This is a genomic window from Vibrio sp. YQ_11 (assembly GCF_043103065.1).
Classification (GTDB): Bacteria; Pseudomonadota; Gammaproteobacteria; order Enterobacterales; family Vibrionaceae; genus Vibrio; species Vibrio parahaemolyticus.
The window spans coordinates 461,374-519,044 of record NZ_JBICJM010000006.1 but is presented as its reverse complement, the minus strand read 5'-3'; the positions used below and the strand labels follow the sequence as shown (position 1 = coordinate 519,044).

The 57,671-nt window shown below is 46.2% G+C and carries 52 protein-coding genes and 1 tRNA gene (2 of these 53 only partly in view); 26 read left to right on the top strand and 27 right to left on the bottom strand.

The window, feature by feature from the left end; all coding sequences use genetic code 11:
* The 3 genes from ACF8EG_RS04805 to lhgO all read left to right on the top strand — a co-directional run.
* Positions 1-283, top strand: partial view of a TAXI family TRAP transporter solute-binding subunit gene (locus ACF8EG_RS04805; protein ID WP_025631691.1) — the final stretch only. 728 nt of this gene lie to the left of the window's left edge; the window shows 283 of its 1,011 coding nt (coding positions 729-1,011); the start codon falls outside the window, past its left edge; its stop codon occupies positions 281-283.
* Positions 284-364: 81 nt separating this feature from the next.
* Positions 365-2,488 (top strand): TRAP transporter permease, encoded by a 2,124-nt coding sequence (locus ACF8EG_RS04800; protein ID WP_069504974.1) that lies wholly within the window; start codon positions 365-367, stop codon positions 2,486-2,488.
* An 8-nt stretch (positions 2,489-2,496) separates the two neighbouring features.
* The gene (gene lhgO / locus ACF8EG_RS04795; protein ID WP_069504972.1) at positions 2,497-3,723 is read left to right on the top strand and encodes an L-2-hydroxyglutarate oxidase; all 1,227 of its coding nucleotides are present in this window, start codon (positions 2,497-2,499) and stop codon (positions 3,721-3,723) included.
* 66 nt (positions 3,724-3,789) lie between these two features.
* Here the strand turns inward: lhgO and ACF8EG_RS04790 are convergent, their stop codons facing one another.
* Complete coding sequence (locus ACF8EG_RS04790) at positions 3,790-4,185, bottom strand: cystatin domain-containing protein (protein ID WP_005459310.1); 396 nt, start codon at positions 4,183-4,185, stop codon at positions 3,790-3,792.
* 412 nt (positions 4,186-4,597) lie between these two features.
* Here ACF8EG_RS04790 and ACF8EG_RS04785 point away from each other — a divergent pair, with 412 nt between their 5' ends.
* Positions 4,598-5,998, top strand: a complete 1,401-nt coding sequence (locus ACF8EG_RS04785; RefSeq protein ID WP_053302572.1) for a tryptophanase — start codon at positions 4,598-4,600, stop codon at positions 5,996-5,998.
* Between the two features lie 118 nt (positions 5,999-6,116).
* Here ACF8EG_RS04785 and ACF8EG_RS04780 read toward each other — a convergent pair whose 3' ends face one another.
* Together ACF8EG_RS04780 and ACF8EG_RS04775 are read right to left on the bottom strand one after the other, a co-directional pair.
* Entirely contained in the window at positions 6,117-6,728 is a 612-nt protein-coding gene (locus ACF8EG_RS04780) for a DUF2913 family protein (RefSeq protein WP_021484342.1), read from the bottom strand.
* A gap of 32 nt (positions 6,729-6,760) precedes the next feature.
* Positions 6,761-6,844, bottom strand: a tRNA-Leu gene (locus ACF8EG_RS04775).
* Positions 6,845-7,407: 563 nt separating this feature from the next.
* Between ACF8EG_RS04775 and ACF8EG_RS04770 the strand changes: the two genes are divergently transcribed.
* Positions 7,408-8,616, top strand: a complete 1,209-nt coding sequence (locus tag ACF8EG_RS04770) for a NupC/NupG family nucleoside CNT transporter (RefSeq protein WP_005459233.1) — start codon at positions 7,408-7,410, stop codon at positions 8,614-8,616.
* Between the two features lie 109 nt (positions 8,617-8,725).
* Here the strand turns inward: ACF8EG_RS04770 and ACF8EG_RS04765 are convergent, their stop codons facing one another.
* Positions 8,726-9,820 (bottom strand): DUF3541 domain-containing protein, encoded by a 1,095-nt coding sequence (locus tag ACF8EG_RS04765; protein ID WP_069504970.1) that lies wholly within the window; start codon positions 9,818-9,820, stop codon positions 8,726-8,728.
* 69 nt (positions 9,821-9,889) lie between these two features.
* On the bottom strand, positions 9,890-10,495 hold the full coding sequence (locus tag ACF8EG_RS04760; RefSeq protein ID WP_069504968.1) for an alpha-ketoglutarate-dependent dioxygenase AlkB: 606 nt from the start codon (positions 10,493-10,495) through the stop codon (positions 9,890-9,892).
* Between the two features lie 137 nt (positions 10,496-10,632).
* On the opposite strand from ACF8EG_RS04760, the gene ACF8EG_RS04755 reads away from it, so the two are divergent.
* On the top strand, positions 10,633-11,988 hold the full coding sequence (locus ACF8EG_RS04755) for a diguanylate cyclase (protein ID WP_025547920.1): 1,356 nt from the start codon (positions 10,633-10,635) through the stop codon (positions 11,986-11,988).
* A gap of 89 nt (positions 11,989-12,077) precedes the next feature.
* On the opposite strand, the gene ACF8EG_RS04750 is transcribed toward ACF8EG_RS04755, so the two are convergent.
* Positions 12,078-14,075: a methyl-accepting chemotaxis protein gene (locus tag ACF8EG_RS04750; protein WP_025535762.1), complete on the bottom strand. Its 1,998-nt coding sequence runs from the start codon at positions 14,073-14,075 to the stop codon at positions 12,078-12,080.
* Positions 14,076-14,472: 397 nt separating this feature from the next.
* Entirely contained in the window at positions 14,473-16,029 is a 1,557-nt protein-coding gene (locus tag ACF8EG_RS04745; protein ID WP_023583880.1) for a DUF3612 domain-containing protein, read from the bottom strand.
* 174 nt (positions 16,030-16,203) lie between these two features.
* Between ACF8EG_RS04745 and ACF8EG_RS04740 the strand changes: the two genes are divergently transcribed.
* Positions 16,204-16,782 carry a malate synthase gene (locus ACF8EG_RS04740; RefSeq protein ID WP_005484284.1) on the top strand — a complete coding sequence of 193 codons (579 nt, stop codon included), beginning with the start codon at positions 16,204-16,206 and terminating at the stop codon, positions 16,780-16,782.
* A 125-nt stretch (positions 16,783-16,907) separates the two neighbouring features.
* Here the strand turns inward: ACF8EG_RS04740 and ACF8EG_RS04735 are convergent, their stop codons facing one another.
* A complete protein-coding gene (locus ACF8EG_RS04735; RefSeq protein ID WP_015312837.1) occupies positions 16,908-17,921 on the bottom strand; it encodes a GGDEF domain-containing protein in 1,014 nt (337 codons plus the stop codon).
* A gap of 320 nt (positions 17,922-18,241) precedes the next feature.
* Between ACF8EG_RS04735 and ACF8EG_RS04730 the strand changes: the two genes are divergently transcribed.
* From ACF8EG_RS04730 to ACF8EG_RS04720, 3 genes are read left to right on the top strand one after another with little or no spacing between them, the layout of a single operon-like run.
* Positions 18,242-19,579: a DASH family cryptochrome gene (locus tag ACF8EG_RS04730; RefSeq protein WP_069504966.1), complete on the top strand. Its 1,338-nt coding sequence runs from the start codon at positions 18,242-18,244 to the stop codon at positions 19,577-19,579.
* Positions 19,580-21,124 carry a cryptochrome/photolyase family protein gene (locus ACF8EG_RS04725; protein ID WP_025527314.1) on the top strand — a complete coding sequence of 515 codons (1,545 nt, stop codon included), beginning with the start codon at positions 19,580-19,582 and terminating at the stop codon, positions 21,122-21,124.
* A complete protein-coding gene (locus ACF8EG_RS04720) occupies positions 21,124-21,831 on the top strand; it encodes an SDR family oxidoreductase (protein WP_020834869.1) in 708 nt (235 codons plus the stop codon). Before ACF8EG_RS04725 ends, ACF8EG_RS04720 begins: the two co-directional genes overlap by 1 nt.
* A gap of 3 nt (positions 21,832-21,834) precedes the next feature.
* On the opposite strand, the gene ACF8EG_RS04715 is transcribed toward ACF8EG_RS04720, so the two are convergent.
* Positions 21,835-21,984: a DUF2256 domain-containing protein gene (locus ACF8EG_RS04715; protein WP_024103812.1), complete on the bottom strand. Its 150-nt coding sequence runs from the start codon at positions 21,982-21,984 to the stop codon at positions 21,835-21,837.
* Positions 21,985-22,016: 32 nt separating this feature from the next.
* On the bottom strand, positions 22,017-23,159 hold the full coding sequence (gene msrB, locus ACF8EG_RS04710; RefSeq protein ID WP_021450307.1) for a peptide-methionine (R)-S-oxide reductase MsrB: 1,143 nt from the start codon (positions 23,157-23,159) through the stop codon (positions 22,017-22,019).
* A 205-nt stretch (positions 23,160-23,364) separates the two neighbouring features.
* On the opposite strand from msrB, the gene ACF8EG_RS04705 reads away from it, so the two are divergent.
* From ACF8EG_RS04705 to ACF8EG_RS04685, 5 genes are all read left to right on the top strand, one after another.
* Positions 23,365-23,763 (top strand): OsmC family protein, encoded by a 399-nt coding sequence (locus ACF8EG_RS04705; RefSeq protein WP_021484341.1) that lies wholly within the window; start codon positions 23,365-23,367, stop codon positions 23,761-23,763.
* A 129-nt stretch (positions 23,764-23,892) separates the two neighbouring features.
* Entirely contained in the window at positions 23,893-24,447 is a 555-nt protein-coding gene (locus tag ACF8EG_RS04700; protein WP_005393677.1) for a sugar O-acetyltransferase, read from the top strand.
* An 87-nt stretch (positions 24,448-24,534) separates the two neighbouring features.
* Positions 24,535-24,768: a hypothetical protein gene (locus ACF8EG_RS04695; RefSeq protein ID WP_053808146.1), complete on the top strand. Its 234-nt coding sequence runs from the start codon at positions 24,535-24,537 to the stop codon at positions 24,766-24,768.
* 1,030 nt (positions 24,769-25,798) lie between these two features.
* Positions 25,799-26,668, top strand: a complete 870-nt coding sequence (locus ACF8EG_RS04690) for a hypothetical protein (RefSeq protein WP_062855223.1) — start codon at positions 25,799-25,801, stop codon at positions 26,666-26,668.
* Positions 26,669-26,699: 31 nt separating this feature from the next.
* The gene (locus tag ACF8EG_RS04685; protein WP_052684004.1) at positions 26,700-30,818 is read left to right on the top strand and encodes a M66 family metalloprotease; all 4,119 of its coding nucleotides are present in this window, start codon (positions 26,700-26,702) and stop codon (positions 30,816-30,818) included.
* Between the two features lie 70 nt (positions 30,819-30,888).
* Here ACF8EG_RS04685 and ACF8EG_RS04680 read toward each other — a convergent pair whose 3' ends face one another.
* The 4 genes from ACF8EG_RS04680 to ACF8EG_RS04665 form a co-directional block, all read right to left on the bottom strand.
* A complete protein-coding gene (locus ACF8EG_RS04680; RefSeq protein WP_005393690.1) occupies positions 30,889-31,071 on the bottom strand; it encodes a hypothetical protein in 183 nt (60 codons plus the stop codon).
* 164 nt (positions 31,072-31,235) lie between these two features.
* Positions 31,236-31,922 carry a YafY family protein gene (locus ACF8EG_RS04675; protein WP_005497912.1) on the bottom strand — a complete coding sequence of 229 codons (687 nt, stop codon included), beginning with the start codon at positions 31,920-31,922 and terminating at the stop codon, positions 31,236-31,238.
* Positions 31,923-31,969: 47 nt separating this feature from the next.
* A complete protein-coding gene (locus ACF8EG_RS04670; protein WP_005497913.1) occupies positions 31,970-32,284 on the bottom strand; it encodes a hypothetical protein in 315 nt (104 codons plus the stop codon).
* A 115-nt stretch (positions 32,285-32,399) separates the two neighbouring features.
* On the bottom strand, positions 32,400-33,323 hold the full coding sequence (locus ACF8EG_RS04665; protein WP_005384329.1) for a LysR family transcriptional regulator: 924 nt from the start codon (positions 33,321-33,323) through the stop codon (positions 32,400-32,402).
* 138 nt (positions 33,324-33,461) lie between these two features.
* Between ACF8EG_RS04665 and yjjG the strand changes: the two genes are divergently transcribed.
* On the top strand, positions 33,462-34,136 hold the full coding sequence (yjjG, locus tag ACF8EG_RS04660; protein ID WP_025557375.1) for a pyrimidine 5'-nucleotidase: 675 nt from the start codon (positions 33,462-33,464) through the stop codon (positions 34,134-34,136).
* 51 nt (positions 34,137-34,187) lie between these two features.
* Positions 34,188-34,727, top strand: coding sequence for an NUDIX hydrolase (locus ACF8EG_RS04655; RefSeq protein ID WP_017635078.1), 540 nt, complete (start codon positions 34,188-34,190; stop codon positions 34,725-34,727).
* 79 nt (positions 34,728-34,806) lie between these two features.
* Here ACF8EG_RS04655 and ACF8EG_RS04650 read toward each other — a convergent pair whose 3' ends face one another.
* The 5 genes from ACF8EG_RS04650 to ACF8EG_RS04630 all read right to left on the bottom strand — a co-directional run bounded on the left by ACF8EG_RS04650 (position 34,807) and on the right by ACF8EG_RS04630 (position 40,012).
* Positions 34,807-35,241: a hypothetical protein gene (locus ACF8EG_RS04650; protein WP_025541425.1), complete on the bottom strand. Its 435-nt coding sequence runs from the start codon at positions 35,239-35,241 to the stop codon at positions 34,807-34,809.
* A gap of 20 nt (positions 35,242-35,261) precedes the next feature.
* Positions 35,262-35,813 (bottom strand): YtfJ family protein, encoded by a 552-nt coding sequence (locus tag ACF8EG_RS04645; protein WP_069504964.1) that lies wholly within the window; start codon positions 35,811-35,813, stop codon positions 35,262-35,264.
* Positions 35,814-35,892: 79 nt separating this feature from the next.
* Complete coding sequence (locus tag ACF8EG_RS04640) at positions 35,893-36,612, bottom strand: carbonic anhydrase (protein ID WP_017819741.1); 720 nt, start codon at positions 36,610-36,612, stop codon at positions 35,893-35,895.
* Positions 36,613-36,690: 78 nt separating this feature from the next.
* Positions 36,691-38,034 carry an OmpP1/FadL family transporter gene (locus ACF8EG_RS04635; protein WP_017635081.1) on the bottom strand — a complete coding sequence of 448 codons (1,344 nt, stop codon included), beginning with the start codon at positions 38,032-38,034 and terminating at the stop codon, positions 36,691-36,693.
* A gap of 721 nt (positions 38,035-38,755) precedes the next feature.
* On the bottom strand, positions 38,756-40,012 hold the full coding sequence (locus ACF8EG_RS04630) for a type 2 secretion system lipase (protein ID WP_020841753.1): 1,257 nt from the start codon (positions 40,010-40,012) through the stop codon (positions 38,756-38,758).
* Between the two features lie 469 nt (positions 40,013-40,481).
* On the opposite strand from ACF8EG_RS04630, the gene ACF8EG_RS04625 reads away from it, so the two are divergent.
* Both ACF8EG_RS04625 and ACF8EG_RS04620 read left to right on the top strand, forming a co-directional pair.
* Positions 40,482-42,515, top strand: a complete 2,034-nt coding sequence (locus ACF8EG_RS04625) for a S8 family serine peptidase (RefSeq protein WP_015312848.1) — start codon at positions 40,482-40,484, stop codon at positions 42,513-42,515.
* A gap of 9 nt (positions 42,516-42,524) precedes the next feature.
* Entirely contained in the window at positions 42,525-42,872 is a 348-nt protein-coding gene (locus tag ACF8EG_RS04620) for a hypothetical protein (protein ID WP_005464009.1), read from the top strand.
* Between the two features lie 123 nt (positions 42,873-42,995).
* Here ACF8EG_RS04620 and ACF8EG_RS04615 read toward each other — a convergent pair whose 3' ends face one another.
* From ACF8EG_RS04615 to ACF8EG_RS04605, 3 genes are all read right to left on the bottom strand, one after another.
* Entirely contained in the window at positions 42,996-44,252 is a 1,257-nt protein-coding gene (locus tag ACF8EG_RS04615; protein WP_025527337.1) for a PTS ascorbate transporter subunit IIC, read from the bottom strand.
* Between the two features lie 9 nt (positions 44,253-44,261).
* Positions 44,262-44,549, bottom strand: coding sequence for a PTS sugar transporter subunit IIB (locus ACF8EG_RS04610; protein ID WP_069504963.1), 288 nt, complete (start codon positions 44,547-44,549; stop codon positions 44,262-44,264).
* A gap of 67 nt (positions 44,550-44,616) precedes the next feature.
* Complete coding sequence (locus ACF8EG_RS04605) at positions 44,617-45,060, bottom strand: PTS sugar transporter subunit IIA (protein WP_006741283.1); 444 nt, start codon at positions 45,058-45,060, stop codon at positions 44,617-44,619.
* A gap of 270 nt (positions 45,061-45,330) precedes the next feature.
* On the opposite strand from ACF8EG_RS04605, the gene ACF8EG_RS04600 reads away from it, so the two are divergent.
* A complete protein-coding gene (locus ACF8EG_RS04600; protein ID WP_005463961.1) occupies positions 45,331-46,359 on the top strand; it encodes a LacI family DNA-binding transcriptional regulator in 1,029 nt (342 codons plus the stop codon).
* A gap of 76 nt (positions 46,360-46,435) precedes the next feature.
* Here the strand turns inward: ACF8EG_RS04600 and phnX are convergent, their stop codons facing one another.
* The 3 genes from phnX to phnW all read right to left on the bottom strand — a co-directional run bounded on the left by phnX (position 46,436) and on the right by phnW (position 50,118).
* Positions 46,436-47,251 (bottom strand): phosphonoacetaldehyde hydrolase, encoded by an 816-nt coding sequence (gene phnX, locus ACF8EG_RS04595; RefSeq protein ID WP_025632981.1) that lies wholly within the window; start codon positions 47,249-47,251, stop codon positions 46,436-46,438.
* 357 nt (positions 47,252-47,608) lie between these two features.
* The gene (locus ACF8EG_RS04590; protein WP_069504961.1) at positions 47,609-48,988 is read right to left on the bottom strand and encodes an aspartate aminotransferase family protein; all 1,380 of its coding nucleotides are present in this window, start codon (positions 48,986-48,988) and stop codon (positions 47,609-47,611) included.
* Between the two features lie 26 nt (positions 48,989-49,014).
* Positions 49,015-50,118 carry a 2-aminoethylphosphonate--pyruvate transaminase gene (gene phnW, locus ACF8EG_RS04585; RefSeq protein ID WP_069504960.1) on the bottom strand — a complete coding sequence of 368 codons (1,104 nt, stop codon included), beginning with the start codon at positions 50,116-50,118 and terminating at the stop codon, positions 49,015-49,017.
* A gap of 268 nt (positions 50,119-50,386) precedes the next feature.
* Here phnW and ACF8EG_RS04580 point away from each other — a divergent pair, with 268 nt between their 5' ends.
* The 6 genes from ACF8EG_RS04580 to ACF8EG_RS04555 all read left to right on the top strand — a co-directional run bounded on the left by ACF8EG_RS04580 (position 50,387) and on the right by ACF8EG_RS04555 (position 56,563).
* On the top strand, positions 50,387-51,397 hold the full coding sequence (locus ACF8EG_RS04580; RefSeq protein WP_079858830.1) for a putative 2-aminoethylphosphonate ABC transporter substrate-binding protein: 1,011 nt from the start codon (positions 50,387-50,389) through the stop codon (positions 51,395-51,397).
* 112 nt (positions 51,398-51,509) lie between these two features.
* Positions 51,510-51,920: a GNAT family N-acetyltransferase gene (locus ACF8EG_RS04575; protein ID WP_069504956.1), complete on the top strand. Its 411-nt coding sequence runs from the start codon at positions 51,510-51,512 to the stop codon at positions 51,918-51,920.
* A 103-nt stretch (positions 51,921-52,023) separates the two neighbouring features.
* On the top strand, positions 52,024-53,142 hold the full coding sequence (locus tag ACF8EG_RS04570) for a putative 2-aminoethylphosphonate ABC transporter ATP-binding protein (protein WP_005481435.1): 1,119 nt from the start codon (positions 52,024-52,026) through the stop codon (positions 53,140-53,142).
* Between the two features lie 8 nt (positions 53,143-53,150).
* Positions 53,151-54,875, top strand: coding sequence for a putative 2-aminoethylphosphonate ABC transporter permease subunit (locus tag ACF8EG_RS04565; RefSeq protein WP_025557413.1), 1,725 nt, complete (start codon positions 53,151-53,153; stop codon positions 54,873-54,875).
* Between the two features lie 9 nt (positions 54,876-54,884).
* Complete coding sequence (phnR, locus tag ACF8EG_RS04560; RefSeq protein WP_021484168.1) at positions 54,885-55,589, top strand: phosphonate utilization transcriptional regulator PhnR; 705 nt, start codon at positions 54,885-54,887, stop codon at positions 55,587-55,589.
* 65 nt (positions 55,590-55,654) lie between these two features.
* A complete protein-coding gene (locus ACF8EG_RS04555; protein ID WP_069504954.1) occupies positions 55,655-56,563 on the top strand; it encodes a multidrug transporter in 909 nt (302 codons plus the stop codon).
* A 53-nt stretch (positions 56,564-56,616) separates the two neighbouring features.
* On the opposite strand, the gene ACF8EG_RS04550 is transcribed toward ACF8EG_RS04555, so the two are convergent.
* Positions 56,617-57,168, bottom strand: a complete 552-nt coding sequence (locus tag ACF8EG_RS04550; protein ID WP_069504953.1) for an outer membrane beta-barrel protein — start codon at positions 57,166-57,168, stop codon at positions 56,617-56,619.
* Between the two features lie 50 nt (positions 57,169-57,218).
* Positions 57,219-57,671 carry the end of a VirK/YbjX family protein gene (locus tag ACF8EG_RS04545; RefSeq protein WP_005481513.1) on the bottom strand. Its footprint extends 456 nt past the window's final position, so 453 of the gene's 909 nt are visible here — the last part of the coding sequence; its start codon lies off the right edge, out of view; the stop codon is at positions 57,219-57,221.

The window sequence follows — 57,671 nt, the reverse complement described above, 5'->3', positions numbered from 1 at the left end:
CGACATTCCTGCCAACACTTACCCAGGTTTAGATAAACCAATCACGACGATTGCTCAGCCCAACTTCCTTGCGGTTCGAGACGATATCTCGGAAGAGGACGTTTACCAACTGACCAAAGCCATTTACGAGAACCTTCCGTTCCTACAAGGCATCCACAAAGCAACCAAAGCGATGGCGATCGAAAAAGCGATTTCGGGACTTCCTTTACCGCTGCATCCGGGTGCGGTTCGTTACTACAAAGAAATGGGAATCGAAATCCCATCTGAACTGATGGCGCAATAACGCCAACTTCGCCCCGAGTGCATCTCGGGGTCTTTATTTTGTTTTGAACATTGAAAAAGCCGTTAGAGCTTGGAGTAGGATATGAGCGACTCTATGGAAAAGGAATTGCAGAAATTTGAGCTGCCCACGCGCACCGATTTCCCGTGGGTAACCACCACCATCACGGTGTTCGGCGTGGTACTTTCTGCATTGCATATTTGGTTTAACACCTTATCGACGTTACCGGAACTCTGGATATCCGCGACGCACTTTGCTGGCTTTGCGGTAATTTGTGCACTTTGGTATCCGGCTCATATCTCTTTGAAGCAGAGCAAAATGGCTCTTGCGGTCGATGTGCTCATCGCAGGAGGGGCTATCGCCTGTTTGCTTTACATTCCATATGCCGAAGATGCGTTGTATGAGCGTGGTGTTAAGTTTGTCACTAGCGACTGGGTCTTTGCCATTATGGCGATATTGATCGTCATCGAACTGATTCGCCGCACCATGGGGTGGTTTATTCCTGTGCTGATTGTAATCTGTTTGAGCTACGTTGTTTTGTGGGGAAAATGGGCGACGGGTATTTTTCATTTTCCGGGGTTGAGCATGGAAACGCTGCTTTATCGCAGTTTCTACTCTTCTGAAGGCATGTTCGGTTCTATTTCTCGCATCAGTTGGACATTCGTTTTTATGTTCATCCTCTTTGGTGCGTTTTTAGTACGCTCTGGCGTTGGGGATTACATCATCAATGTCGCTCGTGCAGCCGCAGGAAAAATCATCGGAGGGCCGGGTTTCATTGCCGTGCTTGGCTCGGGTTTAATGGGCTCTGTGTCGGGATCTAGCGTGGCGAATACCGTGTCGACAGGGGTGATCAGTATTCCGTTGATGCAAAAAGCAGGTTTCCCTTCACGCTTTGCTGCAGGGGTTGAGGCCGCGGCCTCTACTGGTGGTCAGTTGATGCCTCCGGTGATGGGCGCGGGCGCGTTCATTATGGCGTCTTACACTCAAATTCCTTACGTGGATATCATTGCTGTATCGTTTGTCCCTGCGTTGATTTATTTCTTATCGGTCGCGTTTTTTGTGCGTATCGAAGCGAAGCGTAGCGGCGTGCAGAAAATTACAACCAGTGACGAATCGCTTATCAAAGTTCTGGTGAGTGGTTGGCACAACCTCATTCCTTTGGTGGTTTTGGTGACGTTGCTCGTGAAAGGTTTTACACCCACTTATGCGGCAGGCCTTTCCATCATTTCTGTTGTTGTCTCTTCGTGGTTTTCGAAAGAGCACAAAATGGGACCAAAAGCGATCATCGAGGCTATGTCTCAAGGCGCGAAGAACATGGCAACCACCGCCGTCTTGCTGGTGGGTATTGGTTTAGTGATCAACGTAATCAGTACCACAGGCATCGGCAATACTTTCTCTTTGATGATCAATGGTTGGGCGAATGGTGATTTGTTCATCATGCTCGTGTTGATTGCTTTGGCATCGTTGGTTTTAGGTATGGGCTTACCTGTGACAGCGGCGTATATTGTTCTGGGCACTTTGTCTGCACCTGCCTTGTATAAGTTGATTGCCGAGAACCAACTTTTAGAGTTGATGGTTTCAGGGCAATTACCTGAGCAAGCGAAAGCGATCTTCATGCTAGCTGCACCAGATAAGCTCGAACTTCTCAATGCGCCAATGGCGCTGGAAACGGCGAAAGAAATGCTGTCGATGGTTCCTGCTGATTTTGTTGAAACGCTACTAGAGCAAAGTCTGGGTTTAGAGGCGGTTGGCTTGGCATTGTTGGCTGCGCATTTGATCATCTTCTGGCTTTCGCAAGACAGTAACGTTACGCCACCAGTGTGTTTAACCGCATTCGCAGCGGCGACCATTGCGAAAACGCCACCAATGCGAACAGGCTTAATGGCTTGGAAAATTGCGAAGGGGCTGTACTTGGTTCCATTGTTAATTGCCTATACCGGGTTGGTCAGTTGGGATGTGACATCAGTAATTACGGTCGGCTTCTTTGCGATAGTGGGTACTTACGCTCTCATTGGTGCCATTGAAGGTTATTTAGAAGGACCATTGAATATATTGATGAGGTTGGTTCTGCTTACTATCGGTGCGCTTTTGGTTTGGCACGACATTCCAATCTTAATTCGTGTGGTGTGCTGCGCGGTATTCGTTGCCGTGTTTGTTTACAGTGGGCGCAAGTTCAAATTGCAACAGTCTCAACTTTCGGTTTTATAAGAGGTCGTATGAAATCAGTCTATGACTACATTGTTGTGGGTGGTGGTATCGTTGGTGTGTCCACGGCTTGGCAGCTCCAACAACGCCATCCAGAGTGTTCTATTTTATTGGTTGAGAAAGAGGCTGGTTTTGCTAAGCATCAAACCGGGCATAACAGCGGCGTTATCCACGCGGGTGTGTATTATGCGCCGGGCAGCTTAAAAGCCGACTTTTGCAAACGCGGCGTAGAAAAAACGCTCTCGTTTTGCTCTCAGCATAATATTCCGGTCGAAAGCTGCGGCAAGTTGTTGGTTGCAACTAACGAGCAAGAAGTCGAACGAATGAACGCCCTTTATGAACGCTGTCACGTCAACGGGATTGATGTGGAATTGCTTGATGAAGCGCAGCTCAAGTTGGCGGAGCCGAATATCACAGGGTTGGGCGCGATTTACGTGAAAACCACCAGTATTGTTGATTACCGCTTGGTAACAGAGCATATGGCACAGGAGTTCCAAGGTTTAGGTGGTCATATTAGCTTGAGAACCAAGGTGGTTGCCGCCGATGAGCAAGATGAAGAAGTACAACTGACTTGCGTTTCCGATGGGCAATCTATGCAGTTGAACTGCAAGTTTCTAGTCACTTGCAGTGGATTGATGGCCGATCGGATGACAAAAATGATGGGCATTCCGACCGATTTTCAAATCGTGCCTTATCGCGGTGAATACTACCGATTAGACAGTAAGCATAACCAAGTGGTGAATCACTTAATCTACCCAATTCCAGATCCAGATTTGCCATTTTTGGGGGTGCATTTGACTCGTATGATTGATGGTTCTGTGACGGTTGGTCCAAATGCCGTTCAGGGTTGGAAGCGAGAAGGGTATGGAAAAGTGAACTTTAACCTGCAAGATACACTGCAAATGCTGAGTTTTTCTGGCTTTTGGAAAGTCACACAAAAGCACTTAAAAACGGGCTTGGAAGAGTTTAAAAACTCGTGGTGGAAGCCTGGGTATTTGAAACTGGTCAATAAATATTGTCCGAGTATTCGTGTTGAGGATCTCCAGCCTTACCCTGCAGGGATTCGCGCGCAAGCGGTGTTGTCGGACGGCACTCTAGTGCACGATTTCCTATTTGCAGAGAGCGCAAGAAGCCTTCACGTGTGTAATGCGCCTTCCCCAGCGGCCACATCTGCCATGCCTATCGGAGAGTACATTTGCGATAAGGTCGATGAGAAAGTGGTAGCTAAAGTCGTCTAGTCAGACATAAAGAGCCAGTTTTGAACACTGGCTCTTTCGTTTCATCAGGTTTTTGTTGGTGGCATTCTACTTCGGGCAAAGTTCGCCTTTTTTGGCGTGTCTTTCGATCATGTAATCGCCTCTTGCACTGCGTAAGACCATTGCGTTCCACACTTCACCGTCTTGAAGCTCGAACTCAAACGCATAGTGAGTGCCCGCTACCACTTGAGTGCGTACTTCGTTGATGTTTTTTAATTTATCTTCGGCGTTCATCTGGTACAAAACCATACTCAACGAGCGCTGCGCTTCTGGAGTAACTTGAGAAACTTGCCATCCACCGGGTTGACTCTTTTCTGCCGAACAAATTGCCTGCATTTTCTTTTTCATCGCGGGTGAAACTTGCTTGTCCACGGCGTAGACATTGTTGGTGATCGTGAGGATTGCAAGAGTGGCTGCGGCTCCCCAATATTTCCTAACACTCATAAAGACACTCCGTTATTTGTCCTTGATTGAGTATAAGCACGGCTGTGTTGCTTTACATAATGAGAAGAAGTTGGAACGGAAAGTCGTACAAAATAATGGTGAGTCTTTTCGATACATAAATGAGCGCCGCTTCACTGAAATTTGTCCGAAAAGTGCACTATATTGAAAGAGTCAGAGACATGGGGTTTCTGGCTTTCTTTTATCAGGAGGACGAAGACGATGAGAATTAAGGATATTCTCGATAGCCGTTTGGTGCTGTCGTTCTGGTACAACCTAGACTACTGCTTGTCTCTTCTTAGTAAAATCTCTTCTCGTTAATTTCCTCAATGCTCTCGCATTGAAAAGCATCTGATCTATTTTTTTCTACTCTTACGCTTTAGCGCGTAGGGCCATGTGTACAAGGAAATTAACAATGAAACGTATTCCAGAACCTTTCCGTATCAAAATGGTTGAGCCAATCAAAATGACCACGTTGGCTGACCGAGAAATCGCTCTCCAAGAAGCGGGTTACAACCCATTTTTATTGCGCAGTGATGACGTGTATATCGATTTGCTTACCGATTCCGGCACAGGGGCCATGAGCGATAACCAGTGGGCTGGCATTATGTTGGGGGATGAGTCTTACGCGGGTAGTCGTAACTACTACAACTTATGCAGCGCAGTGGAGCATTTCTTCGGCTACAAACTGACGGTGCCTGCACACCAAGGCCGAGGGGCGGAGCAGATATTGTTCCCTGCTCTGATTGAACGTATGCGCCAAGTACGTGGCGGTGAAACGCCGGTGTTCATCTCGAACTATCACTTTGATACCACTGCGGGGCATATTGAGCTCAACGGCGGTAAGGCTATCAACGTTGTGACGGAAGAAGCGTTCGATACCACGACGCCTTACGATTGGAAAGGTAACTTCGACCTTAACAAACTGGTAGAAACGATTGAAGAGCATGGCTCGAAGAACATCTGCGCCATCATCACGACAGTGACGTGTAACAGCTCGGGTGGCCAACCGGTATCGATGGAAAACATGCGCAGCGTGTACGAAATTGCCACCAAATACGATATCCCAGTGGTGATTGACTCGGCTCGCTATTGTGAGAATGCTTATTTCATCAAACAGCGTGAAGAAGGCTACGCTGACAAATCGATTTTGGAAATCATTCGTGAAATGTATCAATACGGCGATATGCTCACGATGTCTGCCAAGAAAGATCCAATGGTGAACATTGGTGGCATGTGTTGTATTCGTGATCATCAAGAGTTGTTCCAAGCGGTGCAAACGCGCTGCGTTCCTATGGAAGGTTTTGTCACTTATGGCGGCATGGCTGGGCGCGATATGGAGGCTTTAGCCCGTGGCTTGTATGAGGGCGCGGATGAAGACTTCCTGCATTATCGAATCAGTCAGGTGCAATACTTGGGCGAGCGTCTGCGGGAGGGGGGAATTCCAATCCAATATCCAACTGGTGGCCATGCAGTGTTTGTTGATGCGGCGAAAATATTGCCGCACATTCCAGCCGATCAGTTCCCAGCACAAGCCTTGTGTAATGCGTTGTATCTGGAGGCTGGGATTCGAGCTGTTGAGATTGGCTCATTGTTGCTCGGACGTGACCCTGAAACGGGTGAACAGAAAGCCTCTGAGCTTGAATTAATGCGCTTAACGATTCCACGTCGAGTCTATACTAATGACCACATGGACTATATCGCGGATGCGTTGATTGAGTTGAAGAACCGATCTCATGAATTGAAAGGTTTGACGTTCGAATATGAGCCTCCGGTTTTACGTCACTTTACGGCTCGCTTCCGTGAAATTGATTAACCTGAAGTAGGTTTGACACCTAGATAACTAGGTATCTAGGTACTTAAGTAAAGGGCAAAAGGCCGCGAGTTACGCGGCCTTTTTTGATTTTGTCTGTTCAGTTCATTCCGAGCGGATATTACGCCAGCTCTAACGTGATGCGCACGAACTGTTCGTCTTGATATTGCACTTCATAATTGAATGTGCCACTTGCATAAATACTACCAAGGAACAATGAGCGCTGACTCATTGGGCCACGGAAAAGCATCGAAATTGGTGCAATCATGGCGTTATTGTCGTCGAAATGTTGGTTTAAGTTATTTGATAACACACACAGCAAACAGCCATGCTGGTCATGCGATAAGTCGACATCTTCAGGACGAGAAAGCAGTACAGTGGTACCGAGTTTTTTCTCAATTTCGTTAATTAGTAGCAGGTAGCTATCTAAGTGAGGTTGCGGATTACTTGGTTTGTTCGCGTCAACGCAGCGTTCAAGTAAGGCTTCAAGGTTGCCATTTTCCCCTTTCGCCTGTTGAGTCAGAGACTTTAACGGCTTTTTAATCAGTTTGTAGCGATTGCTTTTCAGTTTAGGCTTTAGCCATTTTTGCAGCAGATCGTTACGCTCTGTTATAGGAAGAGGTCGTGAAGACGCATGGATTTTGAAGTGCAGGTGCAATAAGGCGTGCACTGCAAGCTCGCTCAGAAGTTGGTTAGCATCTGCGGATTGTCTTGCCTGCTTAGAACTTTGCATTACACTCAAACGAAATTTAAGAAGAAGGATAATGGTGCCGAGAGAGGGACTCGAACCCTCACACCTAAGGCACTAGCACCTCATGCTAGCGTGTCTACCAATTTCACCATCTCGGCATCATGATGCTCTGCATACACAGAGGCCTCAAAAAGAAGCACTCCAAATTGTATAACCAAACTCCATCTGTTGGCGAGACTAAAATTGCTCATTTTTGGTGTTTCACGTTTGATTGCGTATTTATTGGCCGTTTTTGATCTTTTTACCATAAAGAACCGTCCCAATGCCCTTACTTTCCCTACCAGTATGGCTGCAAAATAGCAGGTTTGCATAAATTTTGAACGCTTGAACGTTTGCGTCAATAAATGTGATGAATATCTCGTTCGCTTGGCTATACTTGCGTCCCGTTTAAGCGGGAATTAGGGTTTAGTTGTTCAGGACCCTTACCCATACAAGCCGTCACAAGGAGCAGGTCGAGTTATAAACTCACCAGCAGTGAATGACCCCACGGACCGGACCAGCTAAGTTCAATTGCTTGTATAAGGTAAAAATTAAGATGTCGAACTATCCGTTCAGTCTACATTCTGGATCTACGAGTGCTTTGCCACTCGATACGTTGTCCCTTTCTTCTGCCAATTCCTTTGGTTCTCTTTTCTTTTTAAACGTTCAGTAGGTCCGACTCATGAGTGTTCTATTTAGTTTATTTGGTATTGTTGCACTACTAGGTTGTGCTTTCCTACTGTCTGAGAGCCGTTCATCCATCAATTGGAAAACTGTGTCTCGCGCTTTGTTACTTCAGTTGGGCTTTGCCGCTCTGGTGCTTTATTTCCCGATGGGACAAGCCGCACTAGCGAGTTTAAGTAATGGCGTTGCCGGGTTATTAAGCTTTGCTGATGAAGGGATTCGATTCCTTTTTGGTGATCTCGCTTCTACTGGTTTCATCTTCGCTGTTCGCGTCCTTCCTATCATCATTTTCTTCAGCGCTCTTATCTCTGCCCTTTACTACCTGGGCATCATGCAAAAAGTAATTCAATTTATCGGCGGCGCTATCCAGAAATTCTTGGGTACCAGTAAAGCGGAATCACTCGTTGCAACGGGTAATATCTTCCTATCTCAAGGTGAGTCACCACTTCTTATTCGTCCGTTCCTATCAAACATGACTCGTTCTGAGCTATTTGCAGTAATGGCTGGTGGTATGGCATCGGTAGCGGGCAGTGTGCTTGGCGGCTATGCCGGCTTGGGTGTGGAGCTGAAATACCTTATCGCTGCGAGCTTCATGGCAGCTCCTGGTAGTTTGCTAATGGCGAAAATCATCGTTCCTGAGCGTCAAACGCCAAGCGATTACAACAACATTGAGCTAGACAAATCAGAAGAAAGTAACGTTATCGATGCACTAGCAAGCGGTGCGATGGGCGGTATGAAAGTCGCAGTGGCTGTCGGTACTATGCTGATTGCTTTTGTGAGTGTGATTGCGATGGTGAACACAGGCCTAGAAAACCTAGGTGAAATGTTTGGTTTTGCTGGTGTAACACTGCAAGCGATTTTGGGTTACCTATTTGCACCACTAGCATGGTTGATTGGTGTACCAAGCCACGAGATCCTAGCGGCTGGTTCTTACATTGGTCAGAAAGTTGTAATGAACGAATTTGTGGCGTTCATCGACTTCGTACAGCACAAAGCGACACTGTCTGAGCACACTCAAGTGATCATCACATTCGCTCTATGTGGTTTCGCGAACATCGGTTCGATTGCGATTCAGCTAGGTTCTATCGGTGTGATGGCACCTGAACGTCGTAAAGATGTAGCAAGCATGGGTCTTAAAGCGGTAGCGGCTGGTACGTTAGCGAACCTAATGAGCGCATGTCTAGCAGGTATCTTTATCTCGCTTTAATATGATTGAGCAATAAATGAAAACCCGCCAATGTGGCGGGTTTTTTTATGGTGTTGGGAAAGTCGTGTGAGTCAGTGCAAGAGTATTCCCGAACCATGTTTATTCTATGTTATTTGGGGGATTTAGGTACTAACCCATAAGGGATCGATTTGAACGCTTTCGGGTGCGCTTGATATGTTGGTGCCTTGTGCACACCTTTCCAATCTAAAAGCATAATCGCGAGCACATTGCGATGTTCCCCATACTTTAGATCAAAGTCACCATCAACGGATGGGATCATCCCTTGTTCGGTGCTGATGGCATCTCGAATCGCTTGGCGTGTTTTCTCAACGACGGGATCGTGGTCAAGGCCAGCCAGTAAAAATGAAATACCTACTTCGGCAATGATGTCTTCTTTTGCTCGCAATAAAATCGTGTCGATGTTGTCGCGGAAGTAATCATAAATCCATTGATGATCCGCTTCATTCACGCGCTTTTGATAATACTGAGAGTCGGCAAAGATGATGTGCGTCATGCCATAGATTTTGTTGCCGTATTGCTGAGCAGAGAGCTTTTTATCATTGTCGTCGGGGTAGGTCGCTCGGAATGCTTCAATGAACGCGTTCACCACATCTTGTTCACCCAGTTGACGCAGCCAATAGACCTGATTTGCCAACTGCGCCGCCCATGCTTCAATCATCTCTTTATCGGTGGCGTAGCGAGTAAAATCGTAACGACGAATGATTTCTCGCAGTGTTTTATCTTGTTGGTGCTTTAAGCCGTACTCATCTGCTCTCGCCATCGCGCCGAGTAAATCGACGCCAAGATACAAATACTCAGGGTGATGTTTTGTTACGGTATAACGACGTTGGCTGCGTTCGTCCTCTTTTTCTTGGTAGCGAGTCAGCCGCTCAGAGGAATATAAAATGATGTCTTCTGGTTTGACGACGTCATTCGCGAAGCGATTCAATCGGCTTGCGACTTGAGCCATGTCCGTCCAAATGGTTGCGTAGTATTTTTCATCTAAGGTTTGGCGGAACATACGCAGCCCAAAGTGGCCTTCCTTAAAAGGAGGAAGCGTGAATAACTCACGTTCGTATGTGTCGCGAATCAGCTGTGCTGATTGAGAGTAATTAAGTGCAGGTATCTCTTCTTGAGATGCCTGAACATTCAAGATGAGTGAGCAAGAGAGCAAGACCGCCAAGCTGATAGGTTTGATACGCATAAATCCATTCCCTGATATAACCTGGATGTAAACTTATCATCAATGTTTGTTAAGAATGTAAAACCTGAGTCAATAGTTCAAAATATGTCTAAAAGTCAGGTTGATACGTTCTCCTTTTGGTTTGGCTGTTTTGGGAACGCAGTGTCTCCAATGGTGCTGAAGCTCCCCAGCCATGATCAATAATGCGCCGTGGCCGAGCTCATATTCTATTTGAGTTTTACAATGTAAATTTCGTAGCACAAATCGGCGCGTATCACCTAAGTTCAACGAGGCGATCACCGGGTTTCTGCCCTGCTCTGGTTCATTATCTTGGTGCCACCCCATCGAATCCTGACCGTCGCGATACAGATTCGCCAATACAGAGTTGAACGGGGTGTTGGCAAGGCTTTCACAGCGAGCCTTGAGTGATAAAAGCTCAGACGTCCAAGGGTGAGGTGCCATGGTTAAACCCGAATAGGTGTAAGGCGCATCGCCATGCCAAGTCTGCAAACGAGGTTGAAGTACCGATTTCCCGAAAATGGTTATGCGTTCTTGTTGCCAAGGCAAGGTACTCATAAGCGTTGAAAAGTACGTATCCGCTTCTTGCTGAGAAAGAAAGTTTGGCTGATAAAAGAGCTTGCCTTGGCGTACCTCTTGCCAATCCGTACTTTCAAATAAATCGCCTTGTCCTTGCATCCCATTGCCTATTTAAACCATAAAAATTTCAGATAATTATTACCTTTGCAAAGGCTATTGGTTATTCTTGTAGATAATAAGAATTTTAACAATAAAAGAATAATTCTCGTAGTAACGGACGAGCTAGTGGGGAGCTAATGCGTTATTCACCCAAAAAGCAGTGCTATTTTGCACTGTTCTTTTTCGCTTTTGTTGCCTTGTGTGTTGGTGTTATTGAGCTGTTGCATCAGAATCAGCAAGACCTTCAGCAAGAGCGCGTGCAAGTTGAAGCCAAAGAACAACTGTCTATTCTCCGCTCCAATTTGGAAGCGGTACTCATGGCTGATATTTACAAAGCCAGCACATTAGCGACGCTAATCACTTTGCTGCCAAATAGCGAAGAAGAGGAGCTAAGCATTGCCGCCGATCGTATTCTTAACAAAAGTAAGCACATCACGGTCATCGGTATTGCGGAAAATGATGTAATTAGCCATATATTCCCAACTAAAGGCAACGAGCGCGTCCTTGGTCTGGATTACCGTAAAGTACCAGCGCAATGGGTACAAGTTCAAAAAGCCAAAGATATTCAAGAGATTTTCATCGCGGGGCCGGTGTCGCTTGTTCAAGGTGGGCGAGGGCTTATTGTACGCGTGCCAGTATTTCGAGACCCGCCAATCAACAAAGAGTATTGGGGGGTGATCAGCGCTGTGGTGGATTTTGATGGTTTAATGCGAGAAACCGGCGTATTCGACTTCTCATACCATTATCCTTTGACGATACGTGGTTATGACAGCGGCGGCGAATATGGGGATATGTTCTTTGGTGATCCTAATCAAACGGGCAAATTGTACGCCAAAGAGCATGTGCACTTCCCTTACGGTGGCTGGAGCATGGCGGCCTACGCGGGTGGGCAGCTTGAGCAACAAATTTCGTGGTTTGAACTGAACATCGTCAGAATCATTGGCTATCCCATTCTCATTGCACTGAGTATTGCGTTGATCGTGATTTACCGTTTGTACATCATTGCTGACGACCGTGCGCTGCATGATGAACTGACGCATTTGCCCAATCGCCGTTACTTTATGCAGTCGTACAAGCAGCAGTTTGAAATCGCTAAGCGCTATAAAAAACGTTACAGCTTTGCGTTGATCAATATAGATCTAGACCGATTCAAACACATCAATGATACCTTCGGCCATGACGCGGGTGACAAGGTGTTGATTGCTACCGCAGAGCGCATCAAAAGCAGCTTGAGACGTTCAGACATGGTCGCGCGAATGGGCGGTGACGAGTTTTTAGTGGTTGTACACAATTTGGGAATGGAAGAGCACGTGCAGAAGTTACTGCAAAAGCTCAGGTTGGCGTTGTGTTCGACGCCCGTTATTTATGACGAAGAGCTGATTTACCTACGCGTGAGCATTGGTTACGCCATCTTCGATCCGCAAATGACTTCTCCAGAACAAATGATGAAAATCGCCGACGAACGGATGTATCAACAAAAACACGGCGGATAAAAAGCGAAGCCCAGATTGATTCTGGGCTTTGTTGTATTTACAGAGTGAGAAAGATAGGGAAGGTAGAAAAGTGCGTCCCCAAGAATTCTCTATGCCAATTTGAAAGCACTTAGCTGATGTTTTAGCTCCATCGCTTCAGCTTGGTAACCGGAAACAATCTGGTTCAAGTCATCAGCGTGCTGACCCGTTTTGTGCGCGATGCTCGCCAGTACGTCGATATCTTGGTCGATGGCTTCACATGCTTTAGATTGCTCAATGGTCGAGTGCGTAATGGTGCTGATGTGATTGTTCACGTGTTCGATGCTGCTTTCGAGTAAAGACACACTCTCATTCACTTGTTGCACAGATTCAAACGTGTCGTCACTGGCTTGTTTGCTCTTTGCCATGCTTTCTACTGAGAAACGGGTTTTCTCGCCAATTTGGTCCAACAGTTTGCTGATGTTCTCGGTAGCTTCTTGGCTGCGCTGTGCCAAATCACGCACTTCAGAAGAGACAACCGCGAAGCCGCGACCATGTTCGCCCGCACGAGCGGCTTCAATTGCTGCGTTAAGGGCTAATAAGTTGGTTTGTTCAGAAACGCTGTTGATGGTCTCGACAATTTGGCCAATGCTCTGCGTGTCGTTCGCCAACTCTGCCATGCATTGTTCAGTGGCGTTGATTTGCTCCAACAAGCTTTGCACGGAGCGGTAAGACAATTCACTTTGGGTCTGGCAGTCGACCACTTTGTTATTCATGGTTGTGGTGTCACCCATTGCGCGCTCTGCGGACTGAGCGATTTCCACACTCGATTGTGCGAGTTCAGTCATCGCGGTTGCGATGTTGTCGCACTTCGCGATGGTAGAGCGGCTACTGCTATCAAGATCTTGCGCAGATTCAACAATGTTTTGTAGTCGATTTGAGCTCTCGTTATTGGTCTTAGTGACGTCAAACAGCAGCTTTCTGAAGTTAGAGATCAAGGCATTAATGCTGTTCGAGATGGAAGCGATTTCATCTTTGCCGCGAGAATCGAGTTCAACCGTCATATCATGGTGCTCAGACATACTGCGCAGGGTTTGTTTTAGGCGACCAACGCGGCTTCGTAGGCTTGCAACCAACCCCCACACCATCATGATCATAAGCAGAGAAATCACAGCAGTCGCAGCCATCAACAAGTTGCGATTTAACGTGGCTTGCTGCGCGGAATGTTCTGCTGCACTGAGCATCTGATCAACCATTTGGTTACGCAACTGGTTCATGAGACCGATGCGCTCGGTTGCCATAGGAAACCATTCAGTTGCTTGAGGCCCCTGAATGCTGTCTAGGTTGGCACTCTGGTTAAGGAAGGATTGCTGTACTTGCTCAACCTTCTTCCACGCAGGACTGTTTTGGTGTGATTGCAATGACTGTCGATATTGTTCTGGGAACGCAATTTGCGCTTTTCTTGATGCGTAATCCCCCGATTGGATGTATCCCTCAATGTTGGAGAACAAAACAGATGTGGCGCTTCCTTTCGCAAATACCCCATTAAGTGCGCCGCGTGCTTGGCCTGCACGCTCTTTCATCACGATCACAGAGATCAACGCATCGCCAAGCGTACCTAGCTCTCGGCTTTGAGTCTGTGCAATCAAAACGTCAATGTTGTCGATGATGAGCTGATTCAGATTGGAGTAATAACCAAAAGGTGCGATTTGAGGCGAAAGGCGATCAACCCCTTGTCGAACCTGATTGAGTCGATTGAGCTGCACTTGGACATCTTGGAGTAAGTCGTAGCTATCGCTGCTGCTAATTAATGGCGTGTTAAGTTGAACCAATGAATTGATCGCGTCATCGACTTTTTTTCTTTGCTGAGTCAGCTTTTGCACGATTTCAGTTTTGCCTTGGCTACCCAGTACGCCGGCTGTTAGTCCACGCTCGACAGCGAGATTATGCGCAAGGTTGTCGTAGTGGGTGATTAAGGTCACTAGCTGCTGATCTTTCAGGGCTTGGTGGGACTGAGTGTTTAAATTGATGGTGTGCTGAACCGCTAGAAAAATAGCAAGTAATAATGGGACGCCTGCAACAACACTGACCATGATATAGAGGGGAAACTGACGAACGAACGCAAACATAGAGCTCTCCTAGGTACCAACCGTGAAATCCATTTACTGAGGTATTTTTCCTCATTAATTAGCAGTATAGGGTAAAAATATGAAAGCTAATGGATAATCATAAAGTAGTAGTTGGTTTTTTGCTGAGAAAGTGATTAGTAGCAATGTGACAAGTGGCATATTTGCATGCTATTGCATTTTGCAAATGCAATTTGCGAAAGTGCTGGTTAATAATGCGTCGATATGCACCTGGATCTATTAAAAAACGGCTTTTTTAAAGTTGGCACGCATCGTGCTTTATCTAGAGTGACCCTTATTAAGCCGAGGGTCACCTAGCCAACTGACGTTGTTAGTGAATACACATTGTTCACAAGTATATACCGCCAATCACCTTTCTTGTGATTGGCGTTTTTTCTTTCTAGAGACCGATAATATTCACATTGTCACCCGTCTCGTCCGATTCCCCGCATTTGCTGTAACAGCTTGGTTGTCTTGGACATACCGCCCCTCTTGAACAAATCAATCTTGCTTGGCTTTGAATACCGCGTTCTATCCAATTGATATTTAAGATTTTAGCGATCGTAGTTAAGTCTTTTTTGATATGAGGCGGAATAACACTGCTTCCGCCGGAAGCGACACAGAGAGACTTCAACTCTTCCGCTATGGAAACCGCATCGCCACCTTGTGCTGAAATCGCAGGGTTTAAATCTATCCCCGCGCACAACACTCGGTTGTTCCCCGCCGGGTCAAATACGTTGACCGATTCGCAGCAATAAATGCGTGGCTCGTCACCCACATTCAAAATCGAGATTTGCGCAGAGCTCGTATCTAAAGGTTGGGATAGGCGTCTGAATACCGCCCAGTGTTGGCATGGGTCATTCACTTTGCGCATGTTGCCCCAAGGAAGTGGGATGCCATTCCCTCGATACACAGCTTTAAGCTTGCCCGGCCCGTACGCGTCGAAATAATGCCAATGGGGATATGGTGACACAACGGTCATGCGGCGCATCGCAACGGATGGCGAAACGCCTGCTTTTTTATGAACATCAATTTCGTAACCGGAGCGGTCGAGCAACTGACGAAATGGCACTTTAGGGCAAAGCAGAGCTCCTGCAAAAAAGCTGGACTCAAAGTCTCGCCAAGCTTGCAGAATGTCTTGCGAATTTAGCTCAGAGTTCGACACGGGGCTGTCCATTTGTTCCCAGTTATTCTGATGTCCGATGGAGAGCACGTTATTCATCGCGTCGCTGCTGTGCAATACGCGGTGGCCAATGTATACCGATAAGTCGTATTTTAAACGGGTAGGGTAGTCGCGCATCCGTTTGTTGAGATAAATGGTGCCCGGAGGTTCCATGAATGACGTAATCAATTGCTTGGCGTTTACGCCCAATTCATCGATGACATCTTGAGGCGCTCGGTCAACCCAGCGGATATCCAAGCCCATACTTTTGGCAATGTCGATCAAATCCTCAACCGACAAATTAAGGCGCTTCAATCCCACTTCTTCGGCGGCACGTTCTAAATCAGGAAAATGGTTTTGATGGTTCTCTTGGTGCGCGCGGATCAGCAAGTGAGCAAATTGACGACCTGTGATCCCGGTTTGAGACAGCATTTCTGGAATAGCAATCTGAAGAATGTCATTGGAAAACAGGAAGCTCGGTTCTAGCGCCATGCCATTAATCCCGCCTCGATTCCCTTTGTTGGGGGTAATGGCTTCTAATTCGGGCTCATCATCTAAAAACCACGCTGGATCTTTTTGAAAAACTTCTGCGATTACCTCGAGCATATCGATACTCGGGACGCGTTTTCCGCGCTCAATCATCGAAAGGTAAGAAACCGACGGCGCGTACTCAGGATTAATCCTTACACAACGGGCAGACAAATCTTCCATCGTTAAATGGTTGTTTTTTCTTAGGTTACGAATTTTCGTACCAAGAAAATGGGACTGACGAATAAGGCTTTTTGACACAGACATTTTGTAAAATTCACATTGTAAAATTTTTGTTGTGAAATTGTAGTCAATATTTCGCTAGTCTACATAATGAGCAGGCAAGGAAATTAACCATCAACTTCACAGAATTGCCTGAAACTTAAATAAAGGATTTAAGTTTTTACTCTAGGACGAGTTTTTAAGTGCGAGGATATGACGATGAATATGCTGAACTTCGATAAAAAAGAGATGCAACAACAACAACGCCCATTTATCGCTGAAGCCGTATTTGCCGTCGAAGCGGTAAGTGCTGAGCAGCAGAGTGAGAAACAAGTAAAAGCGAAGCAACTACTAGACCGCATGTTCCCATTGGAGAACGGGTCGCACCAAGATGTATCAAGTTACGTGATTGATTACCGCCATGTTTTGGCTTATTTCAAAGACGGTACACACAGCGGCCTGAAAAGCCCAAAACACTTCGTGGCGTACACTGGTGAAAAGGAAGACCCAAAATCGATCTTGTTCAAAGATGATTCAGGCAACCACGTAGAAGTGCTGTTTGGTTGCCATAAAGGCACAGGTTGTGTGGAGTTGATGGACATCGATGACATCCAATTGGAAACTCGCATCACGTTCAATCCAGAGTTGACTGGCAATGCGCCAACCGCGATGCGTCATTGGATTAGTCTTATCAAAGGCGACAAGAAAGGCAAACCGATGGCGTGTAGCGAAGACAAAGAGTACACCGCAAAAAATGGTGACGACTATGTTCTTAGTTACTGCTACAGCATTGATTAATCAAATATAAGCCCAAGTAGCCTGCTTTGGGTATGTAGGACGAGAAAGTAGAAACCCCGCACTAAACAGTGCGGGGTTTCTTTATTTGTTCTAACTGTCTTTACTGTATTTTCACAGAGGTTAGCTTAGATAGGCATCACTCGGTTTCGACCGAGCTGTTTTGCTTCATAAAGCTGTTTATCGGCTTTGTTGACTAATGAATCTACGGTGTCACCAACTTCGAACTCTGCCACACCAAAAGAAGCGGTAATGCTATGAACTTGTGTGCCCGAGCGTTTATCACGTACGCGTAGCTTTTCAATCATGCGGCGCAGGGTATCGGCATATTGGCGGGCGATTCGTAGGGATTTGTTTGGCACAATTAACGCAAATTCTTCGCCGCCGAAGCGGTACGCACTCACACCATCGCGACAGCTTTGTTGTAGTCGACGCGCGATCGCTTTCAATACTGTGTCACCAAATAGGTGCCCATAGTTATCGTTGAACGCTTTAAAGTGGTCGATATCCAGCAAGATGAGAGTCATCGCCTGATTAGCGTTAATCAGCATGCTTAAATCAGTATCAAAGGCACGACGATTGTAAAGATTAGAGAGTCCATCAAACAGCGCGTCTTTTTGTACTTCGGCTAATTGATTCTTCAAACGAGAAATTTCTTCACTCGCATTGGTGAGTTGACGGTTTAAGAATTTAGTTGAGTGGCGAATCTCATGAGATTCAGCAACGAGTTGGCGGATCACCACCATCACTTCTTCGATGCTCAAGCTGTTGTCTTCGACTTTTTCTAATTTGTTGAAGCTTTTATCGACCATCGCAGAGAAAGAAGAGGTATCTGACAAAGTATCACTCATGGAGCTCGACACTTCATGCAATAGCACTTCTACGTTGGTTTTGAGATCTTCTAAACTGGTTTCTGCTCTACTGGCCACGTAGTTGTTGTAAAGCTGTTTGTTCGCTGCTGGTGGACAAATACCATAGTGTTCTAACACTTCGTCCATCTCAAAATTGAGTTCTGGAATGGTTTTGTCTACGTAGGTATACCAAAGCGCGTAGTTTGCGGGGGTGGCAGCTACATGATTTTTGATCATTAGTGGCACCGCTTTTTTTAAGTTAGCGGTCGATTTCTTAAACTCGTCAGTCATTTCTGCGATGTTACTAGCAAAATGGAATTGGATTTAGATTACCGGATATTAACTAATATCGCTTTAATTTTTATCATTTTTGCTTGGTTTATATAAAAAAATGAGCAAATAGCGGTGATATTCATAAATCTGAAATTTGATTTTATAAAATTGTGGTTTAAAAAGTGAACGATTGAGGGTGGAAATACGATTTGGCTCCTATGTTCACGATTCATGCAAAGAGCATGGAAAGCGCTGTAGTTAGTAAGAATGGATGATCCGCTCGCGATGCCGAGCGTAAAACAAATCAGTACATTTAGCTCCTCGCCTAAGGACGTTTTTTGAAAAAGAAAATAGGGCTTTACTGGTTTACGTTTGACCTAAGACTTCACGATAACTCGCTATTGGTTGATGCCTCATCTTTTCTGGATGAATTGGTTTGCTTGTATTGTCGCCCTTCAGTAACTCCTTTTCTCCATCATTTTGCTCAGGAGGTAACTCTAGGACGAGCTAGGCAGAAATTTATCGATGCGTCTTTGTGCGAACTGAATGACGCACTCGGCCAATTAGGCCAGCGACTTTGGACGCTAGATTTACCCCCGTATCAAGCCCTCAAATATGCCATTCAATATTTGAGTGTCACTCATCTTTATGCAGACGCAATGGCTGGCTCGGATGAACAGAGCATATTGCACAAGCTGCAAGATGAATACCCACACCTTGTCATTGTTCAGCACTCTGTACGCAGTTTGTTCGACGAAAGCAAGCTGCCGTTTACGTTGCCTGATCTACCTGAGACTTTTACTCAGTTTAGAAAGTGCGTTGAAGGGATAGACATCGCCCACCCAGTAGATGCGCCGAGCCGCCTACCACCAATGCCAAAAGGCGCTCAACTGCCAACTTTATCCTCTTTTTACTTTGATGAGTCGGCGCTGTTTTCTGGCGGAGAATGGAGTGGTCTTGCGCATTGTCGGCGTTACTTTTCTTCTGGCTTGGCAAGCTCATATAAAGAGACGCGCAACGGACTCGACGGGATGGCGTATTCCACCAAATTTTCACCTTGGCTTGCGCTTGGTTGTGTGTCGCCAAGAATGATTTATGCCATGCTCAAACAGCATGAACAAACCCAAGGGGCGAATGATTCGACTTACTGGATTTACTTTGAATTGTTGTGGCGCGAATATTTTTATTGGTACGCAAGGTGTTATCAACAAAGGCTGTTTCGGTTTGGTGGTATTCGCAATCAACCGCCGTTAACCAGCTTTTATGCGCATCGTTTTCAGCAGTGGAAAAACGGCACCACACCGTATCTCATTGTCAACGCGTGTATGCACCAACTGAATCACACTGGTTATATGTCTAACCGTGGACGCCAGTTGGTTGCAAGTTGCCTTGTTCATGAACTGGGGTTGGACTGGCGGTATGGCGCAGCCTACTTTGAAACGCAGTTGATTGACTACGATGTCGGCTCTAATTGGGGAAACTGGCAATATTTAGCGGGAGTAGGGGCAGATCCGAGAGGCTCTCGTCAGTTTAATTTGGAGAAGCAGACACAAATGTACGACCAAAATCATGAGTTCATTGAACGATGGCAAGGGCGTGACAGCCGAGCGCAGCAAGACGTTGTCGATATGGTCGACTGGCCAATCACAACGCAGCAAGAAAATGGAGATAAATAAATGCGTTATGACACGGTGCGATTGATTCTCGGCGACCAACTCAACAGCGAGCATTCTTGGTTTCAGCAAGCGGATGATACCGTGCTTTACTTGATTGCTGAGCTCAAGCAAGAAAATACTTACGTTACGCATCACATTCAAAAGGTGTGCGCCTTCTTCTCCGCGATGGCTATTTTTGCTCAAGAGAAGCAAGAAGAAGGGCATCATGTTCTGCATCTAACGTTGGATGACACTGCCGCTTTTGACTATCTTGACCAAGTATTGCAGCACTACGTTCGTGAAGTAGGGGCAAGCAAATTTGAGTATCAACGGCCTGATGAATATCGACTGTTGGAACAACTGACCAAGTTGAAATTAGAAGGTGTTGTCAAACGTTGCGTCGATACCGAGCATTTTTTACTGCCTTTTGCAGAAATAGAACAGCAGTTCCCGCAAGGCAAACACGTTATGATGGAGCACTTTTACCGACGGATGCGCAAGCGCTTTGATATTTTGATGCAAGACGGTAAGCCAGTGGGTGAAAAGTGGAATTACGATGCCAACAACCGTAATAAACTGAAAGTGAAAGATATCGAGCAATTACCCAAACCGCTGATGTTTAGCCTGAATGTTGACGAGATTGTAGAGCGACTAACGCGACACAAGATCTCGACCATTGGTTCACTAAATGGTGATTTGTTATGGCCAGTGAATCGCGCTCAAAGCCTATCTTTGCTCGCGCATTTTTGTCAGGTTTGTCTCCCTCATTTTGGTCGGTTTCAAGATGCGATGACGGCGGAGCACGAATCCAAATGGAGTTTGTATCACAGTCGTTTGTCGTTCTCGATGAACAGCAAGTTACTGCACCCCAAAGAGGTAATCGATGCTGCACTTAGTGCATACCAATCTAACAAACACATCGATATTGCGCAGGTAGAAGGATTCATTCGTCAGATCTTAGGTTGGCGGGAATTCATTCGGGGTGTGTACTGGGCGAATATGCCGCAGTATCCGCAGAAAAATGAGCTCGAAGCATCACGTGATTTACCCGACTACTTTTGGACAGGAAAAACCAAGATGGCTTGTATGCGCAATGCAATAGGCCAGTCTCTCGATTATGCCTACGCCCATCATATTCAGCGTTTGATGGTGACGGGCAACTTTTGTTTGCTCACCGAGATGAATCCTGACCAAGTAGATGCTTGGTATCTCGGCATTTATGTCGATGCGATTGAGTGGGTAGAAATGCCCAATACACGCGGTATGGCATTGTTCGCCGATGGTGGCATTGTTGGCACCAAGCCTTATGCCGCAAGCGGGTCGTACATCAACAAAATGAGCGATTACTGTAAAGGTTGCCACTATGACAACAAGGCGCGCAGTGGTGAAGGCTCTTGTCCGTTTAATAGTCTTTATTGGCGATTTATGGACAAGCATGAAAAGCGACTCGCTACCAATCCACGCATCGGCATGATTTTCCGGTCTTGGGACAATATGGAAGCTTCGCAGCGTCAAGCGATTCTTGAGACGGCTGAACGCTATATCGCGGATTTGGAGCATTTGTGATGAACATTTTGATCGTCGGTGGAAACGGAGGGATTGGTTTGGCGATGGTCAAAGAAGCACTAGTGCGCTTTCCGCTGGCACAAATTCACGCGACCTATCGGCGCACAACACCTGATTATGAACATTCAGCCTTGATTTGGCACCAGGTCGATGTCACGGATGAAACGCAGGTCAAGAATTTGAGTCAAGCGGTTAACAGCATCGATTGGGTGATCAACTGTGTCGGTATGCTGCATACGCCAGACAAGGGGCCGGAGAAAAATCTCAGTATGGTGGAGCCTGACTTTTTTCTGCAAAACATCGCTGTTAACACTTTGCCAAGCATGTTACTTGCGAAGTATTTCTCGCCACTTTTAAAGCGCAGTGGTGCACCTAAATTTGCGGTTGTTTCGGCCAAAGTCGGCAGTATTAGCGATAATCGTCTTGGCGGTTGGTACAGTTATCGAGCCTCGAAAGCCGCGCTGAACATGTTTCTCAAAACCATGTCGATTGAATGGCAACGCACGCTTAAAAATGGCGTGGTCTTGGTATTGCATCCGGGCACGACCGATACCGCGTTGTCTGAACCGTTTCAAGCGAATGTCCCTGAGGGCAAGTTGTTTACGCCAGAGCGTGTTGCCAGTGATTTAATGGGGCAGATAGCAAAAGCCGCCCCGCAAGATAGCGGGGCGTTTTTGACGTACGATGGTGAGCGTTTGCCTTGGTAAGCGTTACGGGTTTTTCTCTGGTTTGCTGCGTCGGCAGCGTTCAGAGCAATAAATCACCGTCTCCCAATTTCGCGCCCATTTCTTGCGCCATGAAAAAGGTCGCTCACAGACGGGGCACAACTTCGTTGGTAAGTGCGATTTAAAGCCTTTCATCATGCTAATTCTCAAACGCTAACCAGTCTTTATTATTGTTCAAACAAGAACAAATAGTCGCCGTAACCCAATTGTGCCATTTTGCTTACTGGCACAAACTTCATCGCTGCCGAATTCATGCAGTAACGCAGCCCGGTTGGTTTTGGGCCGTCGGTAAATACGTGTCCTAGGTGAGAATCACCAAACTTACTGCGAACTTCTGTTCTAGGATAAATCAACTTGTAATCGGTTTTTTCGACGATGTAACCTGGGTTGATTGGCTTAGTGAAACTTGGCCACCCCGTACCCGATTTGTACTTGTCGGTAGAAGAAAACAACGGCTCACCAGTTACGATGTCGACGTAAATGCCGGCTTCTTTATTGTCCCAATATTCGTTATCAAACGGGCGCTCGGTACCTTCTTCTTGCGTTACGTAGTATTGCAACTCAGTCAACGTAGACTTGATCTTCGATTGAGACGGCTTGTTGTATGCTTTTACCTTCGACAGCAGTTTTTTCTCATCGATAAGCTGACGCAGTGTTTTCGGATGTTCTTTGCGATCGTCACCAAACACTTCATCCAAGTATTTGTCTCGACCGGATGCGTAACGATAGTACTTGTACTTCAGGCTGCTCTTTTTGTAGTAATCCTGATGGTACTCTTCCGCTGGATAGAATGTCTCAAACTTGATCAACTCAGTTTTAAGCGGTTTTGGATAAATCTTCGCATTGTCGATTTCCATCATAAATTGCTCTGCGATCTGCTTTTGCTCTGCGTTGTGGTAGAAAATAGCAGGTCGATACTGTGGACCTCGGTCGACAAACGATCCTTTATCGTCGGTTGGGTCAATGTGGCGGAAAAAGTAATCGAGTACTTGTTCGTAATTCACCACATTCGGGTCGTATTTCACTTCGATGGATTCAATGTGTCCGGTTTTTCCAGAAGATACTTGGCGATAGGTTGGGTTTTTCACGTGCCCGCCGGAGTAGCCAGACACCACATCCAAGACGCCAGGAAGCTGTTCTAAGTCCGATTCCGTACACCAAAAACAGCCGCCAGCCAGTGTGGCGATTTCTGCATTCTCTAAAGCCTTCATCTTATCCATCGTATCGGCGGTGCCTGTTTTACTCAAAAGTAGAAACAAGACAGGAAGTGCGAAAGAGAATCCGACCAATAACTTAGATATTTTCTTCATAGCTACCTCAACGTTGTTTTCCGTAGAAAGTGTGACTGAAATAAAAAGTGCTACGTAAATAGAAAGGCAACAGAGCGAAAAAATTACAGCGATTTTTAAAATTCCGTTGCCCTTTTTGATAAGAAAGATACAGTATCGGCACGAAATACACCGCTCAATCGGGCAAAAGTTACACCCAACGAGCGATGCCAAAATGAGGTAAACCATGCAAGCAGAAGTTAAATGGGTCGAAGATTTTAAATTCCTCGGTCAATCGCAGTCCGGTCACTCAATCGTGATGGATGGTAACGGTGGTGCAACGGCACCAAGCCCAATGGAAATGGTGCTAATGGCCGCTGGTGGTTGTAGCTCTGTGGATGTTGTGGATGGTTTAAAAAGCGCAGGCCAAAAGGTGGTATCTGTTAACGCTAAGCTAACCACTGAGCGTCGTGAAACCGCACCACGTATCTTTACGCAAGTGAATATCCACTTTGAAGTTTCAGGTGACGAGCTTGACCCAGAAGTCGTAGCAAAAGTGGCGGCTGACTCGCTAGAAAAATACTGCTCGGTTTGCTTAATGCTAGGTGAAGGTGTTGAGATGACCCACAGCTGGGAAATCGTGTAAGTCGACAGACTCCACAAAATATAAAAACAGGAAAGAGAAAAGTGCAGGCTTTTCTCTTTTTTTATTCCGCAATTCACGTACCGTGTGATTAATCTGAAAGTAGTAATTGCAGGTTTTAGGAGTCTCCCAGTGACAGAACTCGAAAAAATGATGTCTGGTCAAATCTTTGATGGCATGGACAAAGAAATTGACGCAATTAGAAGTCATGCTCTTCAAGCACTTAGAGCGCTCAATAACAATACCGACGAAAGTCAGCGCGACGAATTACAAAAACAGCTGTTTGGCAAAGCGGGTCTTTGCATTGTTCAAGCACCTTTCCATTGCGAGTTCGGTAAAACCATCGAAATCGGCGAAGAGACCTTTATCAACATGAACGTGGTCATGCTCGATGGCGCTAAAATTACCATCGGGAACCACGTGCTAATCGGTCCAAGCGTGCAATTGTATACGGCTTCTCATTCTGTTGATTACCGAAGTCGCCGACGTTGGGAGACGTTTTGTAAACCTATAACGATTGAAGATGATGTGTGGATTGGTGGTAACTCCGTCATTAACCAAGGTGTAACGATTGGTGCTCGCTCGGTGATTGCGGCGAACTCGGTCGTCAACCATGATGTGCCGCCAGATTGTCTATACGGAGGCACACCTGCTAAGTTGATTCGTCGTCTCAACGAAGAAGAGTAAGAATCGATAGTGATGGTATGATGACTCGCTTTACAGGCATAAGAGAATCATGCCATCAGAAAGGGATAATTCGCCAAGGAGTCTAAGGTGTCGAACAAGACAGAAGTCCTCATGTGCCCTAAATGTGGGGTAGAAACGCATCATGTAGTGGTGTTAGTCAGAAAGAAAAGTGGCTTTGAAGGCGATAAAAATCGCAACAAGAAAGAGTTCATTGCTGGCTTTCTCAAAAGCGTAGTATTCGGCGCCTTCCTTGCTTCTATGGATGAATTTGAACGTCACTTGATCTGCGAAAACTGTGGTCATAAAACCATTCAACAGTAATTGATAGTCTTTCTTTCTCTGCATAAGTACATAAGTGCGGTTTGAAGCACTGGTTATTCAAATCGCATTATCCTCTTTTAGTGCTTTTGCTCTTCTCATGTTCCTCTCTCAAAAGTGAGTCACATCAGTACGCATTTTAACCGCTTGGGTACAGGTAACTCACTGCTATGTATAATAAATTTCGGTGGGAAATACGTGTTTCAGCTCGATGTTTAATCTCTGTTCTATCGACACGTTTTGGGTCCGTAAACACTTAAATTTCGTTTGCTTTATGTTGCATGCAGTGCAATTGTGTGAATCCGGTCACGTTATTGTTTAATTCATAAAAAAATATTTAATGAATAGTAATTCACAAATATGCTGACCGTATGTGCTATTTAGTTTTGACTTATCTTTTGAGTATTCACTTAGTGAATGTTTTGTTGATTTTAGATTGACTGAAAGTTTGATTTTCTATTCAAACTTGTCAAGGGTTGAATAGATATATTAGAAAACATGAATTTGATCTTGTTTCTATCTTTTGTTTTAAATGCGAAATTCATTATTAACAACGGATGGTTTTGATGATTTCTCTTATGTGTATCCCACCAATTTTAGAAATTGAAAATTAAACTTTCTCAATACAATAACGACTAAAATTAAACGGAATGATGTTCTTATATTTTTTGTATTTTAACTTATACATTTTCACTCATTCATTTTAACTGTTTTTGTTGATTTTAAGTTGTTGATAATAATTGTCTTTTAACTTTTATTTTAATGGCGTTGCTTTGCTGCTTCTTTAATGTTGTGGTGAGTGGTTTTATTTATAAAAAGTCATTTTAAAGTACGTTTTTAAGCAAAGTAGAACGCGACAATACTCAGATAAATAGTATTAAAAAATCAAATAAGGATTTAACCATAAGAGTAATCTTATGGTTGATAGGTTTATTGGGGTTGATTATCTGAATTTTTATGGAATTTCATCCCAATAATCTGTTTGTCTTTAAGTTTATTCTAATGAACTTAATTCTCATGGAAGTTTCAAAACATGCAGCACACAACAAAGTGGATGATGACGCCGCTTGCAATGTTGTTGGGTACGCTGTTTTCAGCGCCATCATTCGCGTTGGAAACGAGTGTAATTGATAGCACCAGCACGCCTGAATCTACACAAAATGAAGGAGACACGTCCTGTATTGTTTGTAAGTTTAGTGGGGCCGTTTACCTATCTTACGATACAAACATTTACGATAAAGACGACTACCGTTCTGTCCGCAATTTCTCGTGGGGAGGCGATCTCGTTTATTCCTTTTCGAGCGACACAAAAGCCTATTTTTCTACGGGGGGCTATCGTGCCCTAGAAGATGAAGTCGGCACCTACGCGACAGATTCGGTGTTGGGCTTGCAATACACGAACCTATATCGCTTTGGAGATACAGGGAAAATCGGCGTTGCGGGTCAGCTCACCATTCCAACTTCAGAAACATCTCGTAAAGATGAACTGCACACCGCGGTTCGTTTAGATGTGCCGATCTCTTTTTCAGCTTGGAGCGTCGATTTTTCGGTTTCGCCAAGACTGAGAAAAAATTTCCACGAATACAAAACCATGGGGGGACGCTCGCTGACTGAGTGGACTTACTCATTGTTTGCTGTTGCGGAAAAGTCGTGGGAATCGTTCGCAGTGGGGATCACGGCGTTAGGTGGTAACAGCATCAGTTATCAAGGTACGCGCAGAAGCAGTTGGCAGTATGAAGGGGCGTTGTACGGCACATACGAGTTTGATGAAAGCTGGTCATTGCTACTCGCGGCGTCATCAACGGGTTTCTATCAAGATGCAGAGCGAGGCACCTTGGGCAACATCGATTTGTTGGACCAAGAGAAAGCGTCTTACATCGCGACAGTGACTTACTCCTTCTAGGAAAATAACAACAATTAAGGATATCCAAATAATGTTTAAAAAATTGACTCTGGTGTCAGCAATAACGGCCGCACTTGCAGGCTGTGGCGCAGATGATCAGGCGTATGACTATGTCGAAAGAGATGCAAAAGAAGTCGCAGTAAAAGATCTTAAAGACGGTCGTTGGTTTTACGTTCCGACGACTGGTGCCGCGCCACGCTTTGCTCTGAACCAATTCCCATTCTTGCAAGGTTCACCTCGTTACGTTGAGCTTTGTTTTACCAAAGAAGGTCTGGAAGTTCGCAGTTACGATAAAAACTACCCAGACGCGCATCTAAGCAAAGATGCTAATAACTACTGCGGTGAAGAGAAATTTGTCGCAGACGACGACGGCGTTAACTTCGCGCAAGTGCTGACGATTCCGGGTGACTTTGCGGCGTATCGCTGTCAAGAAGACGCGCATGGTGATTGCACCAACAAAGAAGAAACCAATGAAGACGCAAGCCTAAACTACAAGAAGAAAACCCACTTCACTCCTCGCCCTGAAGATCTCGAAATTGCAGAATTCAATATGGAAGATCTGTATGGCATTACCGAGGGCATTGATGAAATTGGCGCACCACGATTGATCTCGTGGGACTTTGACCCTAAAAACGGTCTTCTCAATTTCGAACTAGAGCGCACGTTCCGTATCGATTTAGATAATATTTCCGACTACATCAACTTTGCAACGAAAGCGAGCTTGGATGAAGCGCTTGTAGATGGCGCGTTTAAATCTCGTTTCTACTACTCGTTAGTGCACGAAAGTGAAGTGGCAACCGAAGGTTACCAACCGATCTTGTACCCAGTGGGTGATGAGAACGACATTGGTTTCTTCACCACGTCGACGAAAAAGCTTAATCCAGTCACGAATAAATACGACCGTGATGTGGTTTACCTCAATCGTTTCAACCCAGATCAAGGCTCTATTAAATATTACTTGAGCGACAATTTCTTTGAAGAGAAGAACAAGTTGTTCTTGGATGCAACACTGCAATCGATCGACAAGATGAACCAAGCGCTGCATGTATTTGGGGCGGATGCAGGCAAGCCTGAAATCGAGATTGTGAACAAAACCAAAGCGGCTGGCATACACCCAGGCGACCTGCGTTATAATGTGATTAACCTGATTGACGAGCCTTTAGCCAACGGTCTACTTGGTTACGGCCCATCGGTTTCTAACCCGATGACGGGGGAAATTATCAAAGGTCACGTGAACCAGTACGCAGGCGTTGCAAGAACGGGTGTACCTTTCTATTGGGATAACTTGGCGCGTTTCTATAATCGTAATCAACTGGACTTAGATGGCTTAGAACCATTGCCAACCAGCAGCGAATCTGTGAAAACAGAAGTTGCGGATAGAATTGAAGCGCTTTCTACAATGGCGGCGATGGCGAGCCTGAAATCGGATGAAAACATTCATGCGCCGCTCGTTTCAAAAGAAGACATCGTTTCTGGAAAAGCGGCGACGAAGAGCCCAACTCAGCTCATGAAAAACTTCAATGATGACATGGAGTTTGAAAAGGTGGTTGAAGCTGAAGAGAACCGTTTGTCTTTCTGGGCAGAGAACAACGTCTATCCAATCGAAGCGTCGTGGGTTTCCTCAACCAACAAGGCCATGTTGGACAACTTGAAGTTGGATGACGAGCGTTACTTTGAGATCAAACTTGATGACGCAGGTAACGAAGTATCGCGTCAGCTTAAGCGTTGGAAATACCTGCCAAAAGAGTTGCAAGTGAAAGCTGCTGATGCGATTACGGTTGCGACTTACAGCAATACGCTTGTTCACGAGCTTGGTCATAACATGGGTCTGCGCCATAACTTTAAAGGCTCAAATGACAAAGCGAACTACTACACGCTAGAGCAAGCGCATCAACTTGGTTTGAACAACATTCCTGCTTACAGTTCGACGATGGACTACGCACCAAGCATGTTGGATGAAACGCCAACTTGGGGTCTGTACGACATTGCGGCGTTTAAGTTTGGCTACGGTCGTAAAGTCGAGACGATTCAAGATTCTTCAGGTTCAGCTCCTGCACCTGTTGCGAAACCGGCAGACAGTGCGAGTGATGAAGACAAAGCAGCATACGCTCGTTACCTCGCTGATCAGCAAGCCTACCAACAAAGCTTTGCATACAAGTTTGGCAACAATCCAGACAACACATCGCTGATGGTTTGTTCTGAAGTGAAGGCACTAACGGGGAACGAGAAAGGCAAATCACTCTACAACTGTGACTTCAGCCGATTCGATACCGCTGCGTTGTCTGATGATCCAGAACTGAATGCGAAAACTCGTTATGGCGCACTTTACTACCTAGATAAAGTGAATGAAATTGAGCGTAAGTCTTACGATTTCTGTACCGATGGGAACGTTTCTCTAAACAGCGACTGTAACCGTTTTGACGAAGGTACAAACCTAGAAGAAATTGTTTCTTACGAGTGGCAGAACTATCTCGATAGCTATGATCGACGCAACTTGGAGCTATATGGGACGACGGGATTGTTCTCGTCCGATTATCCTGGTTACTTAGTGCGCCGTTACATGGAAATGAGCGCTATCCGTGACAAGATGGAAGATCTTGAGCGCATCGATAACCTGTACACCAATCTGGGTTACACTTCGTCAACGGATAAGCCGGGTGATTTCTTATTGCGCCTTGCTTCAAACCCTCAATACTGTAGCGAAGGCAAAGCCGATAACTCATGGTTCTGTGATTACGCGAATGGGGCGAAAAAATCCGCGGCGTTCTTCCTTGATATCTTGCGCACACCAGAGCATCAATGTGTGATAGAAAATGCGGCAGGCAACCAAAAAGTGATTTCTTTTGGTCAACTGTTAGACAACAACTCACACCAAATTCCGGCTGATTACGATCTTTCAACAGCCAGCTGTTTTGATGATTTGGCAGCACGCTTTATCGAAGATTCAGATGAGGGCTATATAGCTGTTGCGGAAACTGCGAATGGACGCTTCCTAAACTCAATTGGTAGCTTTGACCCTGATTATCCTTGGTCAAATGCGGTGTCTGTGTTGGGCAACTGGCCAGACAAAGCGTTGGCGAGCCACTTCTTAGCACGTCGATTCTCGAACCGTTTTACCGATGAGGTGAGCTTTGCATCGCTGCTTGATATCCCTGGGGTGCAAGCTGAATACGAAGACATCATGGGCAACATCGTGGCAAATGACGCGTTAAATACGCCAGTTAAATTGGTGGGTAAAGACGGTAAGGAATACACCAATCTAAAAGGTGTTACCGTGAACCTACACATCACTGAGCAAATGGAGTCCCTACCACCAATGCCTCGTGGTATTGCAAGATTTCTTGATATTGGTGCAGAAGGCCGCGGACGTGTTGGCGATGTCATCTTGAGAATGGGTGTGCGCCAAATGAAGTCTTACGACTACACAGTGAAGACTCGTGGTCAATCTCAGTTTGATACGTTTACGAAGCAACAAGACCGGTACGGTATCATCGCGGGTGACAAAGTTGAGTTTGTTATCGACGGCGAGAAGTTTGTGGCAACAAAAGCAAACAAGCTGGCTTACGACTACGCAAACCAACTGGTGACGTCCAAAGGTTACGATCTAAAAACGTACCTAGATAGCTATGAGCCTGCAACACTAAACAAGGTCGCAGAGAGCATCGATAGCGCTTGGGGGCCATTCCGAACAGCGATTGTCCCAGCGTTCCACGATCCTGTATTGCTGCTGGATGCGCCAATGGTCAACGCAATGAAGCGAACCATTGATGCGGATATCGCAGCAGGTGTGCTGTCGTTCAGCCAGTCTTTCATCAACTTTACGACAGCGAATGTGACTTCGGGTGATTTGGTCATCGATGCAACTTCGGGCACATTGAGCTACAAAGGTGGTAAAGCGCACGATGAGCTGAAAGCGTTCGAAGCTTACACTGATGCGATGCTTTTGATTTACAACGATCACGCCGAAGACATGATGTTCGCGGTCGACAATGTGTACTCAGGGTACATGGCGTCTTCAGATGCTGACAAAGAACTTTGGCTGAAAGATCTCAATATGATTCAAGCGTATTTGCGTGGTGATATCGGCGCTGTGGCTGGTGATTACTACAAGATGCTTGATCGCCTACCAACTGCTGTGAGTTTCCAGTAAATAACTCTTAATTCACTCATACAAAGGCCTGCAGCAATGCAGGCCTTTTTCGTCATAGGACTGATGGAATTTAGGAGTGAAAGATGATCTGTCCGTCTTCTGTCATCACAAGTGTCGCTTTGCTTTGTTCGATAAGTTGGGCAGCATAAGAAGGGGTAACGGCCTGCATATCACCTTTAGATCGAAGAGTTAAAGACTCCCACGCTTGATCTCGATATTTCCCTGCTTGGGTGTATTGAATCAGTACTTTCATAGCTTCACGCTCCGGTGTGGTTGACGTGCTACTTAAGTTAACGATCTTAGGTTGGTTGCGCATCCGTTAAAAATGCAACATTAGTTTAACCAAATGTGCCTTTCCAAATATCGCGCATTGAGCAGAGCAATTTGGAATCCTTGTGATGGAGGGATGAAAAATACTCAATCTTTCGATTCATACTGCGCAATATAATGTTTGAGAGATTTGGTTTCCGCACTCTGAAACTCTTCATCGTGCATACGCAGTGCTTGGATACGGTCGAGGCGGAACTGGCGATAGTCATCGCGCAATTCGCACCAGGCGACCAGCGTCCAGACTTTGCCCCAAAAGAACTGGCCTAACGGTTGGATTTTTCTCTCGGTCACCTGTCCGCTTTCATCTTGGTAATCCAAACTGACCTTAAACTGATGATCAATCGCGTGGCGCAGAAGCTGCCCTCGTTTGGCAGTCTCGGATTGGGTGTGATAATCGGGCACAATCAGCGGACAATCTTCCACTTGTTGTTTGAGCTTATCTGGCAATACCGAAAGTATTTTGGTGGACGCAGAGTGAGACGCTTCGGCGAGTTCGGCGTCCGACCAGGCTCGAACCATCCGCATACCCAGTTCAAGCGCCATCATCTCTTTTTCTGAGAACATCAAAGGCGGCAGATGAGAGCCAGCTTGCAATAGGTAGCCAACACCTGCTTCACCTTGAATAGGAACACCAGAACTAAGCAACGACTGAATATCGCGATAAATCGTACGTTCGCTGACTTCCATTCTTTCTGCGAGCTCTTTCGCTGTCACGGCGTAACGCTTTGCGCGCAGAAGCGTCAGTAGCTCAAACAGTCGTTCTGATTTGCTCATGATGTTCCTTATCTAGACCTACTGGTTGTTAGTGGTAGTGTGGCTGATTACTTCTCTAGCTCACTGCACATTTTTAAGTTGTGATGTTTAAGCTCGAAGCTTTCGCAGTCAATCATTGATAACAGAGGCTGAAATTCAACGGCTTGCTTAATCTGTTTTCCCGCCTGTTTTGCATCGTCCATTGAACGCCAGTAAATGATGTCTGTCCACACATCGTCCGTCGCTTCGTGACTGAGTGAGCGATACAAAAAGCCCGGCAGATTCTTCACAAACGTTTGTGACTGTTTGGCAGCAGCGATCACGTCTTGCTCTGTTGTGCCTGCGGTTAGACGAAATTGCACAGTTTCGATAACGGTTTCCATATTGTGATTCCTTATTGGTTTTGGCGGATTGCCTGTTGAGTTCCAAATAAGGTTACGCGGATGGAATGTCAGAACATGTCAGTAGTGAAATCTCACTCACTTATCATCAATATGGTTATTTTTCTGGGCTGTTGTAACGATCCCAGTAAGGTAAATCTGTGCCGAGTTTTTCGCTGATAAAATCGATAAAGGCTCTTACTTTCAACGGCATGTGCTTGCGCTCAGGAAAAACCGCATAAATGGCGTGTTCTGGTAGAGAATACTCTTCCATCACCGGTTTTAGATTTCCTGCAGCAAAGTCTCTTCCTGCAATAAACGTCGGCAGTTGAGCAATGCCCGAACCTCTTAACAGCAACTGGCGAATGGCTTCGCTGTTATTGACGATAAAGTTTCCTTTTGGAAGCACCTTGTATTCGCTGCCGTTGTTGATGAACATCCATTCGACGCCGCCACGGAAATAGGAGTAGCGCAGGCAGTTGTGACTGACTAAATCACTTGGTTTTTGTGGTGTTCCAAACTCCGCTAAGTAATCTGGCGAGGCACAAAGCACACTTTTACAAGGGGCGAGGCGTTTTGCGATTAGATTGGAAGAGGTGAGTTCACCAATACGTATCCCCAAATCAAAACCGTCTTTAACCAAATCGACCATTTTGTCTTCGAGGTTTAAATCCACTTCAATTTTCGGGTAACGAGCGAGAAACTCGCTGATCAAAGGCGCGATATGCAGTACACCGAAAGACATCGGCACGGTAATTTTGAGCCGACCTTGTGGAGAGCCTTGCAGTTCCGATACCGCGTCTACGCCTTGCTGGGCTAGGTTGAGCGCTTGAGAGGCGTACTCAAAATAGCGTTCTCCTGCTTCGGTCAGGCTCAGCTTACGCGTAGTTCGATTAAGGAGACGAATGCCCAAATCGTCTTCTAGTTGGTTGATGCGTTTGCTGATCGCCGATTTCGTCAGATTCAGCTGTTTGGCCGCAAGGGAAAAGCTGCCGCATTCGACAACAGCAACAAAAACGGGCAGGGAGGCAATCGCGTTCACATCAATCTCCTATTATCGTGAAGCATTTATTGTTGAGCACAAGGATACAATTAATTTCCAATTATAGAGATTATCTTCAAGAAGAAAACAATCTAGACTATGCACCAGTATTACGACCTTGATTTTGGGAAGAAGAAAATGAAGTACGATTGGATCCTGTTTGACGCTGACGAAACCTTATTCCACTTTGATGCTTTCAAAGGTTTGCAGCTTATGTTTTCTCGCAAAGGTGTAGATTTTACTGAACAAGATTTTGCTCATTACCAAACCGTAAACAAACCGCTTTGGGTGGATTACCAAGACGGCAAAGTAACGGCAGATGAGCTAAAACATAAGCGTTTTACCGAGTGGGCTGAGAAGCTGCATACCACAACAGCAGATCTCAATAGCGCATTTTTAGAAGCAATGGCCGATATTTGCAGCTTGTTGCCAGGTGCAAAAGAGCTGATGGAAGCGCTGCAAGGCAAAGCTAAAATGGGCATCATCACCAACGGTTTTACAGAGTTGCAAGCAATTCGCCTTGAGCGCACAGGGATGACTGAGTACTTCGATAAAGTGGTGATCTCTGAACAAGTGGGCGTAGCAAAACCGGACTTAGGTATTTTTGAATACGCGATGCAGCAAATGGGCAACCCATGCAAAACGCGCGTACTGATGGTGGGTGACAACCTGCATTCCGATATTCTGGGTGGTAATAATTTTGGTATTGAAACTTGCTGGTTAAATACCACAGGCGCAAGCGTCGATGAGCGTATCGCACCAAATTACACCGTTGAGTCTTTGAGTGAACTAAAGAACATTTTGGTGGCGTAACTGAATCGGGTATTATTCCGCAGTAACCCTCAGAAAAATCAAGGAATAACCATGTCAGACATCAAACAGCTAGACAGCAAAGTCGTTTACCAGAATAAGTGGATGACGGTGCGTGAGGACAAAATTTTACGTCCGAGTGGCGCAGAGGGCATCTATGGTGTGGTCGACAAACCTGATTGTGCTGCGATTCTGGCTATCGATAACGGGATGATTCACTTGGTTCAGCAGTACCGTTACACCGTAGGTCAACGTTGTTGGGAGATCCCACAAGGGGCGTGGGAATCAAACCCAGATGCGGATCATCTTGAGCTTGCCAAAGGCGAGCTGCGTGAAGAAACGGGCATGCAGGCGAGCGCAATGGCGTATGTCGGCGCGCAGTTTATCGCATACGGCTTTTTGAATCAGACATGTCACGTCTACTTCGCCACTGATTTAACGGACGTGGGCAATCAACTCGACAGTGAAGAAGAGGATTTGATCACTCGCGCTTTTTCTGTTGAGGAGTTCGAACAGATGATGATCGACGGCACGATCAAAGATTGTGTCACCATCGCCGCTTATGGTTTGGCGAAGCTGAAGAAATTCATTTAGTTATCCATGACGATTTTTTAATGAAAACAGCGGCCTAGTGCCGCTGTTTTTAGTTTGGGTGAGCTCGTTGAGCCATCGCTTACTCGTCGATTTTCTTACCTAAGATTTCCACTTGCGCTTTTTTAGTCACCCCCGCGACTTGCAGCGCTGTGCTGCCAACCGATTCATAGTTCAACTCGATCTTGTCTAATTTCGCGCTATCTTTTGTTGGTAGGCTTAAGCTTCTTGATGACATGCCTTTAGTCAGAACACCTAAACTGTCGAACGTCTTTTCCTGACCATCTTTCATGATTACTTTAACGCTTTTCAGATCGACCGTACCTTGCGTACATTTGATTTTTATGTGGCTGAAACGAGTGTTAGCAAATGGTGACAGTGGATTGACTGTGTCGGTTTCCGATTTAAAACTGACGGTTTTATCTGCAATCTTGTCCCAATCGTTGTCTCCAGCAACCGATTGGAAAGAGGCTACAGCCGCTAAAAGACAGAGTGCGATGGTGTTGAACAGTTTCATAGCTTTTCCTTACCTTAGGTTTAGATATTCTGTTTAATCAGTTCGATGACGTGTGTGACTTCGTCTTGAGTTAAAGCCCCTTCTTTCACGAATAAAATTTCGCCTTGTTTATTTTGTACGATAATCGCAGAACTTTCTTGCTGCAGATCCCAAGTTGTTGCTAATACGCCATTTTTGTCTAACACCATGGAAGACCAAGAGAATGTCTTTTTGCTGTCCTCTGCCGACGATTTTACAAATGTACCGGTTCCCCAGATGGCGTCTTCTTGGTTGATCACGGTTGTGGTCTGATACTGACCTTCAGGAAAGTGAGCGGCAGTGATTGCTGACATCAGCGGCGCGTTCATCTCTTTAGCTTTACTACGACCTGCAATGGCTTGTATCACACGGACTTTGCCTAACATCTGCTGAGTTGCCCAAGGTTGATAAGCCACATCGTCTCCTTGCAGCGTCATTTCGCCATAGGTATCAATGCTGACGGAAGGGGTGGTTTGACCGACAGAAAGGTTATGAGAGAAGGCGAGTGTCGGGGCGAGTGCGAGTAAGAGTGACAGAACAGATGGAGTTTTCATTGGGGGTTCCTGTAACGAAGTGAGGTTAGAGCGAATCAAAATAAGGGGCAAATACGATGCCCCTTATCGGATGTGGCGTTTAGTTAGAAAGTACAACGCGCGCATTTAGCGGTTGCAGCGGACGATTGTTTTGTCCCATGACTTCCATCAGTTTCGCGGCTTGATCTTTGGATAAGGTTTGAGTGTCTTTAAGCACAAACCAGCGCACACCTTCTGAACATGGCGGTGTGGTTAAAGAGCCGTTAAATCGATAGTAGTTTGCAGTTTTTGGCAGTAAGTCGTTAATCTCAAACGTATCTTTAAAGAACGTGGTTTGATTCTCTTGTGGGATTGCGTTGATCAGTTTAGACAGCGCTGCGTTTTGATCGCCAGCATCAAACATCACCGAAATTACCGCCAACTCGCCGTCTGCGTTGGCGTGTACAAAGTGCGCTTCAAGTGGATATTGGCGGCCTTTGATTTGGTTTTCTGAAGGTGTGTGGAAATGGAACTGTTGCAGCTCGAACGTCTCGCCATCGATGGTGAAGCTATTACGTCCGTTCACTTGCGCTTGCAGCGTATGACCATTGTTGGTTAAACCAATGACCTGACCAGTGTACGAAAGGTTCAGTGCTTCCAGTTTTGCATCGGCTGGGTTGTCGATGTTGATTGGGCTTTGGTTTTTCGTGGTTGCGCAGTCTTTGGCGATTTCTCCCCAGTGCTCTGGCCCGTGTTTGTCATTGCCATAGCCCCATTCTGAAGCCTGAGCCGCGCCTAGAGTGAGAAGTGAGAGTGAAAAAGCAAGTAGTGTTTTGTTCATAATAATGTCTCTGTTCGGTCGCTTTGATAAGCGTTGTTACAAGGCAATGACCTAGAGGTTTGATCACTGCCTGACAAATTAGAAACGGTGGCTGAGTTGGGCACCAATTAGGAACGCATTTGAATGGGTCACGCCCGTTACCATCGGTGCAGGAACACCTTCATACGCGTACTCTTCTACGTTGACATCTTCACCAATCAAGTACGTCATGCCGATGTCAACCGTGGTATCTGATGACCATTGGTAAGAGGCTCCCGCAGATAACCAGTGGCGGTTCGAATCTGGAATAGAAAGCGAAGTCAGCTCATCGACAGGTGTTTTGTCGAACATGTAACCCGTGCGAAGTGTCCAACGTTCATTGGCGTACCAAGTCGCACCGATGGAGTAGTGCGCGGAGTCTTGCCACTGAAAATCTTTTAGCAACTGATCATCAGCTTTCAAGCTGTCAAATGCTGACCAACCAATCCACTGCACAGAATAGTGCAGGGCAAATTTAGGTAAGACGCGGTGATAACCGGAAAACTCCGCAATATCCGGTAGCGGCATAGCAAGCGAGTCGTACGATTCGCCAGCAAAGTGGATGTCACCCTTGGCATCGATGTTAGGGCTGTGCTTGTAGCTTAAACCTAAGCGATGACGTTCGTTAAACTCGTACATCATGCCAATGTTCGCGCCAAGCCCAATGCCGCCAGCTTCCACATCAAGTGCGTTGCCTTTTACGGATCCACAGCGTTGTTCTAGTTCGTTTCCAAGTATGTTCCCACCAACGCAAACACCCACGTCCATATCGCGGTACAGCTCACCAGAGCCGTAAATCACATCAATACCACCACCGATACTAAAACGATCGTTCACCTTGTATGCCAAGCTTGCGCCAAGGTTGACACTCGCTACGCTGGTGACACCGCCAAAAACAGGTGCGCCATAGTTTGGTTTAAACTCCATGTCGGTTCCGAAGTTGGAGTATGCCGATAAGCCTAGATACCAGTCGTCGTTGATAGGGTGAATAAAGTAAAAATTGGGTACAACGGCTGGTTGACCAACGCCATCGACGTCATCAATGTCGGTCACGGTTTGAGAGAAGGACGGGGTAATTTCAACTTGAGGGGACGGAGGAAAACCGCCCATACCAACATTGACATCCGCATTAATGTTAGCTCGATGATATTGCGCATTTTTAACGGTAACGTCAGGTTTGACGTAAGTGACACCGAACGATAAGGCATTTTGTTTAAACAGCGTCATCGCTGCGGCGTTACGGCTGACTACAGACGCATTATCACCAATGACGGCATCACCAGCAAAAGCACGACCAAGACCCGTCGCCGAATGTTCGTTAATTTGAAAACCACCGGCATACGCCGTCGATGAGGCTAACCCGATTAATAAATAAATCGGTGAAAGAGTTAATTGTCGCTGCATGTTTTTTTCTCATGAATTAATTAGAGGTTGTATTGCAACGAAAAGCAGTAAAATAAACAAATCTGACCAGTATATTTAGGAGTAAAACTAACAGTATGTTGACAATAAATAAATTTAACTTAATAAATATTTATTGATGAATTTATTAATGGTTCATGTCGTGAATGTGGTGATTATTTTACGTGTAAATTAAACTCAGAGCCAATATTTTTATTTTTGCGGTATTACTTCTCTATTTTTATTGCGCTGACTGTTCCCTAACAAACAGAGGCAAATCCAGCGATAAAGTGTCCGTGATGGAAACTCTGAGTCATTTGTATTTCCATTGCATCCCAACGTTGGTAGTTCGAATCAGCAAGAGAACTATCGTTTTAAACCCACATGACACACTCCTCTCGGTCTTACCTGTGTTATGTGGGTATTTTTTATTTAACTTATCACTTAACTCCTCTTGAAATTCAATAATTAAAAAATGTTCATAATGAAATTTAAATTAATGGAATGTTGAATAATTTTGGATTTTACTGGTTTGTTAGTATTTAAAAGTTTTGTTTATAATACTTATAACTTGAAATTTTGTATTTTAATTATTGTTCATCTATATTTAAATATAAAAGTAGGCTCATATATGTTAATGCAAAATGACCACGATATTTCGTGGCCATTTTTAATCATCAACGTATTTATGATGATTAAGAGTTTAACCTATAAGAAAGTATTATTAAAAGCGAAACTCTTCTAAGTTATTGCTGCTTTCCAACATTTTTTCAGCAACATAACGATGCGTGGCTGTAGTTGGGTGAGTCACATCCCAGAACACAAATTTCTCAGCACCAGACGCCGCACACTCAGAGCGCAATGCGTGGGTGTACATGTAATCGACAGACGATGAGCGGTTGATGTCCAAACAAGGATCGCTCGCGTTCACGAAACCGTGCTCTTCTGGCGCAGAAGTTAGCGTCTCGAACAAGGCGTGAGTATCAAACAACGTGATGTTGTAACCTTGCGCTTTGTAGTACATCGCTTGTGCCTTGATGAACTCGTTCATCTCAAGCACTTTCGCACGAATTTTGTCGATCTCTTCTTGTGTTGAGTACTTAAACTGAGGCGCTTTCGTCGCGTCTGGCAGTGTCATCAACATGAAGTTCTTCGCACCTGCGTCCGTCAAACGAATCAGTGCTTCTGCATAATCCGCTTTCACTTCTGGAACGCCACGGTTGTAGTTCATGAAGTCATTCAAACCAAACTCAAGCGTAAACAAGGTGTTTGCTGGTTTGTAGTTCTTCGCCAGTTTTGCGTAGGTTAAGTACGAAGAAACTTGATCACCAACCCCTGTTAGCGCGATGTATTGGTTCTCACCAGCCGCACCGCCAACAGCCCAGTTGTAGAGCGGAAGGTTCTTCGCTTTGGCAATGTATTCTGTCCACACAAAACCGTTGGAGAAGTGACCTAAGAACCAGCTGTTCGGGTTAGGGAAGCGCCATTGTGATGCGTTAAAGATGTTGCCTGTATCAGACAAGCTGTCACCGAGAGCAACCACTTTGTTGATTTGATCTGGCTGCATTGCTGCGTCGTTGCTCCAGATCGTGTGGTTGTATGAGAAGCGATTGTCAGCGGCGAAGAACGTAATGTCTGCGTTCTCGTTCGCCAAATCTAATGTGGCTTCACAACGCTGACGGATAACGTTTTGCGACGTGTTGGTGTAGAACATGTTTTTAAATGAAACGGAGCTCCACCAGTAGCCGTCAATGGTGAAGTAGCTACCATCTTCGTTTTTTGCCCATTCCCAATCGGTCGCCGGATCATCTTTCGAGTAGCTGGTGCGATACCAACAGCGAACATAGGTATAGGTTTGGTTTTCTTGCGTGCTGATCACTTCAGACGCTGAAACCATTTCTGGTGATAAGGTTGGCTCTTCGGCAACTGCAGAAGCAAGCGGGAGTAATGCAGTTAATAGTGTGATTGTTTTTTTCATCATTCACTCTTCTTGTAATGGTTATTGACCCAAGCACATTGAAAAAATACTTGGCTATAACATTGTTTAGATGAGAATTTTTCTCACTAAACCCTCTAATTCTGAGTAAATACTCCAGACAGTCAACAACTAAATATTCATTATTTTGATTTTGGCATCACGGTCAAAAAATTCATTCAGCATAGCAATCGATTAAATGGCTTATATTTAGAATAATTACTCACTAACATTAATTTAACATGCACTCTTTGTTAAATAAGTAATTGCTTTATAAGGTTTTGTTGATGCTTTTTGATGTTAACTGAAAATGTTGATTGAATGATATTTTGTACAAATTTGTATATTCATGAAACAAATTGTTTGGCATTTTTGGACGATGAACTATAGCTGAGTGACTCATGTATACATCGCAATGATGATTTTTCATGAGGATATAGTGAATAAAAATTAGCTCAACTAAGGAATAGGGCAAATGCACTACACAACAAGTAAAAAACAAGGCTTATTTACATTGTCTGCTGTCGCCGTCGCGCTGACTGCTTCCATGTCAGCATTCGCGGCTCCACCGATGGGATTCGACGAATCCAAGTTGCCGACGAAATACATCGTCAAATTCAAAGAAGATCCGGTAAGCCGATCTTCGATGGGGGGCAACTCGTTTTGGGGACCACGTATCGCGCAAGAATCTGTTTTGCAACAGGTGAAAGCACGTAAAGTGGAAAAACTGGGTAACCGTGCCATTTACAGCGTCGAGCTGGATGGGGATGATCTTGAACCACTGCGTAACCGTGGTGATGTGGAATACGTGGAAGTCGATCCTCCGCGTTACCTGCTAAGTGAAACGGTACCTTGGGGTTACAACGCAGTGAATGCTCAACAGTTGGATGACTTCAATGCAGGTAACCGCACGGTTTGTATCATTGACTCTGGCTACGATTTGTCGCACAACGATCTGAGCGGTAACCGTGTTGCTGGTACCAATGATAGCGGCACAGGATCATGGAGCGATCCTGGCAACAACAACGCGCATGGTACTCACGTAGCGGGCACAATCGCTGCGATCGCGAATACTGAAGGTGTGAAGGGCGTGATGCCAAACCAAAACGTGAACCTTCACATCGTGAAAGTGTTTAACGAAGCGGGCTGGGGTTACTCTTCTGGTCTTGTGAAAGCGATACAAACGTGTGCTGATAATGGCGCAAACGTGGTGAACATGAGTCTCGGTGGTAGCCAATCGAGTCGCACGGAGCAAAATGCGCTGAAAGCGATCTACGATCAAGGCGTACTGTTAATCGCTGCGGCGGGTAACGACGGCAATACTGCGCACAGCTACCCAGCGTCTTACGATTCTGTTATGTCAGTTGCAGCGGTCGATAATCAAAATGATCACGCGGCGTTCTCGCAAGCGACGGATCAAGTTGAAATCGCGGCGCCGGGTGTGGCGATCCTGTCCACCGTAACAGTAGGCGAAGGTAAGTTATCTGACATTACGCTAAACGGTGTTAGCCAGTTTGACCGTGGCATCGTGCCTCATAACCGTTTGGTCCATAACGGCACGGAGTTTGTACCAGCACCAGTTGCAGGTTCAGTCACCGCGACATTGGCAAGCTGTGATGTTTCTGGCGGTAACTTCAACTGTGGCGACATGTCAGGCAAAATCTGTCTTACTGAGCGTATTGGTAATCAATCTTCAGGTACATACCCAGAGGTGGATGCAGTCCGAGCATGTTACAACGCAGGCGCAAGCGCGGCGATTGTATACAGCAACGCGGCATTGGCTGGGTTACAAAACCCATTCTTAGTTGACCAAAACAACGCTTATCGCATGGTGTCGGTGACAGTTGATCGTGCATTTGGTCAAGAGCTATTGGGTTACGTAGGCCAAGAGATCACGGTTGCAACTACATCAGGTGAAGACTACGAGTACTACAACGGCACTTCGATGGCGACTCCGCACGTAACGGGCGTAGCTGGCTTGGTGTGGAGTTACCACCCAACGTGTACCGCAGCGCAAGTACGTAACGCGTTGATCAAAACCGCGACAGACATTGATGTTGCAGGTCGAGATAACCGCACTGGTCACGGCCTAGTGAATGCGGAAGCGGCGAAGCTGTTCTTGGATGCGGGCTGTAATGGTCCTGACGGTGGCGGTAGCTCTGCAGATTCTAGCTACTCAAACACTAACCCTGTTGCGATTCCTGACAACAAAACCTCTGGTGCCATCAGCGCACTGAATGTCGATCGCACTGGCGACTCAGGTACTGTAAGCATTGACGTAGATATTAGCCATACTTACATCGGTGACCTACGAGTGACTCTGACTTCACCGACTGGTGGACAAGTCGTGCTTCACGACAATACTGGCGGCAGCGCTAACGATATCAAAACCACTTTCCAAGTTGATTTCTCTGGTTTTGAATCGCAAGGTTCTTGGGAACTAAAAGCCGTCGACAGTGCCAGAAGAGACACAGGTACAATCAACAGTTGGTCTCTGACATTTCAATAAGGAGTGACTATGAAGAAGCTGACCTTACTTTCCGTAACGGCGGGGAGTTTGACCGCGCTATTGGCGATTGGCATGAGCGCCACCAGCCTTGCCAACAACCAAGGCTTTCCTCTTGTGGATGAGCGTCCAACAAGTGCAGAGCAACAACCGGCTCGCTATTTTGTGAAATATCACAAAGGGAAAGAAAGCGAAGTGAGAGCGCTTCTTCGTCACAACAACCTTGAAGTGGTCGATGCTTTGGTGAAACAGCAAGTGTTGGTAGTAACCGGCTCTCAAGAAGACGTCGACAAGCTTTCCACTAGCGATGCGGTTGAGTACACCGAGCAAGAACCAACGAGAAAGTTGCTGTCCCAATAAGATAGCCTCAATAAGAAAAACGCCCCTCACGTGAGGGGCGTTTTTTTGAGTGCTTTTCTATGGCTAAAGCCTCTCAGAGATGAATGCCGACGAGCCTAATTCCGTATTCATCAGAGAGAAAACTTAGCGAACAATCAAACCAAGTAGGATACCTACCGCGCCGAAGTCAGCATCACTGAATGTTGTGTTTGCAAAGCCAAGATCACCCAGTACTGGCATTAGGAATACAGGTAGGAAAGTAATCAGTAGACCTTGTGCAAACGCGCCTAGAATTGCGCCGCGGCGACCGCCTGTAGCATTACCAAATACACCTGCCGCAGCACCCACAAAGAAGTGTGGAACGACACCTGGGATAATCACAGTAAGACCCATCACGTACAGCAGGAACATGCCCACTAGACCGGCTGCAAAGCTCGATAGGAAGCCCACCAATACCGCGTTTGGCGCGTATGGGAACACAACCGGACAATCCAGTGCAGGTTTTGCGTTTGGAACCAGTTTGTCTGAGATGCCTTTAAATGCAGGAACGATTTCTGCGATAACCATACGTACACCTTGTAGGATGACGTACACACCACCTGCAAATGTGATGGATTGCATTAGCGCAAACATAGACCAATGTTTACCGCCACTGACTTCACGGACAAAATCGCCGCCAGCGAACAAACACGTCACCATAAAGATGATGCCCATTGTGAACGAGATAGCCACTGGCGTATCGCGTAAGAACAACAAGCTCTTAGGGACATTCATCTCTTCTGTTGAATGCTCTTTGTTACCCAACTTGCTGCCAATGAAACCAGCTAGGACGTAAGAAAGCGTTGAGAAGTGACCAATCGCAACGTCGTCTGAACCTGTTACTTGCTTCATGTATTTGTGCGCAATTGCAGGGAAGAACACCATTACAGAACCCACAACCACAGAGCCAAGAGCGATCAGTGGAACACCTTTCATGCCGCTAGATGCCAGAATCGCCGCCACCATCATCGACATAAATAGTGTGTGGTGACCTGTTAGGAAGATGAATTTCCACGGCGTGAAACGAGCGATCAGAATGTTCACCAACATACCGAAGAACATGATCATCGCCATCTCTTTACCAAACGCTTCTTGCGCGATAGAGACGATAGCTTCGTTGTTTGGAACCACGCCTGTAATGCCAAATGCGTGTTGGAAAATGGTCGCGAAGTCGCCTAGCGAGCTCACAACTAAGCCTGCACCAGCGCCAAGCACGATGAAACCAAGAATGGTTTTTACCGTGCCTTTAATGCACTCGGTGACCGGTTTTTTCTGGGCAATTAAGCCGATTAGAGCGATGAGACCGACCAGAACCGCTGGCTCTGATAGGACATCGTTCATTAAGAAACTGAAGAATTCCATAACGCCACCTTATAGAGCGCCAAGCTCTTGAAGTGCCACAGATAAACGCTCTTTCATTGCGACTTTGTCGACCATGTTATCAAGCGCTACGATACGTTGCTCAACGCCAAGAGCTTCCAACTGTTCTGCAATGTCTTTTGTGCCGATGAAAATGTCGCAACTTATGCCTTTTGCAGAGCCAAGATCGATGTGATCTACAGCGGCATCGACGTTCAATTCTTTTACGATGCTTTTGATGCTCATTTCCATCATTAGGCTAGTACCAAGACCGTGACCGCAAACAACCATAATTTTCATAATTCAGACCTTTTCTTTTTTATAGGGGGTATACCCATTTGTGAATGGGGTATGTCAGGAGTAAAACTTAGTATTTGTCGATGATCGCAAGAACATCTTCTTTGCTTTGAGCGTTGCAGATGGCCTCTACATGCTCTTCATTCATAAACAATTCCGCCAGTTTCGAAATCGCATCAACGTGGCTATTACTGTCCGTTGCCGCTAGCGTGACCAGCATTTTTACTGGGTCATTTTCTTCAGAGTTAAAGTTGACGCCGTTTTGGATCACCGTGATCGCCAATGACAAGCGGTTAACGCCATCTTCAGGGCGAGCGTGTGGCATCGCCATGCCCGGACCTACCACGTAGTAAGGGCCAAGCTCTTCGTGCGAGCGGTAAATTGCTTCAGCGTAACTTGGTTCTATCGCGCCATTTTCAATCAAAGCTTCACAAGATTTGCTGATCGCATCTTTCCAGTCGGTTGCGTCAGAATGGATGCGAATGACATCAGAGGTAATCAGTTCACGTAGCATTGGAATGTTTCCGATTTGTTGTTTTGTTGCTGCGTACTTTATCGATCAATTTGCCAGAAAAACCTGAGAGTGATCACAAATGGTAGCGCTATCTGATAGCGCTACCATTAATTGTGATAGCGCTACCATTAATTGTGATAGCGCTATCATTTTTATCAGGCATCGAAGTTTCATGTGCTGGTGTTCGAGTTCTAATGCGCTAATATCAAAACCATTAAAGCGCTGTGATAAGATGTCGCAGCTGAAATTAGAGAACATTAAATAAAAACAATGAGCGAACCTCGCAAACGAAGAAGTACCGGCAATGTCACTTTGGCTGATGTCGCCAAACAAGCAGGCGTAGGCACGATGACGGTGTCGCGAGCATTACGAACGCCAGAGCTGGTATCCGATAAGCTGAGAGAAAAAATTCAACAAGTGGTTGATGAGCTCGGCTATATCCCGAACAAAGCCGCAGGAGCACTCGCATCTGCAGAAAGTTATTCCATCGCTCTTATCATTCCGTCACTGTTTGAAAAAGCATGCGCGCATTTCTTACCAAGCTTCCAACAGGCGTTAAACAAAGCGGGGTATCAACTATTGCTGGGTTACAGCGACTACTCGATTGAGCAAGAAGAAAAGTTGCTTTCGACTTTTTTAGAGAGCCGTCCTGCGGGCGTTGTACTGTTTGGAAGTGAGCATAGTCAGCGAACGCATCAACTGTTAGAGGCGTCAAATACGCCAGTGTTAGAGATTGCCGAACTGAGCTCAAAGGCCAGTTATCTCAACATTGGCGTGGATCACTTCGAAGTGGGTAAGGCCTGTACCAGACACCTGATTGAACAAGGTTTTAAGAACGTTGGTTTTATTGGGGCGCGCGGGAATCACTCAACGTTGCAACGCCAGTTACACGGTTGGCAAAGTGCGATGATTGAAAACTATCTCACCCCAGATCATTTTCTAACGACTCATGAAGCGCCATCTTCACAATTGGGTGCGGAAGGATTGGCGAAGTTATTGCTGCGCGATTCAAGCTTGAATGCTTTGGTGTGTAGCCATGAGGAGATAGCAATTGGTGCGCTCTTTGAGTGCCATCGCCGCGTGCTCAAAGTCCCGACCGACATTGCCATTATTTGCCTTGAAGGCTCTTCTATGGGGGAGCACGCATACCCAAGTTTGACATCGGCAGAATTTGATTACGAGCGCATGGGCACCAAGGCGGCAGAAAAACTGTTACATGCCATCAAAGGTGAGCCAGAAGAAAGACCAACCAGTATGGGCTTTAAGCTAAAGCGTCGAGCAAGTACTGCGATTAACTGACACTTCCGCTTTCCATAAATGTAAAAAGCCTCTCAATATGGAGAGGCTTTTTACATTCTGAATTCACGAGCGAAAACTACGGACGTTCGCCCGCGGCTAGGCGTTGTTCGATATCTACGATCACCTCTGGCAGATCGGAGATGGTATCGATTAAGTAGTGAGGTGCACTCTTGATAAACTTCGCGCGTGCTTTTTCACGAGCTTTCTCTAAGGTTGCTTCGTCTGCGGCTTGGTATTCTTCAAATGTCAGACCCGCTTCGTTACCAGAAAGCAGCAGACCCACCGTCCACATGCCCGCATTGTGACCTTCAAAGATGCCTGGTGCTGAATCGTCCACTTTGACGCATGCTTTAACGTCGGTTACACCAAGCTCAATCACGTTTTTCAGTGCCATAAACGGCGCAGGGCGACCACCTTGGGGCAGATCGTCTGTCGCGACAACGTAATCTGGTTGGTAGCCGTAATTCGCTGCAACTGGAATCAATACGTCCATCACCTCACGCGGGTAACCAGAACAAGAACCGATCTTAATGCCTTTGTCTTTCAGACCGTTCACAACTTCAATTGCATTGAGAATTGGTTCTGCGTGGTCAGCCACTTTTGCTTTTTGCAGAGGCATAAATGCTGCGTAAATTGCGTCGATGTCTTCGCTGGTCATTGAGCGCCCAAACTTCTCATTCCAACGTTTATCAACCGAAGGGATGCGACCCACAGCTTGGATGTGGTCCCATTTACCAAGCCCCATTGGTTCACGCGCTTCTTCAAGATCGATATCAAAATCAAAGCCTTGTTTGAATGCTTCGACAAAGATGCTGGTTGGCGCGAAAGAGCCGAAATCGACGATAGTGCCAGCCCAGTCAAAGATCACTGCTTGAATAGGTGAGTTGCTCATGTTCAATCCTTTTTCTTGCTTGCCAGGGCGCTTGCCTACACGCTGGAAGCGCGCTCTGGGTAAATTGGTTTTTGTTGAGGTCTATTGACCCTAGGTTTTGTTGACCTTTTGCGGTTAAATTTTGTTCGAGATAAAAGCGTTTTAATCGCGGCGAGAGGTTTGTAGCCTAGTCATTCTAAGCACAACACCTCACAACAAAGAGTAAAACGCTTTTAGCCGAACCCTTCGGGCAGCGTTTGTGGTTCCTTTCTTCTGCGTTATCGGCTTATCAGGTAGAACAGCTACAACTCAAAGCCTCTGCCTTGCATAAAGAACCCACAAACTGCTGCAAAAATCAGCTCAAAAGGTCAACAAAACCTAAAAGTAGTTAAAGTCTTTACACACGTTGGCGATCGCTTCTTCGAAGATCGCCAACGCTTCTGTCAGTTGCTCGCGAGTGATGATCAGCGGTGGGCTGAGTTGAATCACATTGCCTTGTGACACCTTGAAGCTCACGCCATTGTTGAGGCATTGGTACAGCACAGCTTCCGCTTCGTCATACGCACGCGCTTTGCTTTCGTGGTCAGTGGCCAGTTCAATGCCCCACAACATGCCGATGCCACGCACATCACCAATCACTGAGTATTTGGCTTTCATCTCTAACAGCTTTTCACGCATGAACTGGCTGTCGGCTTTGGCTTTATCTAGCAAGCCGTCTTGCTCAATGGCTTCCATGGTTGCCAGTGCCGCAGCACAACCGATAGGGCTTTTCTCATGAGTGTAATGACCCATGGAGATTTGCTCGGCAGTGTTGTATTTGTCTTTGGTTACCATGGCTGCGATAGGCACTAACCCTCCGCCCAAACCTTTACCGATGCAGAGCATATCTGGCTCGATGTCGTAGGCTTGGTAGGTGAACCATTCACCGCTGCGACCCATGCCATTCGGGATGTCGTCGATGATCAACATGACATTGTGTTTGTCACAGATTTCACGGATGCGTTTCCAGTAGGCTTTGCTCGGCACTTGTACGTCGGTATTCCGAACTGCTTCTGCGATAAACGCGCCCACGCCGCCTTCTTTCTCGATCACGTATTCAAGGTAATCGGCGTAATGCACATCGCTGCCGTCCGCGACTGGGAAAGCGCCACGGTAAGACACTGCTGGTGGAATGCGCTCAACACCTGCCATTAATGGTCCCATGCCTTGGCGGAAACACGCTTCACCACCCACTGAGATGGCATCTAACGATGCGCCGTGGAAGGAATCCCACAACGACACCACCTTGTAGTTGCCCGTGATGTGGCGTGCTAATTTAAGTGCCATGCCGACTGCTGATGTGCCACCTGGCGCAAACAATACGCGGTTCAATTCGCCGCCACAGATTTGGGTGAGTTTTTCGGCACATTCAATCGCGGTCTCGTTGGTAAAACGACGTGGTGAAAACGGCAGTTTGGCAATTTGCTCTTGCACGCGTTTAATCACATGCGGATGACCGTAGCCCAGCTGATGGACGTTGTTGCCATGGAAGTCCATGTACTTTTTGCCTGTAGCATCTTGGATGTAGATGCCTTCCGCTGCTTCCAAGGTATCTAAGCAAGGCGTCGACATAGCTTGATGCAGAAAGACCTCGGAATCACGCTTCAACAATACTTGCGTGCGTTCATCGTCCATCGATGCATTCCAAGCTTGGCGCGCTGGCGTCGTGTTGACATCGCCTTCGCTGCGAAAATGGATCGGTTTGATATTATGAGTCATAACGCTATCTCAACCAGAAAACAGCTTTACGCAACTTGCCAGTACATTGCTTTTTCAATCGCACCGATTAAGCGCTCGATATCTGCTGGGTAAACTTCACCAATGTTGCCAATACGGAAGCAGTCTGCGTTTGATACCTTACCCGGATAAATTACAAAACCTTGCTCTTTCAAACGTGTGTAGAACGTTTTGAACTGGTAATCACTGTGAGTCGGAGAGTAGAAAGAAGTGATGATTGGCGAGTGAAGCTCATCACTCAGTAGTGGCTCAAACCCCAAAGAACGCATACCTGAAACCAGTGTTTTCTGGTTAGTTTGGTAACGGTTATGACGCGCTTCAATGCCGCCTTCTTGTTCGAGTTCTAACAATGCTTGGTAGAAAGCGCGAACCGTGTGCGTAGGAGACGTGAAACGCCATTTGCCGTGGTTCACTTCCATGCAGTGCCACTGGTCGTAAAGGTCAAGGCTCAAAGAACGTGCCTGACCTTGGCACTTTTCGAGTTCCGTTTGTTTCGCAATCACAAAGCCGAAGCCCGGTACGCCTTGAATACATTTGTTAGCAGAGCTGATCATAAAATCGATGCCTAGCTCTGCGATATCGATAGGAATGCCACCAAAGCTCGACATGGCATCGAGAATAACCACTTTACCGTGCGCTTTTGCAGCAGAAGAAAATGCCTCAATTGGGTTAAGCATGCCAGTGGTTGTCTCACAGTGAACAATCGCCACGTGTGTGATAGCAGGATCCGATGCCAATGCAGTTTCCACCTCGTTCAAGTGTGGCTGTGATGTTTCGCCTGGGGAAACTACATGGCATGGAATATTTAGGTATTCAGCGATCTGAGCGATACGCGCACCGTAAGCACCGTTGTCGACAACCAACAACTTTCCATCTTTGCCAATGGCACTGCCAATCGTTGCTTCCACTGATGCGGTGCCGCTACCTTGCATTAGTACACTGGTGTAGCCGCTATGCTTTGTTGCCAGTTTTACAAGCTTAGTGCGGATCACTTCGACAATGTCTTTGTTGTATTCATCATCCCAAGTACACCAGTCTTTTAGCATGGCTTCACGTACTGTTTCAGAAGTAGATAGAGGACCTGGAGTCAGTAGTAGGTATTCGTTTTTCATCTCGATTTCCATCAGAATAATTTAATTGGTCTACACCAGAAATTGGATTCACTCTAGCAAGGATGAAAAAGGGTCGTAAATAGCCATTCAGTGAATTTCATAAAACTTTCATATCCAAAATTTCACCGATCAGTTGGTCGCCTATTTATCGATAATTTTCTCAAAACTGCCATTTTATGGTCATGAATTCGTCACATTGGCGAAGTAGGGTAATTAGCGTCAACTGGTACAGACCAGAATGAAAACTTAGCCAAATTAACTGGAGAAAATGATGAAAAACCGTTTGATGAAAGGATCGCTGGCTGTGCTTGTCTCTCTGCTTGCTACCAATGCAATGGCTGCACAGGAAGTGACGGTTTACACCGCTTTCGAAACTGACATTCTTGCTAAATACAAGTCTGCGTTTGAGAAAGACAACCCAGATATCAAGATTAAGTGGGTTCGTGATTCAACAGGTATCATGACGGCGAAATTGCTGGCAGAAAAGAACAACCCTCAAGCGGAAGTGGTTTGGGGTCTTGCTGGCTCGTCAATGGCATTGCTTAAAGATGAAGGTCTTCTTAAGCCTTACACACCAAAAGGTTTGGAAGAGCTGCACGCTAACCTAAACGACCCTCAATCAAACCAAGCTTGGTTCGGGAATGATGCGTTCTTTAACGCAGTTTGTTTCAACGAAGCGGTAGTGAAACAACTTAACCTACCGAAACCAACGTCTTGGGAAGACCTAACGAAGCCGGTTTACAAAGGTCACATTGCAATGCCTAACCCCGCTTCTTCAGGTACTGGTTACATGCAGGTGTCTGCTTGGCTACAAAACATGGGTGAAGATCAGGCATGGAACTACATGCGTGACCTAGACAAAAACATTGCACACTACACACATTCTGGTTCTAAGCCATGCGTTCAAGCAGGTATGGGCGAGGTGGCCATTGGTATTTCGATGGCGAGCCGCGGCGCGAAGCTGAAAACACAAGGTGCACCACTAGCGGTTATCACACCAAAAGGTATCGGCTGGGAATCAGAAGCCGTTGGTCTAGTAAAAGAATCGGATGCAGCGAAACGCGTTGTGGATTGGTCAATCTCTAAAGCTGCAAACGAGCTTTACGTAGAAATGTACCCAGTGGTTGGACATAAAGACGTGAAAGCGACAGTATCTAACTTCCCTAACGTTCAAGAGAACATGGCGAAGATGGACTTTGCGCAAATGGGCAGCAAGCGTGCAGAAATCTTAGCGACATGGTCTGAGAAATTTGACGCGAAATCAGAGCCAAAATCATAAGGGTTACGACAAATCCGATTGTCAAAGGAGAGCGGTTGCTCTCCTTTTTTGCATCTTGCGACAAGTAGAGGCACATTAATGGCCGGATACTCAGGTAGAAAAGAGGAAGTGCATGGAAATCCAACGTATTAATGCGGAGCAGACACTGCCGCTTCGACAGCAGGTTTTATGGCCAAGCAAAAGCATTGAGTTTTGCAAGGTTGATGAAGATGAAACTGGCTATCATTACGGGAGTTATGTGAACGGAGAGCTGGTGGGTGTGGCGTCAGTCTTCTTCAACAATGGCGCAGCAAGACTAAGGAAGTTTGCGGTATCTTCAAGTCAACAAGGTAAAGGGGTCGGCTCTCGAATGTTGGAGACGATGATTGATGATGCCAAGGCGTTGAACGCAGAGGTATTCTGGTGCGATGCGCGTGAGTCGGCATTGAAAATTTATCAGAAGTTTGGATTACAGAAGGAGGGCGAGCGCTTTTATAAATCAGACATTCCGTATTTCAAGATGAGTTTAGATTTAAGCGTTTAATGTCGAGGGCGTTCATCTATTTGTCATCTTCTGGCTATAAATTTGTCATTGGAACGTAACACATAAAAACTAAAATTGGTATATACCATTTGGAGTGTGTGTTATGTCAATTAACCAACCTTATCTGAACATTAAAAATGTAGTGAAACAATTCGGACAGTTCACTGCATTAAAGCAAATCTCACTGGCGATCGAAAAAGGCGAGTTCGTTTGTTTTTTAGGCCCTTCTGGCTGCGGTAAAACTACGTTATTACGTGCAATTGCAGGTTTAGATCTACCTACTTCTGGCGCGATTTTTCAAAACGGCCAAGAGACCACATTTCTACCACCAGAAAAGCGTGATTTCGGCATTGTGTTTCAGTCTTACGCGCTGTTTCCAAACCTCACCGTACAAGAGAACATTGCGGTGGGTTTGAAAAACCAAGGTATGTCAACCAAAGAGGCGCTGGAGAAAGTAGAGCAGTGGCTCGAAACGATAGGCTTACCAACCTCAGGGCAGAAGTTTCCTAACCAGTTGTCGGGCGGTCAGCAACAACGTGTGGCGTTAGCGCGAGCGCTTGCTTTATCTCCGGGACTGCTTCTTCTTGATGAACCTTTATCTGCGTTGGACGCGAAAGTACGTGTTCACTTACGTGATGAAATTTGTAAGCTGCAACGCAAGCTGGGCATCACTACCATTATGGTTACGCACGATCAGGATGAGGCGCTTTCGATGGCAGATCGAATTGTGGTGATGAACCATGGCGTAATTGAGCAAGTCGGCACGCCTCAAGAAATCTACCAACAACCGGCAACGCGCTTTGTGGCCGAGTTTGTCGGCAGCATGAATTTTATCGAGACATCTGTCGTGACCGAATCTCAGGTGCGTATTGCGGAGACTCTACTGCCAGCACCAAGTTTAACCAATCGTAAGATTCAACGTGGTGATCGCTTTGATTTGGCGGTGCGTCCCGAGAACATCAAGTTTGTCGAAAACTACCGCAACTCGCTGCCTGTACGCATTACCGCTACCGAGTTTTTGGGCGCATTTTTCCGCGTGGATTGTGAGCTACAAAACGACAGCCAAGCAAAACCAATCGTTGTTGATGTGCCAGTCGAGACGGTGCAAAACCTCAATATTCGCATTGGTGATGTGCGTTACATCCAGTTCTTGGAAAGTGGCTTGCACGGCTATGTAATCCCTTCTCAGGGGAATGCGTTTACAAAAGCGTTGGCGGCATAGGTGCAAACATGGATGCGAAGACAATGACGATGAATAGCCTGACGACTCAAGACAAAGCGAAATCAATGATGGGACGCATTAGCCGCGACAATCTCGTGCTGTTTGGTTTGTTGGCGGGTCTTTCCACGATGATGATCTTGTTCATCTTGATGCCATTGTGGGCGATGCTGGCCAAAAGCGTACAAAACAGCGATGGAGAGTTTGTTGGGTTAGCCAACTTTGCGACTTATTTTTCTTCTTCAAGCTTGTGGGTTTCCGTTGGTAATACGTTTAGTTTGGGACTCGTTGTAACGACGGTGGTCGGTATTCTGGCCTTTGGTTACGCTTACGCACTCACGCGTTCATGCATGCCATTTAAAGGTCTATTTCACATCTTAGGTACCGCGCCAATCCTTGCCCCCTCACTTTTGCCTGCGATCAGCTTGATCTTCCTCTTTGGCAATCAAGGGGTTGCAAAAGAGCTACTTGGTGGTCACTCAGTGTATGGTGTGATTGGTATTTCAATGGGGTTGATCTTTTGGACCTTTCCTCATGCTCTGATGATTTTGACCACTTCGCTGCGTACTTCCGATGCCCGTTTGTATGAGGCCGCTCGTGCTCTAAAAACCTCACCGATGAAGACCTTTTTTATGGTGACGTTACCTGCGGCGAAATACGGTTTGATCAGCACTCTGATTGTCGTATTCACGTTGGTGATTACCGATTTTGGTGTGCCGAAAGTCATTGGCGGAAGCTATAACGTTCTGGCGACCGACATCTTCAAACAAGTGGTGGGCCAGCAAAACTTTGCCATGGGTGCGGTAACCAGCATCATGCTGTTATTTCCTGCGGTAATGGCGTTTGGTGCGGATCGTTGGGTGCAGAAAAAACAAAAGAGCTTATTCGACACACGTTCAGTGCCTTATCAGCCAGAACCCAACAAAACGCGTGATGGCCTTTGCTTCGTATACTGTTCACTGATTTCTGTCGCAGTACTGGCAGTGTTAGGCATGGCGGTGTACGGCTCTCTAGTGACATTTTGGCCGTGGAATAAAGCGCTGACGCTGAACAATTACAACTTCGCAGAGATGAGTACCTATGGCTGGAGCCCATTCTTCAACTCGTTAACGCTGGCAGGTTGGACTGCGCTGATTGGTACCGCTGTGATTTTCGTCGGTGCCTACTGTATTGAAAAAGGTCGTGCGTTTGGGCCAGTTCGTCAGGCGATGCAAATGCTGAGCGTGGTACCAATGGCGGTGCCGGGCATGGTTTTGGGTTTAGGATACATCTTTTACTTCAATGATGTGAACAACCCATTGAATGTGCTTTACGGTACGATGGCGTTTCTGGTGATTAACACCGTAGTGCACTATTACACAGTCGGCCACATGACAGCGTTAACCGCTCTCAAGCAACTGCCTTCAGAGATAGAAGCGACGGCAGCATCGGTCAAGTTGCCTCAGTATAAGTTGTTCTTCAAAGTGACCTTACCGGTTTGTATGCCTGCTGTTTTGGACATCGCAACCTACTTGTTTGTTAATGCATTGACCACCACTTCTGCGGTAGTATTCCTGTACTCAACCGATACGATTCCTGCTTCGGTATCGATTCTAAACATGGACGATGCAGGCCAAACGGGCGCAGCTGCCGCGATGGCCGTGATGATCATGATTGCAGCCGCGATTGCGAAGATCGTGCAGATGACGTTGGGGAAGTGGTTAGAAAGTCGCACTCAGGCTTGGCGTAAAAGATAAGGACACCTCGTGCAGTACGTAAAAATTAAAGATTCGATTGTTGAACAGATTGAAGCGGGCATGCTATCACCGCGTCAGAAATTGCCTGCGGAGCGCAAGTTGGCGGAGTCGTTCGACACAACCCGAGTTACGTTGCGCGAAGCGTTGTCGTTATTGGAAGCTGAAGGGCGAATTTATCGTGAAGATCGCAGAGGCTGGTTTATTTCACCTGAGCCACTACGCTACGACCCTACTCAGACACTTAATTTTCCGAACATGGCGAAAGCGCAAAATCGCGTGCCAAAAACGGAGCTGATTGCGGCAAAGGGCACTTTAGCTAACAAGCAATCTGCGCGCTTGTTACAACTGCAGCCGTTTTCTGATGTTTTTCGTGTCGACCGCGTTCGATATTTGGAAGAGAGACCTGTTGTGTATGTGACCAACTATATTCGTCCAGAGATCTTCCCCAATTTATTGAGCTTTGATTTGACCAACTCGCTGACCGACATTTATCGCGAGCACTTTGGTGTGGTGTATCAGAAGACGCGTTACCGTATTTCTACCAGTACCTTGCTTGGTGAAGTCGCGCAAGCGTTGCGAGCAACATCGGGCACTCCGGCAATGGTTGTTGAACGTACTAACTATAACCAACATGGCGAGTTGATTGACTGCGATATTGAATACTGGCGTCACGATGCCATCAGTATTGAGTCGGTGGCAGAGCTCAATCACTAACGTTCGCATTTTCATATTCAAAGGCTCCATCTCGGAGCCTTTGTTTTATCTGAACAGGAAAACAAATGGATTTTTTGGCAATCGCACTCGTTGTATTTTCTGCGGTTTTGCATGCAGGCTGGAATATCTTGGGTAAAAGCCATTCCGGATCAGGCATGGCATTCACGATGGCTGCAAGCCTGTCTGCTTGTGGAGTGCTTACCCCATATCTGATTTGGTATTTAATCACGCTCGGTTGGACTTCGTTGCCAGTTGAGTTTTGGGGAATGCTGGCTTTTAGTGGAATAGCGCAAATTGTGTATCTCGTCGGTTTGATCATGGCGTATAAACATGCCGATGTTGGTGTGATTTACCCAATTGCACGCGCTTTGCCGGTCATGATGGTGGGAGGGTTCAGTGTTGCACTCGGCCATGCGCTTTCATCTCAACAGTGGCTTGGTTTTTTGTTGATCACCTTTGGCTGCATTTTGGTGCCGTTGACTCATGTTCGCCAAGTTTCTTTGGTGGCGTATCTAAATGTAGGCGTGTTTTGGGCGTTGATCGCGGCAATTGGCACGACAGGTTACTCTGTGGTGGACAAAGAGGCATTAACGTTACTGACTCAGCAAGCATCAACTGTTTTCAACGATCAATACAGCGCGATCTTCTATCTTGGTGCGCAGTTTTGGGCGATGGGCTTACCCGTTTTACTTTGGTGTCTGATCACCAGAAATGAGCAAGAGTTGCAAGCGGCTTGGCGAATCCGAAAAAGTGCAAGTATGGCTGGCATTATGATGGCATCGACTTATGGATTGGTTCTGTTTGCGATGACGATGACAGACAACGTGAGCTTAGTTGTCGCGCTGCGCCAGATCAGTATCGTATTTGGTTTATTGATGGGCATTTGGTTGCTTGCAGAAAAATGGTATCTCACCCGAGGTATCGGTGTGGCTTTCATCCTGGCAGGCATTGTGTTGTCTTTAGAAGGTGCTTGAAGCACATAAACTAAAGGCACCGGAATTAAGGTGCCTTAGAAAAGAGGGATGAGTTAGAAACGCATTTGTGCGCCAAACATCACGCCACCAGAATCAAAATCGCTGTTTTTGGCGTAATTGTATTCTAAGTTCAAACCAAAGTGTTTATAGCCCCAAGCGACACCTGCTGCGGCTTCTCCGCCAAGGCTAGACTCGTCATATTCTTTATTTTGGCCATTGTTTTTAAGCGTGTAACTTAACGTGTAGTAAGTGATACCGCCTTTACCGTAAAGCTCAAAACCAGCACCCAAAGGGTAGCTTACGTAACCGCTGATTCGCGGACCGCCATAACTCACGTCGGTGATTTCTGATATTGGGCTAATGAGTACAGAACCAATGCCGTTAAACGCGCCTTTGTAACCTGCTTCAAGGCCGAAGTTTTGGTCGAACATGTAACGGTAATACACATCCCCTAAGAACATGTCGCCGTCATCATGGCCATTATTGACGTCGTAACTGAAGTCACCATAGCCTAAATTCGCCCCCACAATGTGTTTGCTTGGCTCGGCATAAGCGGTGACAGAAAGTGCAGACAACAAGCATGCTACGGCGTACTTGTAAGACATAAGGACTCCGAATAGTAAACGAATAAACAAGTATCGCGTGATACGCTGGATTAACGCAGACGCGTCGCAAACTCGGCTTTGGTGTTGTCTAGCCACTCATAACGACGGCGGTACATCGAGCGTTTGGAGCGAGACATTCCCTCAGTATCGCGGCGCGTATCATTCACTTTTAATGCGTAGAAATGGCGGTTGTATTCAATGCCCCCCAACTCTTGCCATAGTGCGTCGTAGTCGGTTTTGATGCGTCCTTTACTGTAACGTCGTGCTGCGTATGTGTGAGATTGCGTTTTTACGGCGAGTATGGTGTTTACTTCCCAGACTTGAGCGATGAGTGTTAGCAAACTCACCATCAAGCTTTTTGGTCGCTGACCGTACAGTTTTCGAGTCAGTTTTTTGATTTTTGCGTTGTTTTCTTCACTGCTTCGAGGGCCTTGTAGGCCACCTATCATAATGCAGCGCCCAGTGTCTACATGACCAACGGTAAACGAAAGTGTGTAGAAGTT

Excerpts from the sequence above, each read along its gene's own strand:
- ACF8EG_RS04755 (WP_025547920.1), top strand. The coding sequence starts at position 10,633 with ATGCGTTATTCACCCAAAAAGCAGTGCTATTTTGCACTGTTCTTTTTC.
- ACF8EG_RS04635 (WP_017635081.1), bottom strand. The coding sequence starts at position 38,034 with ATGCAGCGACAATTAACTCTTTCACCGATTTATTTATTAATCGGGTTA.
- msrB (WP_021450307.1), bottom strand. The coding sequence starts at position 23,159 with ATGAAGAAAATATCTAAGTTATTGGTCGGATTCTCTTTCGCACTTCCT.
- ACF8EG_RS04615 (WP_025527337.1), bottom strand. The coding sequence starts at position 44,252 with ATGGAATTCTTCAGTTTCTTAATGAACGATGTCCTATCAGAGCCAGCG.
- ACF8EG_RS04705 (WP_021484341.1), top strand. The coding sequence starts at position 23,365 with ATGCAAGCAGAAGTTAAATGGGTCGAAGATTTTAAATTCCTCGGTCAA.
- ACF8EG_RS04555 (WP_069504954.1), top strand. The coding sequence starts at position 55,655 with ATGGATTTTTTGGCAATCGCACTCGTTGTATTTTCTGCGGTTTTGCAT.
- ACF8EG_RS04565 (WP_025557413.1), top strand. The coding sequence starts at position 53,151 with ATGGATGCGAAGACAATGACGATGAATAGCCTGACGACTCAAGACAAA.
- ACF8EG_RS04605 (WP_006741283.1), bottom strand. The coding sequence starts at position 45,060 with ATGCTACGTGAACTGATTACCTCTGATGTCATTCGCATCCATTCTGAC.
- lhgO (WP_069504972.1), top strand. The coding sequence starts at position 2,497 with ATGAAATCAGTCTATGACTACATTGTTGTGGGTGGTGGTATCGTTGGT.
- ACF8EG_RS04575 (WP_069504956.1), top strand. The coding sequence starts at position 51,510 with ATGGAAATCCAACGTATTAATGCGGAGCAGACACTGCCGCTTCGACAG.
- ACF8EG_RS04785 (WP_053302572.1), top strand. The coding sequence starts at position 4,598 with ATGAAACGTATTCCAGAACCTTTCCGTATCAAAATGGTTGAGCCAATC.
- ACF8EG_RS04680 (WP_005393690.1), bottom strand. The coding sequence starts at position 31,071 with ATGAAAGTACTGATTCAATACACCCAAGCAGGGAAATATCGAGATCAA.
- ACF8EG_RS04715 (WP_024103812.1), bottom strand. The coding sequence starts at position 21,984 with ATGAAAGGCTTTAAATCGCACTTACCAACGAAGTTGTGCCCCGTCTGT.
- ACF8EG_RS04650 (WP_025541425.1), bottom strand. The coding sequence starts at position 35,241 with ATGAAACTGTTCAACACCATCGCACTCTGTCTTTTAGCGGCTGTAGCC.
- ACF8EG_RS04570 (WP_005481435.1), top strand. The coding sequence starts at position 52,024 with ATGTCAATTAACCAACCTTATCTGAACATTAAAAATGTAGTGAAACAA.
- ACF8EG_RS04745 (WP_023583880.1), bottom strand. The coding sequence starts at position 16,029 with ATGTCTGTGTCAAAAAGCCTTATTCGTCAGTCCCATTTTCTTGGTACG.
- ACF8EG_RS04625 (WP_015312848.1), top strand. The coding sequence starts at position 40,482 with ATGCACTACACAACAAGTAAAAAACAAGGCTTATTTACATTGTCTGCT.
- ACF8EG_RS04630 (WP_020841753.1), bottom strand. The coding sequence starts at position 40,012 with ATGATGAAAAAAACAATCACACTATTAACTGCATTACTCCCGCTTGCT.
- phnX (WP_025632981.1), bottom strand. The coding sequence starts at position 47,251 with ATGAGCAACTCACCTATTCAAGCAGTGATCTTTGACTGGGCTGGCACT.
- ACF8EG_RS04770 (WP_005459233.1), top strand. The coding sequence starts at position 7,408 with ATGAGTGTTCTATTTAGTTTATTTGGTATTGTTGCACTACTAGGTTGT.
- ACF8EG_RS04550 (WP_069504953.1), bottom strand. The coding sequence starts at position 57,168 with ATGTCTTACAAGTACGCCGTAGCATGCTTGTTGTCTGCACTTTCTGTC.
- ACF8EG_RS04610 (WP_069504963.1), bottom strand. The coding sequence starts at position 44,549 with ATGAAAATTATGGTTGTTTGCGGTCACGGTCTTGGTACTAGCCTAATG.
- ACF8EG_RS04760 (WP_069504968.1), bottom strand. The coding sequence starts at position 10,495 with ATGCAAGGACAAGGCGATTTATTTGAAAGTACGGATTGGCAAGAGGTA.
- ACF8EG_RS04690 (WP_062855223.1), top strand. The coding sequence starts at position 25,799 with ATGCAGCACACAACAAAGTGGATGATGACGCCGCTTGCAATGTTGTTG.
- ACF8EG_RS04640 (WP_017819741.1), bottom strand. The coding sequence starts at position 36,612 with ATGAACAAAACACTACTTGCTTTTTCACTCTCACTTCTCACTCTAGGC.
- ACF8EG_RS04750 (WP_025535762.1), bottom strand. The coding sequence starts at position 14,075 with ATGTTTGCGTTCGTTCGTCAGTTTCCCCTCTATATCATGGTCAGTGTT.
- ACF8EG_RS04580 (WP_079858830.1), top strand. The coding sequence starts at position 50,387 with ATGATGAAAAACCGTTTGATGAAAGGATCGCTGGCTGTGCTTGTCTCT.
- ACF8EG_RS04720 (WP_020834869.1), top strand. The coding sequence starts at position 21,124 with ATGAACATTTTGATCGTCGGTGGAAACGGAGGGATTGGTTTGGCGATG.
- ACF8EG_RS04735 (WP_015312837.1), bottom strand. The coding sequence starts at position 17,921 with ATGACTGACGAGTTTAAGAAATCGACCGCTAACTTAAAAAAAGCGGTG.
- ACF8EG_RS04675 (WP_005497912.1), bottom strand. The coding sequence starts at position 31,922 with ATGAGCAAATCAGAACGACTGTTTGAGCTACTGACGCTTCTGCGCGCA.
- ACF8EG_RS04800 (WP_069504974.1), top strand. The coding sequence starts at position 365 with ATGAGCGACTCTATGGAAAAGGAATTGCAGAAATTTGAGCTGCCCACG.
- ACF8EG_RS04685 (WP_052684004.1), top strand. The coding sequence starts at position 26,700 with ATGTTTAAAAAATTGACTCTGGTGTCAGCAATAACGGCCGCACTTGCA.
- ACF8EG_RS04765 (WP_069504970.1), bottom strand. The coding sequence starts at position 9,820 with ATGCGTATCAAACCTATCAGCTTGGCGGTCTTGCTCTCTTGCTCACTC.
- ACF8EG_RS04590 (WP_069504961.1), bottom strand. The coding sequence starts at position 48,988 with ATGACTCATAATATCAAACCGATCCATTTTCGCAGCGAAGGCGATGTC.
- ACF8EG_RS04655 (WP_017635078.1), top strand. The coding sequence starts at position 34,188 with ATGTCAGACATCAAACAGCTAGACAGCAAAGTCGTTTACCAGAATAAG.
- ACF8EG_RS04740 (WP_005484284.1), top strand. The coding sequence starts at position 16,204 with ATGAATATGCTGAACTTCGATAAAAAAGAGATGCAACAACAACAACGC.
- ACF8EG_RS04620 (WP_005464009.1), top strand. The coding sequence starts at position 42,525 with ATGAAGAAGCTGACCTTACTTTCCGTAACGGCGGGGAGTTTGACCGCG.
- phnW (WP_069504960.1), bottom strand. The coding sequence starts at position 50,118 with ATGAAAAACGAATACCTACTACTGACTCCAGGTCCTCTATCTACTTCT.
- ACF8EG_RS04670 (WP_005497913.1), bottom strand. The coding sequence starts at position 32,284 with ATGGAAACCGTTATCGAAACTGTGCAATTTCGTCTAACCGCAGGCACA.
- ACF8EG_RS04780 (WP_021484342.1), bottom strand. The coding sequence starts at position 6,728 with ATGCAAAGTTCTAAGCAGGCAAGACAATCCGCAGATGCTAACCAACTT.
- yjjG (WP_025557375.1), top strand. The coding sequence starts at position 33,462 with ATGAAGTACGATTGGATCCTGTTTGACGCTGACGAAACCTTATTCCAC.
- ACF8EG_RS04725 (WP_025527314.1), top strand. The coding sequence starts at position 19,580 with ATGCGTTATGACACGGTGCGATTGATTCTCGGCGACCAACTCAACAGC.
- ACF8EG_RS04645 (WP_069504964.1), bottom strand. The coding sequence starts at position 35,813 with ATGAAAACTCCATCTGTTCTGTCACTCTTACTCGCACTCGCCCCGACA.
- ACF8EG_RS04600 (WP_005463961.1), top strand. The coding sequence starts at position 45,331 with ATGAGCGAACCTCGCAAACGAAGAAGTACCGGCAATGTCACTTTGGCT.
- ACF8EG_RS04790 (WP_005459310.1), bottom strand. The coding sequence starts at position 4,185 with ATGAGTGTTAGGAAATATTGGGGAGCCGCAGCCACTCTTGCAATCCTC.